Genomic DNA, 56,819 nt, shown 5'->3' on the forward strand with positions numbered 1-56,819 from the left:
GCGGTTCCACGGACCGGTGTACCGGTCGGTGTCCTTGGCCTGCCAGAACGCGCAGCTCATCATGTCGAACACGCTCAACCGGCCGAAGTACGGGATCCGCTGGTCCTCCGACACCGCGTACTTGCTGTAAATCGCTGTGTCGGTGGGGAAATTGCTGTCCGAGCACTGGATCGCGTTGAACGCCTCACTGCGGTTGGACGTGTACGGCTCGCCCTTCCGCACTGCTGCCGTACGGGAAACGGTCGTGTCGCGGGCGTCGTACAAGCGCTGGTACAGCTTGGCCAGATCGGGCCACGCGCTGACCGACGCGTAATCCCACGCCATGTTGGAGATCCCGGACCACGTCCAAGTCTCCGGGCCTTCGTCGCCTTCGATGGTGATCGGCCCCCGCATGGCGCGTTCCGCGATGGCCGCGTACTTCGCCTTCAGATCACCCCCAGAGAAAGCGCACTTCGGGCCGGACTCCGCGCAGAGCTTGAGGAACTGCTCGTGCGTCTCGGCCACGCCGCGGGACACGTCCTGCCTGGTGTCCAACGGAACCTTGAACCCGGAATCGCCACGGCCAACCGCGTTGCCGACGAAGTCCATCGACCCGTCGAACACCATCGCCCTGATCCGGTTGGGGAACAGGTTGGCGTAGATCGCACCGAGGTGCGTGCCGTACGAGATGCCGTGGTAGTTGATCTTCTCCTCGCCGGCCGCCCGCCGGAGCATGTCCAAGTCACGTGCGGTGTTCGCGGTCGAGGCGTGCTTGAGGATCGGGCCGGCCTTCTGCTCACACAGATAAGCCAATTCCTTGGACTTCTCGTAGAACGGCGCCTCCCCAGCCGGATCGACCGGCATCTGCGGGAACGAGGAGAAGAACTCCTGCTGCTCGGCAAGCGTGTCGAAGCACCGGACAGCCGCGCTGTTGGCGATACCACGGGGATCCCACGAGACGAGGTCGAACCGCGACCTCAACTCGTCGGAGAACAACCATGGCCATTTGGCCCGTTCGCGAAGCCGTTGCAGGCCACTCGCGCCGGGACCGCCGAAGTTGACGAACAGTGTGCCGATCCGCTTCGCGGAGTCGGCGGCCGGCAGTTTGATGACCGCCAGATCGATCCGGGTACCGAAAGGATTGTCGTAGTCCAACGGCACCGAAACCGTCGAACACTGGAATCCGTCATTGCAGTCCGACCAGGTCAACGCCGGTGCCGCAGCTTCGCTGGCTGCGGCAACGGGTAACGCGACCGTGGAACAGACAGTCGCGGCAGCACTCGCCACAAGGGCGAAACGTGCCACGACACCCCCAGCAGTCTTGTGCACAGTGAGGCATCCTTCCGTTAGGTAGGAAATGCGGAGCGAACGCTCCACGCCTCTGGACGCGCGTACACTGAGGGAGGTTGCCGTCCATCGGGAAAGATCAATTTTCTCGACCTGGTGGCGCACGTGGTGATGGACGGTCTACGCTCTGCCTCGAAGGCCGATGCCTTGTGACTTGGTGCTCGAAAGAGTGCCGCTGAAGCCGCCGGACACCTCCCCCCTCGGTCCGGCGGAGCTCCGCTGCGGCGGGCGTATGCCCAGCCGCAGCGGAGCGTCCATAAGCCTGCTCGCGCTTCGCGCTCGCTTCTCGCTCCGCTGCATTATTTTGGGGGGCCGAGCCCCCCAAACCCCCACGGTGCCTGCTTCTTGCCTTCCAGCTTGGGTGCTTTGCGCTTGGACCAGCATTGCCCTTGGGGTGCTTTGCGCTTGGGGTGGCGTTGTGCCTTGGGGGTGCTTTGCGGTTCGGGTGGGGTGCGGGTTTTTGGGCGCCCAGAATTGGGGGTGTCCAGTGGAGTGGACGGGTGTGGGGTGTGATTTCAGGGGGTCATCCCCTATTAGTCTTCGCGCATGAACTCTGAGTGCTTGTTCTGCCGCATCGTCGCCGGCGAATTGCCCTCGACCGTCGTTCACGAGACCGAGACCACGTTCGCCTTCCGCGATCTGCACCCCCAGGCCAAGACGCACATCCTGATCGTGCCGCGGGCGCACTTCACCGACGCGGTCGATCTGGCCACCCGGCAGCCCGAGTTGCTCACCGACATCACCCTCGCCGCAGGTCAGATCGCTGAGCATGAGGGATTGGCACAGCCGGGCTACCGGCTGGTGTTCAACACCGGACGCGACGCCGGGCAGACCGTTTTCCACGTTCACATGCACCTGCTCGGCGGTGAACAGCTGGGTCACTTCGGCGCCCCGTGAGCAGGTATTCGCTGCGACTTTGCCGGCGCGTCCGGCTAGCATCGTCCTTGTCAGCAACCAACGACTAGCAGGGCGCGTCAGCGCAGAAAGCAGGCCAGAGGCCTCGTGGCCGGTACCGCACCGGGTGGAGCCGCCCGATCATCCGAGACTCCCCTCAACGGGAAGAACGGCTCGGTGGACCCGTCGCAGTCCACCCTCTCGTCAGACCAGCCCGGTCATGCGGCGCAATCCAGGTTCTCCGTGCCCGAGTCGGCGTTGTTGTCGCTGCTCGGCTCCCGTGACGAGAACCTTCGCATCGTCGAGGAGCTTGTCGCCGCGGACGTGCACGTCCGCGGCAACGAGGTCACCTTGTCGGGCACGCCTGCCGACGTGGCGTTCGCCGAGCGGGTCTTCGCCGAACTGGCCACCCTCGCGGGCAGCGGCCAGCCGCTGAGCGTGGACGCCGTGCGGCGCTCGATCGCGATGCTCTCGGCCGGCACGGCCGAGTCCCCTGCCGAGGTGCTCAGCCTGGACATCCTGTCCCGGCGTGGCCGCACCATCCGGCCGAAGACGCTGAACCAGAAGCACTACGTCGACGCGATCGACAAGCACACCGTCGTGTTCGGCATCGGCCCGGCCGGTACCGGCAAGACGTACCTGGCGATGGCCAAGGCTGTGCAGGCGTTGCAGGCCAAGCAGGTCAACCGGATCATCCTGACCCGGCCAGCGGTCGAGGCGGGGGAGCGGCTGGGCTATCTGCCCGGCACCCTCTACGAGAAGATCGACCCGTACCTGCGGCCGCTGTACGACGCGCTGCACGACATGGTCGACCCGGAGTCGATCCCTCGGCTGACCCAGGCGGGCACGATCGAGGTCGCGCCGCTGGCGTACATGCGTGGCCGCACGCTCAACGACGCGTTCATCATCCTGGACGAGGCGCAGAACACCACGCCGGAACAGATGAAGATGTTCCTGACCAGGCTCGGGTTCTCGTCCAAGATCGTGGTCACCGGTGACGTCACCCAGGTCGACCTGCCCGGCGGGCAGCGCTCCGGCCTCAAGGTGGTCCGGGAGATCCTCGACGGCGTCGAAGACGTCCACTTCTCCATGCTGACCAGCGCGGACGTGGTGCGGCACAAGCTGGTCGCGGACATCGTGGACGCGTACGAGCGGTGGCAGGCGACCGAGGACGAAGCCGAGATCCGCAAGCCACGCACCGGCAGTGACCACCGTCGTGGCCGATGAGGTTTTGAACACGTGAGTATCGAGATAGCCAATGAATCCGGCGTGGCGGTCGACGACGCGTCGATCGTCGCCGCCGCCCGGTTCGCCCTCGACCGGATGGGCGTGAGCAGGCTCGCCGAGCTGTCGATCATGCTCGTCGAGCTTGACGTCATGGCCGACCTGCACGAGCGCTGGATGGACCTGCCCGGTCCGACCGACGTGATGGCCTTCCCGCAGGACGAGCTGGACTCCGTGCGCCGCCCGGACGCCTCCGAGGCAGGCCCGGCGCTGCTCGGCGACATCGTGCTGTGCCCGGCGTTCGCCAAGGACCAGGCCCGTAAAGCCGGTCACAGCCTGCTGGACGAGTTGCACCTGCTGACCGTGCACGGCTGCCTGCACCTGCTCGGCTACGACCACGCCGAGCCCGCCGAGGAACGCGAGATGTTCTCGCTGCAGAACCGGATCCTCGCGGACTTCCGGGTGGCCAGGGCTGAGGCCAGACGGCTGGCCGTCCAGCGCAGCGCCGACGACAAGGTGCTCGGCGCGGTGGGGCTGGACGAGCCCAAACGTCCCCATAACTGAATCGAGGTCCCGCGGTGACGTCGAACTCCGCCACATTGCTCGTAGTAGCGGTGTTGCTGGTGCTGTTCGCGGGACTGTTCGCCGCCGCTGACGCGGCGTTGAGCGCGGTGTCCAGGGCACGTGTCGACGGCCTGGTCAGGGCGGGCCGGGCCGGAGCCAAACAGCTGCTGTACGTCGTGGCCGAGCGGCCGCGGCACGTGAACTTGTTGTTGCTGCTGCGGTTGACGTGTGAGCTCGTGGCCACAGTGCTGTTCACCGTGGCGTGCCTGAACCTGATCCAGCCGGACGGCTTGGCGGTACTGATCGCCGGTGTCGGTATGGTCGTCGTGTCGTATGTGTTGGTCGGTGTCGGTCCGCGCACGCTCGGCCGTCAGCATCCATATGCGGTCAGCCTCGTAGCCGCCGCGCCTGTCCGCGCGCTCGGTTTGGTGCTCGGACCGCTGAGCCGTCTGCTCATCGTCATCGGTAACGCGATCACGCCGGGCCGTGGTTTTCGTGAGGGCCCGTTCTCGTCCGAAGTGGAGCTCCGGGAACTGGTCGACCTGGCGCAGGAACGCGGCGTGGTGGACGAGGACGAGCGGGAGATGATCCACTCGGTCTTCGAGCTGCGGGCGACCATCGCGCGTGAGGTGATGGTGCCGCGCACCGAGATCATCTGGATCGAGCAGGCCAAATCCGTGCGGCAAGCGCTTGCGCTGTCGCTGCGCACCGGGTTCACCCGGCTGCCGGTGATCGGCGAGAGCGTCGACGACATCGTCGGCGTGGTGAACCTCAAGGACCTGGTTCAGGCAGTCGTCGACGGCGGCGAGTCGAGCCGTCAGGTGCGTGACCTGATGCGGCCTGCCGAGTTCGTGCCGGACACCAAGCGCCTCGACGACCTGCTCAAGGAGATGCAGCTGTCGCGCAACCACATGGCGATCGCGGTCGACGAGTACGGCGGCACCGCGGGCCTGCTGACCATTGAGGACATCATCGAGGAGATCGTCGGCGAGATCACCGACGAATCGGACACCGATGACCGCCCGCCGATCGAGCACCTCGAGGACGGCGCGGTGCGCGTCAGCTCGCGGCTGCCCGTCGAGGACCTCGGCGAGTTGTTCGGCGCGGAGTTCGACGACCTCGACGTGGAGACCGTCGGCGGTCTGCTGGCACAAAGCCTCGGACGCGTCCCGCTGCCCGGCGCGGAAGCCGAAGTCGCGGGGCTGCGGATGCGGGCCGAGGGCGGCAAGGACAATCGAGGCCGGATGCGCATCACGACCGTGGTGGTCTGCCGTGCGGCCAAGTCGCTTGACGACGTACCGGTGACAGAAGGGAGCGGCGAGCGTGGCTGAGCTCGACCCGGAGGACAGCAAGATCATCACGCTGGCGCGGTCGGCGCGGGCTCGGACAGGCGCCGCCGAAGGCGCGGCAGTGCGCGACACCATGGGCCGGACGTACTCCGCGTGCACGGTCTCGTTGCCGTCGCTGAAACTGACCGCGTTGCAGGCCGCTGTCGCTGCCGCTGTGGCCAGTGGCGCCGACGGTCTCGAGGCGGCCGCCGTCGTGACGGACGCGGACTCGGTGGACGCCGAGTCGCTCGCCGCCGTGCACGATCTGGCGCCCACAGCGCCCGTTCTGCGAGCCAATGCCAAGGGTGAGCTGCCGTAAGCGAGAATGGGCCGGTGAACATTCCCGACAGCCATCGGTCAGGTTTCGCGTGCTTCGTGGGACGCCCCAACGCGGGCAAGTCCACACTGACCAACGCGCTGGTCGGTACCAAGGTCGCGATCACGTCGAGCAAACCGCAGACCACCAGGCACGCCATCCGGGGCATCGTGCACCGGCCGGACGCCCAGCTGGTCATTGTGGACACGCCCGGCCTGCACCGGCCCCGCACCCTGCTCGGCCAGCGGCTCAACGACATCGTCATGTCGACGTGGTCCGAAGTGGACGTCATCGGCTTCTGCCTGCCAGCGGACCAGAAGATCGGGCCGGGTGACCGGTTCATCGCGCAGCAGCTGGCGAAGGTGTCCAAGCGGACGCCGGTGATCGGCGTGATCACCAAGACCGACCTCGCGACGCAGGCACAGATCGCCGAACAGCTCGTAGCGGCACAGTCGTTGATGGAGTTCGCCGAGATCATCCCCGTGTCCGCGGTGGACGGGTTCCAGGTCGGTCAGCTCAGCGACCTGCTGGTGGCCCAGCTGCCGGAAGGCTCGCCGCTGTATCCCGAAGGCGAACTGACCGACGAGCCAGAGGTGACCCTGGTCGCCGAACTCGTGCGCGAGGCTGCGCTCGAGGGCGTGCGCGATGAGCTGCCGCACTCCATCGCCGTGGTCGTTGAGGAAATGGCTTTCCGTGAAGGGCGCGACGACCTGATCGACGTGTACGCGGAGCTGTACGTGGAACGCCCGAGCCAGAAGGGCATCATCCTCGGGCACAAGGGCGAGCGGCTCAAGAAGGTCGGCACGGCCGCGCGCACCCAGATCGAAGCGCTGCTCGGCGCGAAGGTGTACCTGGACCTGCACGTGAAGGTCGCCAAGGACTGGCAGCGGGACCCGAAACAGTTGCGCAAGCTGGGTTTCTGATGCTCGGGCAGCATCGGACGGACGTGCACACCGCGGTGGTCGGTGACAGCGAGGTTCCGTTAGCGACGCTCGGCGGGCGGATCCTCGCCCGGCTGGTGGACTTCGCGATCGTGGTCCTGCCCTCGTACGTCGTGCTCGACTGGGTGCTGCCGGGGAAGTTCTGGACGGTGGTCGCGGTCGTCCTGCTCGAGCTGATCGTCTACGACTTGCTGTGCACCGTCCGGACCGGGACGACACCGGGAAAGCGGCTGGCGCGGATCAAGATCGTCCGGATGGACAGCGGTTCCCCACCGGGGTTCCTCCGTGCGTTCATCCGCGCGGTTCTCGGCCTGCCTGCCAGCGTGATGCCTGCGCTGACCGCGCTGTTCGACGAACGCACGCACCGAGGCGGCCACGACCGCTTGGCCGGGACCATTGTCATTGCCGCTGTCATAGCTGGTAATGACCCAGCGGGTGCGATAATCGACGAGTGACTCTGTACCGCGACACCGGCGTTGTGCTGCGCGTGCAGAAGCTCGGTGAAGCCGACCGGATCATCACCCTGATCACCCGGCGGCACGGGAAGCTGCGCGCGGTGGCCAAAGGCATCCGCCGGACAAGCTCGCGGTTCGGCGCGCGCCTCGAACCGTTCTGCCACGTCGACGTGCAGTGCTACACCGGGCGAACCCTCGACGTGATCACCCAGGTCGAGACCATCGACGCCTTCGCACCCCGCCTGGTGGACGACTACCAGCGCTACACGGCGGGCTGCGCGGTCCTGGAGACGGCGGAACGTCTCTCGGCCGAAGAAGGCGAGCCGGTGATGCGGCTCTACATGCTCGTGGCGGGGTGCTTACGGGCCTTGTCGGCGGGTGAGCGCGACCCGTCGCTGCTGCTTGACGCCTTCCTGATGCGCGCGATGGCGTTCGCGGGCTGGGCGCCTGCGGTGTTCGAATGCGCGAAATGCGGCACCCCCGGGCCGCACCAGTCCTTCAGCGTGCCCGCGGGCGGAGCGGTGTGTCCCGTCTGCCGCCCACCCGGCTCCGCCAGCCCGTCGAAGGACACCTTCGTGCTGATGGACGCCCTCATGCACGGCGTATGGGATACCGCGGACCAGTCGACCCCGTCGGCCCGTCGTGAGGCCAGTGGCCTGGTCGCTGCCCATCTGCAATGGCACCTGGAACGCCAGCTGCGCTCCCTGCCGCTGGTCGAGCGCAAATAATACCGACGCGCAAACTCTGTTCCATTGTAGTTCTCGTCACGCGCAACTTCGCTCGCACTTGCTCGTCTTATCAGTGGGCTTTGAATAGTCGCGGAGACTATTAAAGGAGTGGTAATGAGCGGGTCTGGATTTGCTGTTTTCGCGTCCGAATCGGGCCCGTCACCGCGGACGCTCGTCGACATTCTGGACGCGACGACGCTGGCTTTCCCGGACGCCCCCGCCTTGGCGGATGACGAGATGTGCCTGGCTTATCGAGAGCTTTCCGAGCACGTCAACGCTCTGGCGGACCGATTGGTGGCGGCGGGTGTGACCGCCGGGGACCGAGTCGGTATACGCATTCCGTCCGGCACGGCGGGGCTTTATCTCGGGATTCTGGCGGTATTGTCCGTCGGCGCTGCCTACGTTCCGGTCGATTACGACGATCCGCCCGATCGGGCCGATGTAGTATGGGCGCAGGCCGGTGTATCCGCAGTGGTCGGTCCCGGCCTGGTGATCACATCGCACAATCCGGACCCCGGGCTGCGGAAAGCTCCTCGGCCCTGCGACGACGCCTGGGTGATTTTCACGTCCGGGTCGACCGGAACACCGAAAGGTGTCGCAGTGACCCACCGGGCGGCCGCCGCCTTCGTCGATGCGGAGGCGCGCGGCTGTTCTGCCAGGACGATCCCCTCGGCCCAGGCGACCGCGTTCTGGCCGCGTTGTCGGTCGCGTTCGACGCGTCATGTGAGGAGATGTGGCTCGCATGGCGGTACGGAGCATGCCTCGTTGCCGCTCCACGTGACCACGTGCGTTCGGGAGCGGACTTCGGCAACTGGCTCGCCGAACACAAGGTCACCGTCGTCTCGACGGTGCCGACACTTGCCGCGTTGTGGCCGCCTGCGGCGCTGGAAGGTGTGCGGCTGTTGATCCTCGGCGGCGAGGCGTGCCCAGCGGAACTGGTCACGCGGCTCGCCGCAGACGGCCGGGAAGTCTGGAACACCTACGGTCCGACCGAGACCACCGTGGTGGCTTGTGCGTCCCGGTTGTACGACAACGAGGCCGTCCGGATCGGGCTTCCCCTTGACGGATGGCAACTCGCGGTCGTCGACACCTCCGGCAACCTCGTGCGGCACGGCGACGTGGGCGAGCTCGTCATCGGCGGTGTCGGTCTCGGCCGGTATCTCGACCCGGTCCGTGACGCCGAAAGGTATGCGCCGCTGGAGGCGTTGGGTTGGAGCCGTGCCTACCGGACTGGCGACCTCGTTCGCGCGGAGGCGGCCGGGTTGTTGTTCGTCGGGCGCGTGGACGACCAGGTGAAGATCTCAGGCAGACGGGTGGAACTGGGCGAGATCGACGCGGTGCTGTCGGCATTGCCCGGTGTCACGGCCGCGGCGTGTGCCGTGCACAAGACCGCCGCCGGCGCACCCGTCCTCGTTGGCTACGTCGTGGCGAACGGCACCTTCGATGAGGCGTACGCCCGCGAGATCTTGACCCGGCGGTTGCCCGCGGGCCTGGTGCCGCGCCTGGTCGAGTTGCCCGCGTTGCCGATGAAGACCTCCGGCAAGGTGGACCGTGGCGCACTGCCGTGGCCGCTGACCACTCGTGCGGCGGACGCTGAGGAATTCCGGACGCCGACCGAGGAATGGCTCGGCGGCCAGTGGGCCGAAGTACTGGGTGTCCAGCCAGGGCGAGGCGACGACTTCTTCGGCCTCGGCGGCGGAAGCCTGGCCGCTGCTCGGCTGGTTTCGTTGCTGCGCAAGCGTTTCCCGACGGTGTCGGTGCCCGATGTGTATCAGCGCCCCAGTCTGCCGGACCTCGCCGAGTGGCTGGACGGCCTGCGGGCGGAGAAGCCCTCGCGGCGCACGGTTCTGCCCACTCCGCGGCGCGCCGGACTGGTCCAGGCCGCGGTGCAGTTCGTGTTGTTCACCGTGACGGGCGTGAAATGGGTGCTCGCCCTCATGATCCTCAACGACCTGCTCGACCTGGTCGATCCCGATCCGTTCGCGCCGGAGACGTCATGGTGGATCGTGCTCGGCATCTGGGTCGCGTTGGTGAGCCCGATTGGCCGGTTGGGCATCGTGCTGGCCGCCACCCGCCTGTTGCGGCGCGGTATCACTCCCGGTGAACATCCGCGGGGTGGAGGCGTGCACCTGCGGTTGTGGACGCTCGAACGCATCGCGGTCACGTTCGGGATGTCCGGATTCACTGGAACGCACTGGGCGTCAAGGTATGCCCGCGTCCTTGGCTGCACTGTCGGCGAGGACGTCATTCTGCACTCGATGCCTCCGGTGACCGGACTGGCTGTCTTCGGCGACCGGTGCACCGTCGAACCGGAGGTCGATCTCGCGGGCTGGTGGCTCGACGGTGATGTGCTGCGAGTTGGCACTATCCACATTGGAACGGACGCACGTGTCGGCGCGCGCAGCACGGTGTTGCCGGGAGTACGCATCGGTGATGGAGCGGAGATCCTGCCAGGTTCTTGCGTCACCACGACGGTGCCCGCTGGACGTCGCTACGCCGGGACGCCTCTGCATGATGTCGGCGCGGCAGGCGAAGACTGGCCAGCACCACGACGTGACGCTGGCCGTCGCTGGAACCTCGTGTACACGGTGTCGTTGATGGGTCTCGCGGCATTGCCTGTGTTGCTGTCGATCCCGTGGATGCTGCTGGCGTACTACTTGGTCCGCGACGACGAAACACTGAATGCGGCGTTGGGACACTTGCTGCTTGTCGTTCCTGTCGCGACCGTGGGCGCCGTCGTCATGTACGCCTCAGTCGTCGTGGCTTTGGTGCGACTGGCCGGGTTGGGCATTGCTGACGGTATGTACCCGGCCCGGGGACGGGTGGCGTGGTGCGTATGGCTAACCGACAGGCTCGTGCGCAGCTCGCGCGTGAACCTGTTCCCGCTGTATGCCAGCCTCGCCACGCCGAGCTGGTTGCGCGCGCATCGGCCGCAACGTCGAAGCTTCCACAGTGGTCACATTGCCCCGGTTGACCCGGGTGAGCGACGGCGGTTTCCTTGCCGATGACGGCCTACTGGCACCGTTCGAGTCCCACGGCGGCTGGCTGCGACTGGGACACGTGCAGGTCGGGGAGCGCGCCTTCCTCGGTAACTCCGGCATTCTCGGCCCAGGACGCACAGTCCCGGACCGAGCCTTGGTAGGTGTGTTGTCCACCGCACCCGACACCGCCCAGCCCGGATCCTCCTGGCTAGGACGGCCCGCGATCGAACTGCCCCGCGTCGCCGAGACAGGCGACACAGCTCGCACCTTCGAACCACCACGACGACTTGTTCTCGCCAGAGCAGCGGTCGAGGCATGCCGGGTGGTGCCCGTCGTGCTCAGCGCGCTGCTGGGCGCGACGGCACTGGCCGTCCTGGATGAGATCGACTTCGACCTCGGCCTAGGCACGACCCTGGCGGTCAGCGGCGTAGTGCTCGCCTTCGTCGGCATACTCGCGTGCGCGCTGACCACCGTGGCGAAATGGCTGCTCGTCGGCAGATTCCGGCCCCGGCCAGCACCCACTGTGGAGCTCATTCGTGTGGCGCAACGAGCTGTTCGACTGCTTCGTGGAGCTCCTGGCGGTGCAATGGTTCGTCCGCAGCTCACCGGGCACGCCGTGGCTGAACACCTGGCTGCGCAGCCTAGGCGCCCGGATCGGCCGAGGCGTGTGGATCGAGACGCACTGGCTGCCCGAGAGCGACCTCGTACACGTGGACGCCGGTGCGTCGGTGAACCGGGGCTGTGTGCTGCAGACGCACCTGTTCCACGACCGCCTGATGCGCCTGGACCACGTCCGGATCGCCGACGGCGCGACACTCGGCCCGAACAGCATCGCGCTACCAGGCTCGACGGTAGGTATCGCGACCACGGTGGGACCGGTGTCGTTGGTGATGCGCGGTGAAGACCTGCCTGGTCGCAGCCGTTGGCTGGGCAACCCGGTCCGGACCTGGGATCAGTCGCGGTAGGAGCACTTGGGGATGTGCAGGAGTTGGCCGCGCAGCAGCTTGCTGCGCTCGATGCCCCGACCAGTGGCCGCAGCCGCCAGGGCGGCCTCCGGCCCCCGTTCACCAGCCTATCGATGGGGTCTGACACTTTCCCGCGCTGAAGATCGACAACTCCCCATCGATCCACACCCCAATCACCATCCGGCGCGGCGCGGCGGCCATCGGCGGCGAGAACCCGCCATAACGCCCTGTTCGGCCTCGGCGACCGGTCCGTCGGGCGGTTGACGTCGGGTGAGTACCTTGTGGGTGCCAGTGTTCGCATCCTTAAGGAGCAGTTTCGTTGCTTCGCCGACGCCGTGACCGCGAGCGGCCCGAGTTCCGTCCGCCGGACCCGCACCCGTCCGGCGCCAAGCCGCCCGTGCTCGACCAGGTCCCCGCGCACGTCGCCATCGTCATGGACGGCAATGGGCGCTGGGCCAACCAGCGTGGCCTGCCGCGTACCGAAGGCCACAAGCGTGGCGAGGAAGTCGTGCTCGACGTGGTCAAAGGCTGTATCGAGATCGGCGTGAAGTGGCTGTCGGTCTACGCCTTCTCCACCGAGAACTGGAAGCGCAGCCCCGACGAGGTCCGCTTCCTGATGAACTTCAACCGTGACGTCATCCACCGCCGGGTCGACGAACTCGACGCACTCGGCGTGCACGTCCGCTGGGCGGGCAGGCTGCCCAAGTTGTGGCGCAGCGTGGTCAACGAGCTCAAGATCGCCGACGAGCGCACCAAGGACAACGATGTCCTCAACCTGACGATGTGCGTCAACTACGGCGGTCGCGCCGAGATCGCCGACGCCACCAAGCAGATCGCGAAACTCGTCGCGGAGGGCAAGATCAACCCCGACCGCATCGACGAGCGGACCATCGCGAAGTACCTGTACCAGCCCGAGATGCCGGACGTGGACCTGTTCATCCGGCCGTCGGGGGAGCAGCGCACGTCGAACTTCATGCTCTGGCAGGCCGCGTACGCCGAGATGGTGTTCCAGGACATCCTCTGGCCCGACTTCGACCGCCGTGACCTCTGGCGCGCCTGCGAGGCCTTCGCCAACCGCGACCGCCGCTTTGGCGGCGCCATCGACGCGGCTGCGGCCAAGGGGACGACATGACCAGCGAGGCCGCACGGACGGCCGCTCTGCTGAGCAACGCCAAAGAAGCACTGGAGCTCTACCACGACATTTTCGTCGACGACGACGGCACGTTGACCTTCCGCCACGGCGACGTGCCATGCGCTGTGCAGGCGATGCAACTGGCCGAAGGGCTCAATGTGCTGAGCGTGCAGTGCGTGGTGGCCTGGGACTTGCCGGACTCGCCTGAGGTCAGCGCCTCGGTGGCGGATCGCGGCGGAGAGGCCCTGTTCGGCACTCCCGCGGTCGTGCACACTGATCATGGCATCGACGTGACCCTGCGCTACACGTTCCCGGCGGAGGGTCTTGACGTCAACGCGTTGGGCACGTTGTTCATGCTGGTGGTGTCCGGCGCGTCCCAGTTCAGGGCCGACCTAGTGGCGGGATCGCAACGGTGACAACAGTCGCGGCGGATGAAGGCACGCAACCGCATCACAATCACAAGCCGCGGCGGCGGCTGCCGATCGGGTCGCTGGAGATCCTCTGCGTCCTGCTCGTAGTCGCCGTGGTGTTCCAGGACTCGCTGGCCAGCCTGCTCAGCTCCGAGGAGATCCGCACCGGTGCGACGAAGTTCGTAGCGGTGTGCGCGCAGGCGATCCCATTCCTGGTGCTCGGCGTGCTCATCAGTGGCGCGATCGCGGCCTTCGTCCCGCCGAGCGTGCTGCGGAAGGTGCTGCCGCGCAAGCAAGCATTGGCCGTGCCGGTTGCTGGCGTTGCCGGAGTCGCGCTGCCTGGCTGCGAATGCGCGTCCGTGCCCGTGTCACGGCGACTGATCCAGCAGGGCGTGGCTCCGTCCGTCGCGCTGGCGTTCCTGCTCGCCGCGCCCGCGGTCAACCCGATCGTTCTCGTGGCCACCGCGGTGGCGTTCCCCGGCAGCCCGGAGATGGTGCTCGCCCGGTTCCTCGGGTCGTTGGCGACGGCGATCGGCATGGGCTGGTTGTGGGCGCGTTTCGGCAAGCTCGAGTGGATAGCTGAGCGTGCGTTGCGCCGCCTGCCTGACGACGACGGCAAGTCGAAGTGGCTGCGGTTCGTCGAGACGGCCCGGCACGACCTGGTGGACTCCGGCGGGTTCCTGGTGATCGGTGGCCTGACCGCCGCGGTCCTGAGCGTGGCGGTGCCCGCGTCCTGGCTGGAGAGCCTCAGTGGCCAGATCGTCCTCGGCGTCATCGTGATGGCGCTGCTCGCGGTGATCCTGGCGATCTGCAGCGAAGCCGACGCGTTCGTCGCCGCGTCGCTGTCGATGCTGCCGCTGTTGCCGCGGCTGGTGTTCCTGGTCGTCGGCCCGGCGGTGGACGTGAAACTGATCGCCCTGCAGGCGGGCACATTCGGCAAGAAGTTCGCGTTCCGGTTCGCCCCGATGACATTCCTGGTGGCGGTCGTCTGCGGAGTCGTGGCTGGACTTGTGGTGTTCGGGGGTGTGCGGTGAAGCGTGAAACGCAGAACATCCTGCTCGTGCTGCTCGGCGGCGCGCTGCTCAAGATCGCCTTGAACGGCACCTACCTGCGCTACGTCAAGCCGGGACAGCAAGCCTGGCTGATCGCGGCGGGTGCGGTCATGGTGATCCTCGCCTTCGTGTCGATCGCCCGCGACATCATCGCGGCCCGACGACCGGAGCAGGTCGTGGCCGAAGTGCACGATCACGGCCACAGCCACGGTGGCTTGCAGTCACACAGCACCTGGCTGCTGATCCTGCCCGTCCTCGCGGTGTTCCTGGCGCCGCCGGCCCTCGGCGAGGACGCGGTGAACCGCGCTGCGGGCCGGACCCCGCCACCGCCGTCGTCCAGCCAGGACTTCAGCTTCCCAGCGCTTCCCGCGGGCGACCCGATCGACCAACGCGTGATGGACTTCGTCGAACGCGCGGCATGGGACAAATCCGGTTCGCTGAACGACCGCAACGTTCGGCTGACCGGGTTCATCGTGCACAACGAGAACTCCACCTACCTGGCCCGCCTGGCCATCGGCTGCTGCGCGGCCGACGCGTACCCGGTGAAGGTGAAACTCGACAGCCCGGACGCGAAGGGCTTCGTCAGCGACACGTGGGTGAAGGCAGTTGTGCGCTACCAGCCCGGTTCGTCCACGAAGGAATCCCGGCACGTGCCGACGGTGACCCTGACGGACATCCAGTCGATCCCGGAGCCACCAGACCCATACGAGTACTAACCCGCAGGTGACGCTCAGCCAGGCCCGGCCCGACGGCCGGGCCTCGCTCTTGATGGCACCAGCGGTGCGGGAACAGGCCGCTAGCCGCTGCCGGTGAGTCAGCTTGGCTTGTGGGTTGGCTTGGCCATGGGTCGGTCTGGCCAGCAGACCAGCTTGGCCGATGAATCACCTCAGCCGCGAATTAACAAGCCGTCGATCGGCCTGGCTGTGGATCAGCTGGGCTGATGAGTCAGCGGTTCGTTGATCGGCCTGGCTGTGGATCAGCTCGGCCGATGGATCAGCGGTCCATCGATCGGCCTGGCTGTGATGCTCGACCGATAAAGATAAATCAGCCAACCGTGGATCAGCCCGGCGATGAGTCGCCGGGCTGAAAGAAACTCCGTATCGGCGCCCTCAGTTGGGCGTGGTGCAGTTCGCGCAGGTGCCGAAGATCTCGACGGTGTGGCTGACCTCGGAGAACCCGTTCTCCTCGGCCACCCGGTCGGCCCATTTCTCCACGGCTGGGCCTTCGACCTCGACGGTCCGCCCGCACACCCTGCACACCAGGTGATGGTGGTGGTGGCTGGAACACCGGCGGTAGATGGCCTCGCCGGTGTCCGTGCGCAGAACGTCAACCTCGCCCGCGTCCGCCAACGACTGCAACGTCCGGTAGACCGTGGTCAGACCGATGCCCTCGCCGCGCTTGCGCAGCTCTTCGTGCAGGTCCTGGGCTGACCGGAAGTCATCGAGGTCGTTGAGCAACTCCGCGACCGCAGCGCGCTGCTTCGTCGAGCGCCGGGCCGCGGTGGGCGGCGTGCGGTTGATCGTCATCAAGCGTGAGCCTCCTCCACATGGGTGACCGCGTCCACCACGATATGCGAGAGATGCTCATCAACCAGCCGGTACACCACCTCACGGCCGTGCCGCTCGCCGTACACGACGCCGGCGGACTTCAGCACGCGCAAGTGCTGGCTGATCAACGGCTGCGCCACGCCGAGGGCGTCGACCAATTCGTGCACACACCGGTCCGACTCTCGCAGCTGCAGCACGATCGAGATCCGCACCGGCGCGGCAAGCGCCCGCAACAGGTCACCAGCGGCGGTCAACGTCGCAGGAGACCGCGCGGGAGCGGGCTCTGTCGCCCGCCGCCCCGGCGAATGTTCGCTGGTGGCCGGATCAACGCTCACATCTGTCGCCGACTCTTCGAGCATCAGCCACCTCACTCGCTAGGCACGCTCTGGCGACCCAAGTCTAATCGCTAATGAATTCGGTAGTCGTATTCAGCGCAACTGGGCGATCGCGACCACGACGAGAACGCCCAAAACAAGCACCCTCAGCATCCGCTCACTAGGCCTGAGCGCCGACCACGTGGTCGCGAGCAGCACGCAGATACCGGCGGCGAGCAGGCCAAGCAAACCCGCACCGATCGGCCCGCTGACCAGCACCCCAGCAGTGAACAACCCGATGACCACGACGAACACCGCAAGCGGCCGCACCCGCGCCAGCGGCCCATCACCGGCGATGAGCGGCGCCCGCATGTTCCTTCTGCCTCGCACGGTGTGTCTCCTCGGCTCGGCGATACCGTGTCGTCGCATCGTAGTGTCGTGCAAGGAGGCGCAAGCGCGTGCTGTTGGTCTGCGGTTTCACGGTCCCTGACTCGGACTCAGCGGAATTCTCGGCCCAAGCCACCAGGGCGGTAGAACTGCTGACCGCCCAGCCAGGCTGCGTCCGCGCGGTGATCGGCCGATCCGCGGACGAACCCGACCAGTGGGCGATGACCGTGGAATTCACCTCCGTGGTCGCCTACCGCCGCGCCATGTCCCCCTTCGACGTTCGCGAGCACGTCATCCCATTCCTGTCCCGAGGCAACGCGTCCGCCTACGAAATCCTCGCAACAGCCACCGACGGCCAGGCCGACCAGCGCACCAGCGTCGTCGCCGCCGACGCGGCGACCGCAGGCCCTCGCGACGCCAGCGGTCCAGCGACACCGCGCGCGTGACTGGGCGCGTGACTGGTCGCTGAGCCCGCTTGCCGACGTGCTCACTGGCTGCGCGTGATGTTTACGCTGCGTGTTCGCACGTGGGGCACGTGCAGTCGGAACAGTTGCAGTTGGCACACGAGTCCGAGCATGAGGCACACGAGCAGGCGGCGTGGTTGCACGTCGGGCAGCTGCATTCCGAGCAGGAGCACACGGCGCACGAGTCCGAGCAGTGTGGGCAGGCGCAGGTGTCGCACTCGTCGTAGTGCACTCCGCTGTCGGTCACGTGCTCACGGTGTACGTGGCCGTCGTGCAGGTAGTCGACGTGATCGGCGTGCACGATGGCGTCGTGCCCGCAGTTTGGCCCGTGGGTGTGGCGGTGGGCTTCGGCCTGGTGGTGCGTGACCGTGGTCATGGATTGGTCCCTTCGGCGGTATCCTTTCTGCTGAATGGTCTTATTCGTATCCGTGCATCACAACTCGGATCCGTGACGATCAAGCCAATGGGGTGATAGGGGAATCCCCTCGTGGTGGCTGGTGACAGGCGGCTACCCTGGGCACTCCCCGAGCTTTTCCCCGTGTACCTGTATGGAGTGTTCGTGCCCGCCGATCGGATAGATACCATCGTCAGCCTTTGCAAGCGCCGTGGCTTCGTCTACCCGTCCGGGGAGATCTACGGCGGTACGCGGTCGGCTTGGGATTACGGGCCACTGGGTGTTGAGCTCAAAGAGAACATCAAGCGCCAGTGGTGGAAGGCCGTGGTGCAGGGCCGTGAGGACGTCGTCGGTATCGACTCCTCGGTGATCCTGCCCCGTGAGGTGTGGGTCGCCTCCGGCCACGAGAAGGTCTTCACCGACCCGCTCGTGGAGTGCCTGAGCTGCCACAAGCGCTTCCGTGCCGACCAACTGGCCGAGGAGTACGAGCAGCGTTCGGGCAAGCCCACCGACGAGGGCGACCTGTCCGACGTGCCGTGCCCCAACTGCGGCACCCGCGGCCAGTACACCGAGCCACGCGCGTTCAACATGATGCTCAAGACCTTCCTCGGCCCGGTCGAGTCCGCCGAGGGCATGGCCTACCTGCGGCCCGAGACCGCGCAGGGCATCTTCGTCAACTACCTGAACGTGCAGACCACCTCCCGTCGCAAGCCGCCGTTCGGCATCGGCCAGATGGGTAAGTCGTTCCGCAACGAGATCACGCCAGGCAACTTCATCTTCCGCACCCGCGAGTTCGAGCAGATGGAAATGGAGTTCTTCGTCGAGCCCGGCACCGATGAGGAATGGCACCAGACCTGGATCGACGAGCGCATGCGCTGGTATGTCGACCTGGGCATCAACGCGGACAACCTCCGTCTCTTCGAGCACCCCCAGGAGAAGCTCTCCCACTACTCCAAGAGGACAGTGGACATCGAGTACCGCTTCGGCCTGGCCAGTGGTGAGTGGGGTGAGCTGGAAGGCATCGCCAACCGCACGGACTTCGACCTGACGACGCACTCCAACCACTCCGGTGTGGACCTGTCGTACTTCGACCAGACCACCGACTCCCGCTATCGCCCGTACGTGATCGAACCGGCCGCGGGTGTCGGCCGCTCGATGATGGCGTTCATGCTCGACGCCTATCACGAGGACGAGGCACCCAACGCCAAGGGCGGCGTGGACAAGCGGGCTGTGCTCCGGCTCGACCGCAGGCTCGCGCCGGTGAAGGTCGCTGTGCTTCCCCTTTCTCGTAACGCGGACCTCTCGCCCAAGGCGCGTGATGTCGCCTCTACGTTGCGCCGCAACTGGAACACGGACTTCGACGACGCCGGCGCGATCGGCCGTCGCTACCGTCGCCAGGACGAGATCGGTACTCCCTTCTGTGTCACCGTCGACTTCGACTCGCTCAACGACCAAGCGGTCACCGTCCGGGAACGGGACAGCATGACCCAGGAGCGGATCTCGATCGACAAGCTTGAGGCCTACCTGGCCGCCCAGCTGCCGGGCTGCTGACCCGGCACTCGACAGCCCGGGTTTTCGCCCCTCGTGAGTGCTCAAGCCAGCACACGAGCACTCACGAGGGGGTTCCGGGGAAGTCCGGGAGCGCGCCGCCGCGCTGCGTCCCGGACCGTCACCCTCGCATCCCGTCGGCCGTTCGGTTCCATCTACCGCGGCCATGGGAATGCTCAAGGTGGGACAGGCGAGACCTGTCCTGGCAATCCGGTCGTCAGCCCTTCGGGGCGGGCTGTTGCTGCTGCGCGTCTGGTTCGCTGACTGGATTTTCCGTTGGTACTCCGCCCTCCGGGGGATGCGGCTGCGTCGCACTGAGTTCGGGTTCGGGCTCGGGGTTGGGGCCGTCGGGTGGTTCCATCGTGATCAAGGTTTCGTGGTTCCTTTCCACGCGCTGGTTTTCACGGTGATCCAGCTCGGTGTTTCGGGGCGCGGTGGGCTACGCGCCACAGTCGGACTGGACAAAGTGCTGCTGTAAGGCGGTTTTCGTGTCCGGTCCCGGGTTACCGAACACGAAGTTGTGCGGTGATGTGGGCGGGGAGCGCATTCCGGGATGCACAAGGAGCGAACAGTCCGGACCGGGCGAAGTGGTGTGTCGTAGGCGATTCGGTGGCTCGCTGTGCTGTCGGCCGGAGAGGACGGTGAGCTTGAATCCGGCCGACAGCATGAGCAGAGCGCGCTCCGCGAGCCATGAGGAGGCGTTGTCCACTAGGGGAAGTCATCACGCGATGGCCGAAGTGGACAGTCTGCGCTCGGTGCTATAAAGGCAAATGAGCCTCCTTTCCAGCTGAGTGACGGATGGGACCGCGTGACCGGATGGCTGGGGGCATCTACCCGGCCACGCGGGGCTTGTGCGGCAGGCGGTCAGGTGCTTGGACAGGATTGGGCGAAGGCGGCGGTCAGCTCGTTGATCACTCCTTCCGGGTTGGAGCGGAGCTGGGTGGCGGGCGTGTGCAGAACGAGGAGACCGGTGGCGGCCAGCCGGGAACCTCGTTTCAGTGCGGTCGGATAACTGGCTGGAGCGGGATCGAAGTCGAAGGCGTGCACGTCCCATGCCAGCTTCGCGTCGTCCCAAGTGCCTGTCACGGTGCCCAGGGGATTGCCTTGGGCGTCGTCGACGGGCACGTTCCATCGCGGCGGGGGTAGCCCGGCACGAAGGACGAGGTCACGCGCCAGGGACGAGACGCCTGAGCGGATGCGTGCGCCGATGTCGTGCAACACCTCCTGACACAGCGTGGTGCCACGCCACTTGCCCATGACCAGTTCGGTGTTCAGCTCGTCGAGCCGGACACCCTTGTGGAACACGACTTCGGCGAACAACGCGGTCACCAAAGCCCGGCTGTTGATCCGCCGAGCCGCGTCGACGGCGGCCCGGGCGAGCGGGGCCGTCAACAATCCGTCCCGGAGTACCGGGCGAGGCGGAATCGGTGTTCGTTCCACGAACACGCTCGCGCTGCTGCGAACGAAACGTTTGCTGGGCACCAGAAGATGCACTCGCTCACGGGGAAGCGCGGTGCGGACACCGTGCAGTGCGAGCGCGTCATCGCCGGTCACCACAGCATCTCTGCCCACGTACCGCAGCGCTGCCTGCACCAGCTGCCCACGGGTTGGAGCAGTGCTGTCCAGCAACAGAATGCCGGGTAAAAGACGTTGCCATGGCCCGCCAGGCGAGCATCTTCGCTTCATAGTGCTGCCTGTCAGACCTAGGTCTATCAGGTCTGTGGCGCTTGCTATTCGGTGTGGGAACAAAGTGGACAGTGCGTCCAGGTTTATCGGGTGTCGGTTCGGCATGTGTCCACTCTCGCGAGTCGGTGGGGTTCGGCGGAAGGGGGTGGGGTTGCGCCTGTGGATAACTGTCGACTGTGGATAAGTCGGTGTAGGTGATCTTGGTTTGCTGGGAGTCGGCGGTTGTTTGTGGTATTAGGGCCACGACAAATGTCATGGGGTGACTCGTGACGGGTGGCCTGCAGGTCAGGCCCGAAAACACGAGATCGTGGACGCCATGACAGGACCCGGAGGCGCGATGCGTATCGCTGTGTCGACCAAGTTCGACGGCGAAGTTCACGCCGCGGACGGGATCGACTTGGACAGTGCACGGAATTGACGTCGCCGTACCGTGAGACCGTGAGCAACCTGTGGGTATGGCCAGAACCGCAGTGGAAACCCAAACGCCGGCCGATCGCGCTGGCGCTCTTCCCTGCCGCGTTCCTGTTCTTCCTGGTCCGCGCCGTGGTCGACGCGTTCAGCGGGCCGTACTCCGGCTGGGTCGAGGCAGCGGTGATCATCGTCGTGGTCTTGTACTCGGCGACTTACGTCGCATCGCTCTGGTACGGCCCGGAATCCGCTCCGGCTGTCCGCGTGTTGTACGTGGCCGTCGCCACGGTCTTCCCAGTTGTGCTGGCGATCCTGATGCAAGCCCGCGACCTGACGTACCTGACGTTCGCCATCGTCGTGGCGCTCGTGCTGCTGCCTGCCGGTATCGGACTTGCCTACGGTCTGATCGGTACCGCGGCGATGTTGCTCGCGACCGCGATTGAAGCAGGGCAGCCGGACTTTGACGCGGGCGTGGTCATGTTGGTGTTGACGGTCGCGATTTTCGCTTCCCGGGGGTTTGTCGGCAAAGCGGACGAGTTGGAGCTCGCCCGTGATGAGATCAGGACGCTCGCGGTCGCCGAGGAACGCGCGCGGGTCGCCCGTGACCTGCACGACGTCCTCGGTCACAGCCTCACCACGATCACTCTCAAAGCCGGGCTGGCCCGCCGGATCATGGAAAGTTCTGACGACATGGACCGGGCGCTGGCCGAGGTGCACGATGTGGAGCGGTTGTCCCGGCAGGCGTTGACCGAGATCAGGGCGACCGTTTCCGGCTACCGCAAGATGTCGTTGCCCGCGGAGATCGCCAACGCCAGGGCCACGTTGCTGGCCGCGGGGATCGATGCCGATCTGCCGCAGGCGGTCGACGACGTGCCCGGCGAGCTGCAGGAGCCTTTTGGTTACGTGGTAAGAGAAGCGGTGACCAACGTGATCAGGCACAGTGGTGCGAGCAGGTGTGAGATCCGGCTGGGCCCGTCGTGGATCGAGGTCGCCGACAACGGCGCGGGATCCTCTACTGTGGACAAGAATGATGGCAACGGGCTGGCGGGCTTGCGGGAACGACTGGCCAAAGTCGGTGGTCGGCTGACGGCAACGCCCCGAGGAGAAGGCGGATTCGTGTTGCGGGCGGAAGTGGCGACGTGATCAAGGTTTTGCTTGCCGACGACCAGACGCTGGTGCGGGGCGCGCTGGCCGCGATGCTCGGCCTCGAGCCCGACATAGAGGTCGTCGCCGAGGTCGGCACGGGCGACGACGTGCTGCCCGCGGCCCGGCGCACCCATCCGGACGTGGCGTTGCTGGACGTTCAGATGCCAGGTAAGGACGGTCTGGCCGCGGCGGCTGAACTGCGCGCCGAGATGCCCGGTTGCAAAGTGGTCATGTGCACGACTTTCGGCAGGCCCGGATACCTCAGCCGCGCGTTGGCGGCGGGCGCCGCGGGGTTCGTGGTGAAAGACGCACCGCCCGAGCAGTTGGTGGACGCCGTTCGACGAGTGCACGCCGGATTGCGGGTCGTCGATCCGACGCTGGCGGCGGAATCCCTTGCCACGGGTACCAGTCCGCTCACGGCGCGGGAACGGGACGTTCTGGCAGAATCGAGTGACGGCGGCACGATCGCGGACATCGCGAAGTCCCTTCATCTGTCCGAAGGCACTGTCCGCAACCACTTGTCCGCGGCGATCGGCAAGACCGGAGCCCGGACGAGGGCGGAGGCCGCCCGGCTGGCCGAAGAACGCGGCTGGCTATAGCGAAAACACGTCCGGACCAGCGGGGAAGAAAGAACTGTCGTACCCGTCTGCGATGATGCGGGAGTGAACATCGAAACCCGGAAAGCTGGGATCAAGGAGTGGACAAGGCGGGGCCTGATCGGCTTCGTGCTGATGCTCGCCCTGGTCGTCGGCGGCACGGGTTTCCGCGTGTGGCAGCAGGCCCGGCAGGATGATCGGACCAAGGCGGACGCGGTTGTCGTACTCGGAGCGGCGCAGTACGCGGGCCGTCCGTCACCGATCCTCGAAGCCCGGCTGCGGCATGCGAAGAACCTGTTCGACCGGGGCGTGGCCGGACACATCATCACCGGCGGCGGACGGCGGAGCGGTGACCGTTATACGGAGGCGGAGGCAGGACTGCGGTGGCTGACGTCACAAGGTGTGCCGCGTGACCGAGTGATCGTTGTCGGCGAGGGCAGCGACACTTTGGGTACGATCAACGCGGTGGCGAAGACCGCGTTGGACCGTGGCTGGCACACCGCGGTGATAGTCAGCGATCCGTGGCACTCCTTACGTGCCCGCACAATGGCGCATGACGCGGGCCTGTCGGCGTGGACGTCACCGACCCACACCGGTCCGGTCGTGCAGACCAGGGAAATCCAGGCGAAATACATCCTCAGGGAGACGGCCGCGCTGTTGTACTACCGCGTGTTCAACGCGCCGGCTGACGACATCGGTGTTGATCTCTGATGAGAGAACCATCGACTCGACGAGCTGCTCATGCGCTGGCAAGTACGAGGCTGGAAAGAAGCGCATGAGCACCGCACGGGGATACACCACGCACGACGCGGCTCGAATGTTCGACGAGCCAACGAAAGGAGGTGGGCTGCCGGGTTCGGCACAGCCCAGACGAAGCCCGTACGCACGTGACCGAGCGAGAGTTCTGCATTCGGCTGCATTACGCCGGCTCGCGGGCAAGACGCAGGTCGTCGGTCCGGGTGAGGGGACCGAGGTCTACGGCGTGCCGCGGACACGGCTGACGCATTCGCTGGAAGTCGCCCAGATCGGCAGGGAGGTCGCGGAAGAGCTGGGCTGCGACCCCGACATCGTGGACACCGCCGGGCTGGCCCACGACATCGGTCACCCGCCGTTCGGCCACAACGGGGAGTCGGCACTGGACGCGGCGGCGGCCGACTACGGCGGTTTCGAAGGCAACGCCCAGACATTGCGGATCTTGACCAGGCTCGAGCACAAGGCTGGGGACGCCGGGCTGAACCTGACCAGGGCGGTGCTGGACGCGTCGGTGAAGTACCCGTGGCCACGTACGGCCGGAACGCGCAAGTTCGGCGTGTACGAGGACGACCGGGCGGTGTTCGACTGGATCCGCGAGGGCGCGCCGGAGCGACGGTGCTGCCTTGAGGCTCAGGTCATGGACTGGTCGGATGACGTGGCGTACTCGGTGCACGACGTCGAGGACGGCATCCGGGCGGGCCGGATCTCGCTGGGGGTGCTGGCCGACGCGGAGGAACGGGCGGCTGTCGCGGAGCTGGCGGCCAAGCATTTCTCGGCGGAGCCGTTCTCGGAGCTGGAGGCGGGAGCGGCGCATCTGCTGGACCTGCCCGCCGTGGCGGCGGCGGTCGGGTACGACGGGTCGATCGGTGCGCAAGTCGCGTTGAAGCGGCTGACCAGCGAGCTGGTGGGGCGGTTCGCCGCGGCGGCGGTCGGCGAGACGAGGCGAGTGCACGGTGATGGGCAACTGGTCAGGTACAGCGCTGACCTGGTGGTGCCGCGGCAGGCGGCCGTCGAGGTCGCGCTGCTGAAGTCGGTGGCGTTGCGGTACGTGATGAGTGACCCGGCACGGCTGGCGATGCAGGACAGGCAGCGGCAGCTCTTGACGGAGTTGCTGACGGCATTGGGGGAGCGGGCGCCGGATGTGCTGGAACCGGCGTTCCAGCCCGCGTGGCGAGACGCGGGTGATGACACGCAGCGGTTCCGGGTGCTGATCGACCAGGTCGCGTCCTTGACCGACGCGCAGGCCGTGGCCTGGCATGAGGCGTTCGTTCGCTCGCGGTGAACTGCCTGCGGCTGTGACCGGTGGCACACTCGGGGTATGGCCAACCCACTGACGCGTGCGATTCGCTCGTTGCTCCGGCGCTTGCTGAGGCGACGGGTGCCTGCCGGTGCCGGGCCAGGGCGACCTGGTGAGGCAGGCGGTTCGGCTGGAGTGCGCGAACCGCGCCGACCGAAACCGACCGGCCCGCAGTCCGCTGCGGGCGTGAAACCAGACCCCCAGGAGGGACAGACGATCACACTGAAGGACCCGCGTAGGTGAGTCGCCAATCGGTGAACGTGCAGGCCCATTTGGACTTCACGGTCGAGGTGCAGGATGCCCTCGCCCAAGGTGATCCGGCGGCCAACACCGTCTGGTCGCCGTACTCGGTCGCCAGCGCGCTGGCCTTGGTCACCCGCGGTGCGGCGGGCACGACCAAGGACGAACTGGTGTCGCTGCTGCTCGGGGACAAGTCCGCCGAGATCGAGGACCTGATCCGGTTGCTGGACAAGGCCGAGCGATTGGCCGAGCCGCACGGTGACCAGGAACCACCGGTGCTTGAGGTGGCCAACACACTGTGGGCCGACAAGCGCATCAGGATCAGGCAGGCCTTCGCGTCGGCGCTGGAGAACATGCCGAGCGGCTCGGTCAGATCGGCGCCGTTCCGCGACGACCCAGAGGGCGCGCGCAACCTGATCAACACCGATGTGGCCAAGACGACCAGGAACCTGATCCCGGAGTTGCTGCCAGAAGGGGTGATCAAGAACGACACCATTGCCGCGCTGGTCAACGCGCTGTACCTGAAGGTCGCTTGGCGCAACAAGTTCGAGGAGGCCGCGACTGAATCGCGTCCGTTCAACGCGCCGAGTGGCGTGGTGCAGGTGCCGACCATGTGGGTCAGCGAAAACCTGGGCTACGCAAGGGCTTCCGGCTGGCAAGTGGTCGCGATGCCGGCGATTGGCGGAGTCGAGGCGGTCGTCCTGCTGCCGGACGGCGGTGAGTTGCCCACTGTGGACGCGACGACACTGAAGACGTTGGTGGACAAGCCAAAGCGGCAGAAGGTCAGCCTGCGGATGCCGAAGCTGCGGCTGAAGCTGGGTGCCGAGCTGACCAATGTGCTCAACCAGCTCGGGGTGCGAACCGTCTTCACCGACTCCGCGGATCTGAGCGGGATCAGCGAGGACCCGTTGGCCGTTCAGGCGGTCATCCACGAGTCCGTGCTCAAGATCGACGAGCAAGGGCTCGAGGGCGCGGCCGCGACCGCGGTGATGATGCGGACGCTGTCCTTGGACACGTCCCAACCGGTCGAGGTCACCGTGGACCGTCCGTTCCTGCTGCTGGTGCGGCACAAGGACACCGGTGTCGTGTACTTCTCGGCACGGGTGAACGACCCCTCCAAGACGGGCTGAAGGGCGGGCTCGGCATAGGCTGGCGCGATGTCACCTGTGCGAGTCGAGCGGTCAGGTCCGGTGTGGACAGTCGTGCTGTCGCGGCCGGAGGCACGTAACGCGGTTGACGGGGCGACGGCACGCGCGCTCGCGGACGCGTTCCGCGAGTTTGACGCGGCCGAAGACGCTGCTGTCGCGGTGTTGTGGGGCGAGGGCGGGACATTCTGCGCTGGCGCCGACCTCAAGGCCATCGGGACCGAGCGGAGCAACAGGGTCGAGCGGGACGGCGACGGACCCATGGGGCCGACCCGGATGCGGCTGGGCAAACCGGTGATCGCCGCGGTGGCCGGATACGCCGTGGCAGGCGGCCTCGAGCTGGCCACCTGGTGCGACCTCCGGGTGGCGGCGGAGGACGCGGTCTTCGGCGTGTTCTGCCGACGCTGGGGTGTCCCGCTGATCGATGGCGGCACCGTCCGGCTGCCCAGGCTGATCGGCCATAGCCGGGCCATGGACATGATCCTCACCGGGCGTGCCGTACCGGCACAGGAAGCGCTGGACATCGGCCTGGCGAACCGGGTCGTGCCCGTGGGTGAGGAGCGTGTGGCTGCCGAGGCACTGGCGGCCGAACTGGCGCGGCTGCCGCAGACGTGTATGCGCCAGGACCGGCTGTCGGTGCTTGGCCAGTGGGGCCTGGACGAGGACGCTGCGATCGCCCAGGAACTCGAGCACGGGCTCGTCTCGCTGGCCGACGGTGCACTGGCCGGCGCGGCGCGGTTCGCCGCGGGTGCGGGCAGGCACGGCGCCAAGGCGACCGAACAGGACACCAACGGCAAAGACTGAACCGGCTGTCACACACTTCGGGGCTGTCTCGTCTGGATCTGTGAACCAGGACGAGAGGAGCAAGGCCATGTCTCGGATTGTTGGTGTGGCACCCAAGAAGGCAGGCATTTTCGGCCGGTTGATCTACCGCATGGCGGCCAAGCGGTACGGCGTGCTGATGGAGCCACTGGCCGTCACCAGGCATCACGGCGGGTTGTTCTACACGTACGCCGTGCACGAGCTGCTGGCTGAGCGGGCGAGCAAGGTCGTCCCGAAGCCGGTGCGTGAGCTGGCCGTTTACCGGGCTGCCGTCCGGCTTGGGTGCGAGTGGTGCATCGACTTCGGCACCATGCTCCAGCGTTTGGACGGACTGGACATCGATCGGCTGAAGGAGATCGACAACTACGCCACTTCACCGAAGTTCACGCACGAGGAGCGGCTGGCGATCGCGTACGCCGACGCGTTGACCGCCACGCCAGTGCAGGTGACCGACGAACAAGTCGCCGAACTGGTCGCGGCGTTCGGTGAGAAGGGCGTGATCGAACTCACCTACCAGATCACGCTGGAGAACATGCGGGCCCGGTTCAACAGCGGCCTTGGCATCACCGAACAGGGTTTCTCGTCCGGTGACGCCTGCCGGGTCCCGCTCACACAGTGACCCGGGTGAGCTTCTCGGGGTTCGCGACGTCGTAGAACCCGACCACTTTGCCGTCCCGGATGGCGAACGCGGACACTCTGCGGGTCATCTCCAGGTGTTCCGCGTCGCCGGGCCGGTCCGGCAGCAGTACGCCGAGATCGCCGTTGACCAGTACCGGCTGCCCGACTGCGACACCCTCTGGCAGGTTGTACCGGACCATGAGGCCCAGCAGGAACCGCGCCACCTTTTCGGCGCCGTGAATGACCCGGCGCGCGGTGCGGGCTTTGCCGTCCGCGTCGCCGATCAGCGCCACGTCCGGGTGCAGTAGCTCGACGACGGCCTGCAGGTCACCACTGGCCAGCGCGGCTGTGAAGCGCTCGAGCAGCCCTCGCTGCTCGTCCAGCGAGGCCCTCGGCGGTGGGTTGGCGTCGGCGACCGCTTTGCGACCCCTGGAGGCGTACTGGCGGGCCGTGGCCGCGGAAACGCCGAGGGTTTCGGCGATCTCGTCGAACGGGACGCCGAACGCGTCGTGCAGCACGAAGGCGACTCGCTGTTCGGGAGTCATCTTGTCCAGGACGACCAGTGCCGCCATCCGCACGCCGTCGTCGCGCACGATCGTTTCCAGCGGGTCTTCGCCCGGCGCGCCGCTGAGCGGCGTCACCAGCGGTTCGGGCAGCCAGGAGCCGGTGTAGCGCTCACGCCGGACGGCCGCGGATCGCAGCCGGTCAAGGCAGATCCGGCCGACCACGGTGGTCAGCCACCCCTTGAGGTCCTTGATCTCCGATCGGTCCACAGTGGACAATCGGAGCCAGGCCTCCTGCACCGCGTCCTCCGCGTCGGCGAGCGTGCTCGTGAGCCGGTACGCGACACCCAGCAGGTGCGTCCGGTACTCGGAGAACTCCTCGGCGAGGGTGTCCAGGCTGACCGTCACACTCGCATCGTAGGCGCCAGGCCTAACATGGACCGCGTGGCAGGACGGATCCGGGAGAGCGACATCGCCCTCGTGCGTGAGCGCAACAGGATCGACGACGTAATCGGCGAGTATGTCGCGTTGCGCCAAGTCGGTGGAGGAGCGGCGAAGGGGCTGTGCCCGTTTCACGACGAGAAGACGCCGTCGTTCAATGTGCGCCCGACGCACGGCACGTTCCACTGCTTCGGCTGTGGTGAGGGCGGCGATGTCATCGCCTTCCTGTGCAAGATCGATCACCTGAGCTTCGTCGAGTCCGTCGAGCGGCTCGCCGAACGCGCGGGGATCAAACTGACCTACGAGGGCGGCGGTGCCAGCGTCCAGCGCGACCGCGGCACTCGGACCAGGCTCATCGACGCACATCGTGCGGCCGCCGAGTTCTACGCCGAGCAGCTGCGCAGCCCGGAGGCCAAGCCCGCGCGGGAGTTCCTCGCGCAACGTGGCTTCGACCAGGCCGCGGCGGCGATGTTCGGGTGCGGATACGCCCCCGCCGGTTGGGACACGCTGACGAAGTACCTGCTCAGCCGTGGTTTCGAGCTGGTTGAGCTGGAGAAGGCCGGGTTGTCCAAGGCGGGCAGGCGCGGCCCGATCGACCAGTTCCACCGCAGGCTGTTGTGGCCGATCAAGGACCTCGGCGGCGACGTTGTCGGCTTCGGTGCCCGCCGGATCTACGACGACGATCAGATCCAGGCGAAGTACCTCAACACCCGTGATTCGCCGATCTACCACAAATCGCAGGTGCTGTTCGGCCTTGACCTGGCCAAACGGGAGATCTCCAAGCGCCACCAGGTCGTCGTGGTCGAGGGCTACACAGACGTGATGGCGATGCACCTGTCGGGTGTGCCGACCGCGGTCGCCTCCTGTGGCACGGCGTTCGGCCTGGAGCACATCTCGGTCCTGCGGCGTCTGCTGATGGACGACAAGTTCTTCCGCGGCGAGGTGATCTACACCTTCGACGGCGACGATGCCGGCAAGAAAGCCGCGATGAAGGCGTTCGACGAGGACCAGCGGTTCGCCTCGCAGACATTCATCGCGGTCGCGCCGGACGGCATGGACCCGTGCGAACTGCGTCAGGCCAAGGGCGACACCGCGGTCCGCGACCTGGTCGCCCGGCGGCAGCGTCTGATCGAGTTCTGGCTGCGTGCAGAGCTGGCTGACTACGACCTGGACGCGGCCGAAGGACGGGTGCAGGCGCTACGCCGGACCGTGCCGATGGTCGCCCAGATCAAGGACTTCTCCCTGCGGGACGAGTACGCCCGCCAGCTCGCCGGCTGGATCGGCTGGGACGACATCCAGACCGTCGTGCGCCGGGTCCGGGAAACCGCCAACGGCAAGACCGCCGCTCCCGCCCGCAAAGCCCCGCCCGTCGACCAGAACCAAGGTGCGTTGGCGATCGAGGTGGACGGTCCCAAGCGGCCCAAGCCCGACGATCCCGAATTGCACCTGCAGCGTGAGGCGCTCAAGGCGGCGTTGCAGGTTCCGCACCTGGCCGGGCCGCACTTCGACAGCTTGCCCGCAGAGGCGTTCACCGACCCCGCGTATGCCGAGTTGCACAAGGCGTTGCATGCGGCGGGCGGGGCCTCGTGCGGGCTTGCCGGGCCGACGTTGTTCGACGCGGTCAGCAAGAACTGCCAGCACCAGGTGGTCCAGTCGCTGGTCAGCGAGCTGTCCGTGGAGGCGATGCGGCACCACGAGCCGGACATGCGGTACGTGGACAGCCTGATCGCGGCGTTGAACAAGAGCCTGGTGGCTCGGCAGATCGCGGACATCAAGTCCCGGTTGCAGCGGCTGAGCCCGTTGGAGAACGCCGACGAGTACCGCCAGCTGTTCGGCGACCTCGTGGCCATGGAGCAGTACCACAAGGCGTTGGGGGAGCAGGCCGCCGGGAGTTTGCCGTGAAGTTGCGGCGGTTCGTCGACCGGTTGACCGGCCGTCAGGTCCCTGAGGACTTCGAGGGCAAGCTCGACGACGGCGAGTATGTGCTCGGCTTGGCGGAAGTGAAGTCGGGCGGGCACATGGTGGCCACTTCCCGGGGCCTGTGGCTGCCCGGCTCGCGCCGGGTCGGCTGGCACATGATCAGCAAGGCGACGTGGGGTGGTGGCGCGCTGGTGCTGATCGAGGCGATCGAGGACTCCCGCGCCGGGAACGCGATCATCTTGCGGGACCAGCCGCCCGTGCGGTTCGTGTTCGTGCAGAGCGGCAAACTGCCGGACGTCATCCACGCGCGCGTGACGAAGTCCATCGCGTCACGTCACCGGCAGGAACTGCCTGGTGGAGGCGCCTGGTTCGTGCAGCGGCGGGTGCCCGGCCAGGACGGCGTTGTGCTGCAGGTACGCCCGGACAAGGGCACCGACGAAGCTGCTGTGCAGCGGGTGGCCGAGGAGGTCGCCGCGAAACTGGGCTTGATGAAACCGAACCTCTAGCAATAAAGTACGTACGTACGGTTTGCTGGAGGTGGCCCATGTGGGACCCGGACAAGTACCTGACCTTCGCCGATCACCGCGCGCGACCGTTCTACGAACTGATCGCGCGCATCCAAGCCGAATCACCCCGTCGAGTGGTCGACCTGGGCTGCGGGCCCGGCAATCTGACCGCTGTCCTCGCCGACCGCTGGCCGGCCGCGGCCATCGAGGCGTTCGACTCGTCACCCGAGATGGTGGAGGCGGCACGGGTGCGCGGAATTGACGCCCATGTGGGGGACGTCGCCACATGGAAGCCGCAGCCGGACACCGACGTCGTGGTCACCAATGCGGTGCTGCAGTGGGTGCCTGGACACCCGGACATACTCCGCCGTTGGGCCAAGGAACTGCCCTCGGGCGCGTGGATTGCCATGCAGGTGCCCGGCAACTTCGACGGACCCTCACATACCCTCGTCCGCGAGTTGGTCGCAGAGAAGTGGCGTTCACGACTGGGTGGCGTGGACATCCGTCCAGCGGACGCCGTGCTCACCCCAACCGGGTACGCGGACCTCTTCGACGGCTGCGAGGTCGATACGTGGGAGACCACGTACACGCAGGTGCTGGCAGGCGACGACCCAGTGCTGGAATGGATCAGCGGAACCGCGCTGCGTCCAATCAAAGCCGCCCTGTCCGACGAGGAATGGGCCCAGTTCCGCGCCGACCTCGCACCGGCCCTGCGCGAGGTCTACCCGCGCCGGCCCGACGGCCGCACGTGGTTTCCGTTCCGCAGGGTGTTCGCCGTCGTCCAGGTCAGCTGACCGGCTGCTTGCTGGTGACCGGCTGCTTGTTGTTGCGGCCCAGCTTCTCGCCGACCTTCTGGCGCGCCACACCGGCTGCACTCTGCACGGCCGGGTGCTCAAGCAGGCTGTGGTACGCCCGCATGATCTGGTCGTACCGCTCCCGTCCGGCCTTCGCGCCCAGCACGTAGCCAACAGCAACTCCAGCCAGGAACACCTTCATTGTCACTGCCTCCTGTGTGTCGACTCCGTGCGCCTATCTTCCCGCAACAGGCACCCCCCTGCCGTTCTGCCCCGGGTCCATGCGCTAGAGTTACCCACTGTCAGGCCAGGGCAACCCAAGGCCTGGCGGGAGCAGTCCTCCATAGCTCAATTGGCAGAGCATTCGACTGTTAATCGAAGGGTTGCTGGTTCGAGTCCAGCTGGAGGAGCAAAACCCCAGGTCAGCGCACCTGGGGTTCTTTGTATCCGAGGGCCGGTAGCTCAGTTGGTCAGAGCAGGGGACTCATAATCCCTTGGCCGTGGGTTCGAGCCCCACCCGGCCCACGTCCTCAGGGAACGTCTGTCCACGGAGAGCGTGGACCACGTCGTCCGTCATCATTTTGCGGGGCCGAGCCCCGCAGACCCCACGGTGCGCGTCCGCCACCTTGGCGACTCGGTCATGGTGATCTCGGGCCGGCCCAGCATTGTCTTGGGCGAGCACGGTTTCGTGCGTGTGGGCTCAGGTTCGGCGGCGGCGGGTCAGTTGCTTTGCGTCGTATGCCGCGCGGGCTTGCTCGACTTTTGCGAGGTTGACGGACCAGTCGGTCAGTGCCACGAACAGTGATGCCAGGCTGCGTCCTAGTTCGCTGATCTCGTATTCCACTCGAGGTGGGACCTCGGGGTGATAGGTGCGTATGACGAGTCCGTCGCGTTCCAGTTGTCGTAGCCGTTGGGTCAGGACCTTGGGTGTGATCGTGGTGATGCGGCGTTCTAGTTCCACGAAGCGTTGGCGGCCGTATTCGTTGAGCGTCCACAGGATGGGGGTGGTCCAGCGGCTGAAGACGATGTCGACCACCGGCGCGATCGGGCATGCCTGTTCCGGTGGGACTTCGGTTATGGCCTCGGTCACTTCGCCCACACTTTCCTCTAGGTACCTACTATCACTTCGACAGTAGCGTCGTGGAATCCGTAGAGGGAACCCGCGACAGGAGAACGAACATGATTGTGGTGACCGGGGCGACTGGAAACGTTGGGCAGCCGTTGGTGCGAGCGCTTGTTGACGCAGGCGAGGATGTGACGGCGGTTTCCCGACGAGGCGCTGCGGAGGTGGGGGCGCGAATTCACCGGGCCGATCTGGTCGAACCGGAGACGCTCAAGCCTGCTCTCGACGGGGCTGAGGCGTTGTTCCTGCTGACCTCCTCCGACTTCATGGCGAAGGGCAACATCCATGACCTGATGGCGGTCGTGCGGGACGCTGACGTCCAAAGGGTTGTGTTGCTGTCGTCCCAAGGTGTTGGTACGCAACGACACCCGTCGGATCTGGAGGACGCCGTCAAGCAGTCGGGTCTGCAGTGGACGATGCTGCGGCCGGGCAACTTCAACTCCAACACGTTCCAGTGGGCCGACATGGTTCGCACACAACGAGTGGTCGAGGCTCCGTTCGCTGACGTCGCGCTGCCGGCCGTGGATCCGGTTGACATCGGTGAGGTGGCCGCGCGTGTGCTGCGCGAGCCGGGCCATGAGGGCGGCATCTACACGCTGACTGGGCCGGAGGCGATCTCACCGCGGCAGCAGGCTGCGGCGATCGGGGACGTAGTGGGTGAGCCGGTGCGTTTTGTTGAGCAGAGTCGGATGGACGCGCGGGCTCGGATGCTGCAATACATGCCTGAGCCGGTCGTGGAGATCACCCTCGGCATCCTTGGCGCACCGTCCGCCGCCGAGCAGCGTGTCAGTCCTGATGTTGAGCGGCTTCTCGGTCGTCCGCCTCGTACTTACGCCGACTGGGCTGCGCGCAACGTCGTGGCGTTCAAGTGAGCCCTACGGTAGGACGGGGCCGCCTGCCCATGTGGAGAAGATCAGGTGGGTTTCGACTCGGCCGACTTCGCGTCGCGAGGTGTACTCGTCCAGCACCAGGCGTTGCAGGTCTCCGGTGCTGTGACACGCGACGTGCACCATGAAGTCGCTGCCGCCGGTCACGTGGTGCAGGGCCACTGTCTCGGGCAACGACTGCACGTGTTTCACGAAGGGGTCGATCAGCGGCCGCGCGTGGGGTTGTAGCTGAACCGCCAGCATCGCCTGCACGCTTCGGCCTACGGCTTCTGGGGACACCGTCGCGGTGTAGCCGGTGATCACGCCGAGGCGTTTCAATCGGGCCACTCGGTCGAGGCAGGTTGACGGCGCCACGCCTACTTGGGCCGCGAGGTCCTTGTTGGCGATGCGGCCGTCGGCCTGCAGGATCCGCAGGATCGCGACGTCGACCGAGTCGAGGGTGCCGGGGTCGGGCATGCGTCGAACTGTATCCGGTTCACAGTCGATAATCAGACTGGGAACCGAATCGCGGGGAACAATCTGGGCCTTCCGCCGAACTCGGTACGGCGCGTTAGCCAGTGGCCCGGATTACGGCGCATGCTCGGCGCATGGCTCTCGACACCCGTGCGATTCACGCCGGTCGCGATGACCTCGTCGACCTGGGCGTTCATGCCATTCCCCTCGACCTTTCGACGACCTACCCGGCGCGGGACAGCAGCGCCGAGGCGGCGCGACTCGATGTCCTTGCCACCGGCGAAATGGACGGTGGCCTGCCGATCTACGGCCGCGTCAGCAACCCGACGGTCGCGCGGTTCGAGACCGCGTTGGCCGAACTGGAGGGTTGCGAGGCGGGCGTGGCGTTCGCCAGCGGTATGGCGGCGCTGTCCGCCTGTTTGCTCGCCGCGGTTGTTCAAGGTAAGCCGCATGTTGTTGCTGTGCGGCCGTTGTACGGCACGACGGATCACCTCGTGGCGTCCGGGTTGCTGGGCACGTTCGTCACCTGGGCCAGCCCTGACACGGTCGCGCAGTCCATCCGGCCGGACACTGGACTGGTCATTGTGGAGTCACCGGCCAACCCGACATTGACCGAAGTGGACATCGCACGGCTCGCGGAGGCTGCGGGCGACGTGCCTTTGTTGGTGGACAACACGTTTGCCACGCCGGTGCTGCAGCGGCCTGCGGAACACGGGGCCAAGATCGTGCTGCACAGTGCGACGAAGTTCCTGGGCGGCCACGGCGATGTGATGGGCGGGATCATCGCGTGCGACGAGGAGTACGCGCGTGTGCTGCGGCAGCTGAGGTTCGTCACCGGCGGGATTCTTCACCCGATGGCGGGATATTTGTTGCTGCGCGGCCTTTCCACGCTTCCGGTCCGTATCCGTGCGGCGTCCGCCAATGCCGCTGAGCTCGCTCAACGGCTCAAAGATCACCCGAAGGTGGAACGCGTTCACTACCCCAAGCTTGGCGGAGCGTTGGTGTCGATCGAGGTGGCCGGCGACCCGCTCGCCGTCATCTCCGCGGTCCGGGTCTTCACGCCCGCGGTCAGCCTCGGCAGCGTCGACAGCCTGATCCAGCACCCCGGTTCGCTGACGCACCGGATCATGGAGCCCGACGACCGCAAGGACGCGGGCATCAGCGAACAACTGCTGCGGCTGTCGGTCGGGCTGGAAGACGTCGAGGACCTCTGGCAGGACATCGACCAAGCCCTGCAGAAGGCCTAGAAGAGCCTGCGCGCCCCGAAGCCTTCTCCCAGGACTCCCGCGTCGGGGCGACGCCCTCGGGCAACAGCGCGAGGACGTCGCCCATCACCGACAACGGCATGCCGAGCGTCTGCGAGGCAGGGATGAACGCCACTTGCCGCAAGGTTCCCCGATGGTGAGCTCAGCGGACAGGACGGCCATGACCCAACGCTATTTGTTGGGCGACACCATGATCGGTGATCCCTGCGGCACCGGCAGCACCTGCACCTTGCCGGACTTGATCGCCTCGTTGACCGCCTGCTGTTGCTGGTAGGCCTGGTAGCCGGGGATCCCGCCGGGGAAGTTCGCGGCCGCCTGCTTGTCCACGTCCGCTGCCTGGCTGCGCAGCTCCGCCGCCTGCTTGTCGGTCAGGCCCTGCACCAGGCCCGGCTGAATACCCGGCTTCTGCAGCAGCACCGAGTTGATGGTGATCAAATCGACGCCTTGGGTGAGGCTCTTGAGCACCTCGGGCAGCTGGTTGAGCACGTCCCGTTCCCACTGCGCCTTCGACGGAGCGTCGGTGTACAGCTTTTGCCACGGGTATTTCAGCGCCTCGTTGTCCGTCGCCCGGTCCAGCGCCGCGCCGACGTAGTTGCGCAACAACGAATTCCAGCCGGGCTGCATCTGCTCGCCACCGTCGTCCGGCGCCGCGTCGTACTTGTACGCGATGAGTTCGTGGAACATCTGGATCTTCCCGCCCGGCCACACCTTGCCGGTCGGGTCGGTGAACTGGGAGCAGTCGGTGTTCAGGGTGAACTTCACCGTCCCGGTCACCTTGATCTCCTGCGAGTCCTGTGTCGTCGACGTCAGCGGTGCCGAGTCGATGCCGTCGCCGTCGCCGAAGGTGAAGTCCCGCTGCCCTTTGGGGTAGTAATAGTGGTCGTCGTTGACGTCACTGACATCCCGGTCGGTCTCGCACTCGACGAATTTCCGCGAGTCGAACGGGCCCGCGCCGTATTGCAGGGAGACCTCGCTCGAGGTCGGATTCGCGATGGAACAGGCGGACAGTACGAGGGCGAGCGCGGGTAAGGCGACGAGTCGGCGAGTCATGGTTTCCCCTCAGCTGGAATGGTCGAGCGCAGATTGTGCCACGTCCCGGACGGGACCGATCCCGAATCGACGGCGGAACATTCCGGTACGAAAAACCGCTTCCCTTTCGTGACACCATTGCGGAATGCGTGACCTGCTGCGGTGGCAGTTCGACCTGACCTGGTCCCTGCTGGAACTGCACCTCGCCGAGCTGACAGCCGAGGATTTCCGATGGGAGCCGTCGGCGCACACCTGGGCGGTCCGTGACGGCGTGCCGGACTGGGCCGACACCGAGCCGGATCCGATTCCGGTGCCCACGATCGCCTGGGTCACTTGGCACATCGGATGGTGGTGGTCGGTCACGCTGGACCACGCGAGCGGCCGCACACCACGTGAGCGCACCGAGATCGGCTGGCCCGGCGACGGCGAACCGGCCGTCAAATGGTTGCGGGACTTGCGTGCCGAGTGGATCGAGGTGCTCGCCGACATCGATCTGGCCGCGCCCGCGCCATTTCCGTGGCAGGACGATCCGACGATGACGATCGCCCACATGGCAGGCTGGGTGAATTCCGAGCTGATGAAGAACGTCGCGGAGATCGGCCAGCTGCGGCTGCTGCGAGCCACGTCGGCATGAGGACCCACTGGCGTGAAACCCAGTGGCGAAGCGGGCCTTCGCCACTGGGCAAGTCAGCTGGGCAAAAGTCAGCTGGGCAAGCCGCTGGATCAGCGCAGCAGACGGGCGAACTTGCGTACCTCGTCGGTGAAGATCTCCGGCTGTTCGAAGGCAGCGAAGTGGCCGCCGCGAGCGACACGGTTGAAATAGATCAGGTTGTCCTTGTACACACGCTCAGCCCAAATCCGGGGCAGCGGCAGGATTTCCCGGGGGAACACGGTGAAGCCGATGGGTACGTGGAACTCGTCGGGTGTCGGGGTGCTGCGGCCGAACTCCCAGTAGAACCGGGCTGACGACGCGCCAGTCGCGGGCAGCCAGTACAGCATGATGTCGTCGAGCATCTGGTCGTAGCCCAGGACACTCTCGGGGTTGAAGTCGCTGTCGGTCCATTCGCTGAACTTCTCGTAGATCCACGCGGCCTGCCCGGTTGGCGAGTCGGACAGGCTGTAGCCCACCTGCTGTGGCCGGGTCGCGTGCTCGGTGAAGTATCCGGAGCCGTCGGTCTGGAACTTCTCCAGCTTTGCCAGCGCTTCCAGCTCTTCGGGCGTCGGCGGGTCGCTGACCGGCGGGTTGAACGTCGCGAAGAAGTTCAGGTGGATCCCGGCAAGCCCGGCCGGTTTGATCTTCGCCAGCTCCGCGGTGACCGCACCGCCCCAGTCCCCGCCCTGCGCCAGCCAACGGGTGTAGCCGAGGCGCTTCATCAACACCGCCCACGCGTTCGCCGTACGCGTCACGTTCCAGCCCGTCGAACTTGGTTTGTCGGAGAACCCGTAGCCCGGCAGCGACGGCACCACGACATGGAAGGCGTCCTCGGCCTTGCCGCCGAACGCGGTCGGGTCAGTGAGGGGGCCGATGACGTTCAGGAACTCCACCACCGATCCCGGCCAGCCGTGCGACAGCAGGATCGGGATCGCGTCGCGGTGCTTGGAGCGGACGTGCAGGAAGTGGATTCCCAGGCCGTCGATGCGGGTGCGGAACTGGCCGAAACCGTTCAGCCGGGCTTCCACTCGCCGCCAGTCGTAGCGGGTCAGCCAGTACGCGACCAGTTTGCGGACTTTCTCCAGCTGGGCACCTTGCGTGACGTCGTCGACCGTCTCGCGCTCGGGCCAACGCGTGGCGGCGAGCCGTCGCTTCAGGTCGATCAGCACGGAATCGGGGACGCGCAGCCGGAACGGCGTCACCGCGTCCGTCGCGGGTGGTAAGGAGAACGTGGTTTCCTCTGCGTACGCGGGCATCCCCAGCAGACCGAGCGGCGCCGCCGCGCCCGCTCCCAGCAGTCCTCGCCGCGACAAGCGACTCATGGTTTGCTCCTCCCAGTCGGTCTTACCGCAGCCCACTCTGGCACCGATTGCGGTCACCCTGTGGCCTGTTTCGCGGAGGACTAACGTGGGCGTCGTGCGTGTAGCGACGTGGAACGTGAACTCGGTCAAGCAGCGTGTCCCTCGGCTGTTGCCGTGGCTGGACCAACGCCAGCCCGATGTCGTGTGCTTGCAGGAGACGAAGCTCGCCGACGAGGCATTCCTCGCTCTGCTGGGTAAAGATCTCGGTGAGCGTGGTTACGAGGTCGCGTTGAACGGCGAGGTGCAATGGAACGGCGTCGCGATCCTGTCCAAGGTCGGCCTTGAGGACGTGACGGTCGGTTTGCCCGGTGCGCCTGGTTTCCCGCATGCCGAGGCGCGTGCGGTGTCGGCGACATGTGACGGCGTGCGCGTGCATTCGGTGTACGTGCCCAACGGGCGGACGCCTGATTCGGACCACTACCAGTACAAGCTCGCGTGGCTGGCGGCGTTGCGTGACGCCGTTAAGGCGGGTCCTGAGGCGGTTGTGGTGTGCGGCGACATGAACATCGCCCCGACGGACGCCGACGTGTTCGATCCCGATGCCTACATCGGCCAGACGCACGTGACGCCTCCAGAGCGGGCCGCGTTGGCTGAGCTGCAGGCGTTGGGGTTGCACGACGTCATGCGTGACCGGTGGCCGGACAAACGTGTGTTCACCTACTGGGACTACCGGGCCGGCATGTTCCACCAGGACTTGGGCATGCGGATCGACTTGATCCTCGCCAGCGGCCCCGTCGCCAAGCGGGTGCAGGCGTCTTGGGTGGACCGGCATGCGCGCAAGGGCACCGGGCCGAGCGATCACGCGCCCGTGATCGTCGACCTGGACACCGCGCCTGACGGGGATATCGGACCGGTTGTGCCACCGCCGTCCGCACCCGCAGCCAAGCGCGGTGCCAAGAAGCTGCCCCAGGCTAAATAGCGAGCAACGCGCGTTGCGGCAATCGGGAACCGAAGGGCCGCAACGCGATCCGCAGCAACACGAGCGCGTTGTCGTCACCGGCGACGCGGTTCGCGCTGAGCTCGTCACACGCCAGACAGCTGTGGATGATCATCCATTCGCCATCCGGCCGGACCGACAGGCTCAGCGGGACCATCCGCCCGCGACAGCTCGCCCGTCGGTCGCCCGGGATCCGGCCGTCGACGTGCAGGCTGGTCAGGCAGTTCGGGCAATGGTTGCGGTGAGCCGTTCCCGGTGCGTGGAAGGGCACGTCGAGACGGCAGCCGGCGCAACGGAACGCGTCGCCTGGGTTGTCTCGCCGCTTGTCCTTCTCACGCTGCGGCCGACTACGTGCGGGATTCCTCCTGGGCATCACAGATCACCGAACGCTTCCAGCGGGAACGGCGGCTGAGCCAGCGGCCGGACCGCCATCCGCACCAGGATGAGCTGGTTGTCGTCCGTACTGATCGGGTTCGACGTCAGCTCGTCACACCGCGTGCACCGATGGATGATCATCCAGTCGCCGTTGCGCAGCACGGCGATCGAGATCGGGATCATCCTCGACTGGCACTCGGCGTCCACGGTGTGCTGGGAGTGCAGGCAGCTGGGGCAGTGGTTGCGCAGCCGCCCTTCCGGGGCCTGTTTGGACACGGTCAGTCCACATCGGATACAGGTGAACGTGTCCGTGCTGAGGTATGGGTTCTTGACAGACAACTGTGGCTCCTAGCCGGGATTTCTGACATAGATCACCGGAAGGAGGGCGCCGCAACGCCACGAACGCGCTTACTCGGCGCCCTCGGAGCACACGGTCATAGGTCAGCTACTTTCTAGGGCCACACCGGCCCGGGTCGGTTGCCCCGGCAAAGTAGCAACACGCCTGCCAGCTACACCACCGATTTTTCGGCCAGCAAAGTCTCGATGAAGGCCGAGGTCAGCGGGTCGGGCGAGCTACGCGTGTACGCGGCCAGCGGGCGGGTGACGGGCGGGTCGGGCCGCAGAACGGGACCGTCGAACGACGGCGGCAGGATGTTGGACGGCACCAATGTCGGCCCGAGCCCGGCTGCCGCGAGGATCGGGGCGGCGGCGGTCTGCTCGGTCCGGACCGCGGCCTTCGGGCTGAACCCGGCGGCGGCGCACGCCTGGTCGAGCACCTCGGCAAGCCCGTGGCCAGGCGCGAAGTGCACCCAGCTGCGGTCGGCCAGCGAACGCAGGTCAACCCGGCCGGTGGCCGTGGCGTCGGGGTCGATGACGACGAACTCCTCCTCGCCGAGAGTCCACAGTGGACCACTCCATGCCTCGGGCGGTGGTCCGATCGCGAGGTCGGCCTGGCCGGCGAGCATGGCGGCGTGCAGTTCGGCCGCGTGCCGGTGTTCGAAGAGTCTGATGTGGACGCCCTCGCACCGTCGTCGCCACGCGCGCAGCACCTTGGGCAGAACGCCGAGGCTGATCGAGTACAACGTGGCCAGCTGCAGCTCGCCCGTCTCCAACCCGGATGCCTGACGAGCCGCGCAACGAGCACGCTCAGCGTCCGCGAGAGCCGCCCGTGCGTGCGGCAACATCGCGCGACCCATCGGCGTCAGCCGAACCGATCGCGGCAGCCGTTCCAGCAACGCGCCGCCTGCCTCGCGTTCGAGCACACGGATCTGATGGGACAACGCAGGCTGTGTGACGTGCAATAACTCCGCTGCACGCGTGAACGACCCCTCATCGACGACCGTCACCAGGTACTCGAGTTGACGCAGACTCGTCATGAGCAGATTTTATGGCAGAGGTAAGAACTAAGCCTTGGACTTATGCCTCTGGAAAGCACACGATCGAGGTATGGAACAGAAGGTCGCCCTGGTCATCGGCGCGAACGGGGTCATCGGCAGCAATCTCATCGACCACCTGAGCACTCTGGAGGACTGGCGGATCATCGGTGTGTCGCGGCGCGGCGGCGAGGACACCAGCAACGTCCGGTACCTCGCGGTGGATCTGCTCGACCCGGTCGACACCAAGGCGAAGCTCGGTTCCTTGACCGAGGTCACGCATGTGTTCTACGCGGCCTACCAGGACCGTCCGACGTGGGCGGAACTCGTCGCGCCCAACGTGGAGATGCTGGCCAACGTCGTCGACGCGGTCGATCCCTTCGTCCAGCACATCAGCCTGATGCAGGGCTACAAGGTCTACGGCGCGCACCTCGGCCCGTTCAAAACGCCGGCACGGGAAGACGATCCCGGCCACATGCCGCCCGAGTTCAACGTCTCCCAGCAGCAGTTGCTCCAGCAGCGGGCCGGAAAATGGACCTGGTCGGCGATCCGGCCGTCGGTGGTCTGCGGTTTCGCGCTGGGCAACCCGATGAACCTGGCGATGGTGATCGCGATCTACGCGGCGATGTCCAAGGAACTCGGTCTGCCACTGCGGTTTCCCGGCAAACCCGGCGCGTACGGCACGTTGCTGGAGATGACCGACGCCGGCTTGCTCGCCAAGGCCACGGTCTGGGCGGCGACCACGGAGAAGTGCGCGAACCAGGCGTTCAACATCAACAACGGTGACCTGTTCCGGTGGACCGGGATGTGGCCGAAGATCGCGGCGTTCTTCGACATGGACGTCGCGCCACCGCTGCAGATGCAGCTCGACGTGGTGATGGCCGACAAAGAACCGCTGTGGAACGAGATGGTCCGCCGCTATGACCTGGCATCCCATGCATACAAGGAAGTCTCGTCGTGGCGGTTCGGTGACTTCGTTTTCTCGTGGGACTACGACTTCTTCGCCGACGGCAGCAAGGCCCGGCGCTTCGGGTTCCACGAGTTCATCGACACCGAGCGGATGTTCCTGGACATCTTCACGGATTTCCGGCGGCGCAAAGTGATTCCGTGAGCCTAGAGTGGATGGGTGCTGTACGACTCGATAGGCGTCGGCTACACGACCGCACGGCGGACCGACCCCCGGTGGATGGCCGCGATCCTTGCGGCACTGGGGGAAGCGAAGACCGTGCTGGACGTCGGCGCGGGAACCGGCAGCTACGAACCGGCGGATCGCCCGGTCTACGCGGTCGAACCGTCCAGCGAGATGATCGGCCAGCGCGACAAGGACGCCCCACCGGTGGTTCGCGCGGTCGCGGAGGCCTTGCCCATCAGGGATTACGCGGTCGACGCGGTCCTGGCGGTGCTGACCGTCCATCATTGGACGAACTGGCGTCAGGGAATCGCCGAGCTGAAACGAGTCGCGGCCCAGCAAGTCGTGCTCGCGTACGACACGCGGCTGCACAGCGAGTTCTGGTTCGTCCGCGAGTACGTGCCGGAGATCGCCGAGCTGGAAATGTCCCGGCCGTCGGCACCGGACATCGCCGAGGAACTGGGCGCGGACTGCATCATCCCGTTGCCGTTGCCCTGGAATTTCACCGATGGCGTGTTTCCCGCGTACTGGCGGCGTCCTGAGGCGTATCTGACTGTGCGGGACACGTGTTCGGCGTTGGCGCAGGCGCCCCGGGCCGCGGTCGAACGCGGGTTGACCAAGCTCCAGGCGGATCTCGACGACGGCACGTGGCGGCAACGGCACGCGGACCTGCTGGAACTCGACGAGTACGACGCCGGGTTTCGGCTGATAGTCAGTCGCTAATTCACGCGCTAATTCACACCGCCTTACGTACCGTGCCTCCATGCTGATCAGGCGTATCGATGCGACAAGGCTGGAGGACTGTCTCGCGTTGGCCGCAGGGCGCGAATGGTCGTCAGAGCCGCACAAATGGGGGTTGTTGTTCGAGATCGGTGACGTCTACGGGATCGATGACCCCGACGGCGGGCTGGCTGGATGCGTGGTCTGCACGAGGTACGGGAAGCGGCTGTCCGGCATCGGGATGATGCTCGTTGCCGAGAAGTTCGGCAGGCAGGGCCTGGGCACGCAGCTGATGAAGCACGCCATGGCCGAAGCCGGGACGGACTCGACGTGGCTGACCGCGACCACGTACGGCCAGCCGCTCTACGAGAAACTCGGGTTCCGGTCGATCGGGGACTCCTACATCTACCGCGGCGAGTTCCGGCCACCCGCGGCCGGTGTGTCCCGTGCAGCGTCCACAAAGGACCTTGAAGCGATCGCGGCACTGGATGCCGAGGTCTTCGGCGCACCTCGGCCCGAGGTGTTGCGCAGGCTGCCGGCATTCGCCGAGCGACTCGTTGTGATCCAGGGCACGGGTGGCATTCGTGGTTACGGGGCGGCCTGGCGTAACGTGGACAACACGGTGATCGGACCGGTTGTCGCCGATAACGAATCCGTGGCGAAGGACTTGATCTCCGATCTGGCCGCCGGGACCAGCCTCCCGGTCCGTCTCGACATCGACAGTACCCACCCTGAACTGCGGGAATGGGTGGAAGGACTGGGTGTCGGACGTGGCATGAGGACCACGGTGATGGTGCACGGAGCGTCACTGCCCGGTGACCGGAGTCGTCTGTTCCTGCCTCTTAGTGTCGCGACTGGCTGAGAGTCTTCGAACAGACTGTCGGTGGGTACGGATACTCTTTCGTCTCGCCGTACCTAGCAAACGACTCTTGGGGAGAGCGACGTCGTGACAGCCGAGACCATCTACGGGGCCGACGACCTGACGCACCTCGAAGGGCTTGAGGCTGTCCGCAAGCGCCCCGGGATGTACATCGGGTCGACCGACAGCCGTGGCATCAACCACCTGTTCACCGAGATCGTGGACAACTCGACCGACGAGGGCATCGCCGGGCACGCCACCCGTGTCGTGGTCACCCTGCACGCCGACGGCAGCGTGCAGGTCGACGACGACGGCCGGGGCATCCCGACCGGTGTGCACAAGAAGTCCGGTCTGTCCGGTGTCGAGCTGGTGCTGACCCGGCTGCACGCCGGTGGCAAGTTCGGTGGTTCGGGCTACAAGGCCTCCGGCGGTCTGCACGGTGTCGGCGCGTCCGCGGTGAACGCGCTGTCGCTGCGGTACGACGTCACGGTCAAGCGGGACGGCAAGGTCCACGAGATCTCGTTCAAGCAGGGCGTCGCCGGTGTGTTCGACGGTCCCGGCCCCAAGGCGAAGTTCGTCCCGCAGGCAGGCCTCGTGGTCAAGGGCCGGATGAAGCGTGGCGAGTCGACCGGAACGTCCACTCGCTACTGGTACGACTCGCGGTACTTCGAGAACGGCGCCGCGCTCGACCACGAGGCCGTGCGCTCGAAGCTGCGCAACACCGCGTTCCTGGTTCCCGGTGTCACTTATGTACTGCGTGACGCCACCCAGGGCGCGATCGAGGAAGAGACGTTCCATTTCCCCAATGGACTGACCGACATGGTCGACTTCCTCGCTCCGGACAGCGAGAAGCCGGTCACCGCGACGATGGTGATCGAGGGCACCGGCACGTACTTCGAGAACGCGGCCGACGAGAACGGCGTGATGCGGTCCAAAGTGGAGCGTCAGGCCGAGGTCGAGGTCGCGTTCCGCTGGGGCACCGGCTACGACCGGATCGTCGAGTGCTTCACCAACACGATCCGCAACGTGCACGGCGGCACGCACCGCAAGGGCTTCGAGCGCGCGGCGCTGAAGTCGTTGCAGGAGGCCATTTCCAAAACCCGCGGCCTGCTCAAGCCCAAAGAGGACCCGCCACAGCTGGACGACGTGCTCGAAGGCATGACCGCGGTCATCCACGTGCGCATCCCCGAGCCGCAGTTCACCTCGCAGACCAAGGACGAGCTGTCCACGGCGGGCATCACCAAGGTCATCCAGGGCATCGTCGAGCGGTACATCAAGTCGTGGACCGAGGACCGCAAGACCAAGGCCGAGGCCAAGGTCGTCCTGCAGAAGATCGTCGACGCGGCCCGCGTACGGCTGACGCAGAAGCAGCAGAAGGACGCCGCCCGGCGCAAGACCGCGCTGGAAGGCGCGGCCATGCCGCCGAAACTGGTCGACTGCCGGACAACGGGCGTGGCCCGCAGCGAACTGTTCCTGGTCGAAGGGGACAGCGCGCTCGGTTCGGCCCGGATGGCCCGGGTCTCGGAGTACCAGGCGCTGCTGCCGTTGCGCGGCAAGATCCTCAACGTGCAGAAGGCCAGCCTGGCCGACACCCTGCGCAACGCCGAGATCGCCTCGATCGTGCAGGTGCTGGGCGCCGGCTCGGGCCGCACGTTCGACCTGTCGCAGATGCGCTACGGCCGCGTGATCCTGATGGCTGACGCCGATGTGGACGGCTCGCACATCCGGACCCTGCTGATCACGTTGTTCGCCAAGTACATGCGGCCGGTGATCGAGGACGGCAGGCTGTACGCCGCGATGCCGCCGTTGCACAAGGTGGTCACCAAGGGCCGCAACGCCGAGACCCGGTTCACCTTCACCCAGCGCGAGATGGAGACCACGGTCGCCGCGCTGCAGAAGGCGGGCAAGCAGGTCGTCATGCCGGTGCCCCGGTTCAAGGGTCTCGGTGAGATGGACGCCGACGAGCTGTGGGAGACCACGATGAACCCGGCGACCCGGTCGGTCCGCCGGATCACCCTCGACGACGTGCAAGCCGCCGAAGACGCACTCGAACTGCTGATGGGCGAGAAAGTCGAACCGCGGCGCAACTGGCTGGTCGAATCCTCCAGCCGGGTGGACCGCGAAGCGATCGACGTCTGACGAACGAAAGAGCACTGACCAATGGCACGCCGCAAAGGCACTACGACCACCCGGGTCGATCCGAGCGCGTTCGACAGCGCGGGCGCCAACGTCATCGACAACTCGTTGAAGACCGAGATCGAAGACTCCTACCTGGAGTACGCCTACTCGGTCATCCACTCGCGGGCACTGCCGGACGCGCGTGACGGCCTCAAGCCCGTGCACCGCCGCATCCTGTTCTCGATGCAGGAGAACGGGCAGCGCCCGGGCACGCCGTACGTGAAGTCGTCGCGTGTCGTCGGTGACGTGATGGGTAAGTACCACCCACACGGTGACCAGGCGATCTACGACGCCATGGTCCGGATGGCGCAGGACTTCTCGCTCAACTCGCCGTTGATCGACGGTCACGGCAACTTCGGCTCGCCCGACGACGGCCCGGCCGCCTCCCGGTACACCGAAGCGCGCATGTCGCCGGAGGCGATGCTGCTGGTCGGCGAGCTCGGCGAGGAGACCGTCGACTTCCGGCAGAACTACGACGGGTCGTTGCAGGAGCCGTCCGTACTGCCCGCGGCCTTCCCGAACCTGCTGGTGAACGGGACCTCGGGTATCGCGGTCGGTATGGCCACCAACATGATCCCGCACAACCTCGGCGAGGTCGTCGCGGCAGCGCGGTGGCTGATCAACCACCCGGACGCTTCCCTCGACAAGCTCATGGAGTTCGTACCGGGACCGGACTTGCCCACGGGCGGCATGTTGCTGGGGCTCGACGAGGTCCGTAAGGCCTACGAGACCGGTCGTGGCGTGGTGCGTATGCGGGCCCGCGCGGAGACGGGGCTGTTGGAAGGCAGCCGTGGCCGCCAGGCGATCACGGTCACCGAGCTGCCGTACGGTGTCGGCACCGAGCGGATCATCGAGAAGATCACCGACGAGGTGAACAAGTCCAAGCGGCTCACCGGGATCGCGGACGTCAAGGACCTGACCGACCGGGAGAACGGCACCCGGCTGGTGATCGAGTGCAAGGTCGGCGTGAACCCGCAGGCGCTGCTGGCGGACCTGTACCGGCTCACGCCGATGGAGCAGTCGTTCGGCATCAACAACCTGGTGCTTGTGGACGGTCAGCCGCAGACGTTGGGGCTCAAGGCTTTGCTTGAGGTCTTCCTCAAGCACCGCTACGAGGTCGTCACCCGGCGTACGCGGTATCGCCGCCGTAAGCGTGAGGAGCGGCTGCACCTGGTCGAGGGTCTGCTCAAGGCCCTGATCAACATCGACAAGGTGATCCGGCTGATCCGCAACAGCGAGAACGCCGCGGCCGCCAAAGAGGGCTTGATGAAGCAGTTCAAGCTCTCCGAGATCCAGGCTCAGTACATTTTGGACACCCCGCTGCGCCGGCTGACCAAGTTCGACCGGATCGAGCTCGAGGACGAGCAGGACAAGCTGAACGCGGAGATCGCCGAGCTGTCCAAGATCCTGGACAACGAGTCGGTGCTGAAGAAGGTCGTCTCGACCGAGCTGGCCAAGGTGGCCAAGGACCTGACGAGTGAGCGGCGGACCGCGCTGATCGACGGTGACCTCAAGGAGGTGCTGGCCGCCTCCGTGCCCGCGGGGCCGCTGGAGGTGGCCGACGACCCGTGCCAGGTGATCCTGTCGGCGACGGGCCTGGTGGCGCGCACGGCCGCGGAGTCCGAGGAAGCCAGCGAAGCACGCCGCCGCAACGGGCGCGCCAAGCACGACACGGTCTCCGCGATCGTGCATTCGACCGCACGTGGCCAGGTCTTGCTGGTCACCAACCGAGGTCGGGCATTTAAGACCGACGTGCTGCCGTTGCCGGTGTTGCCCGAAGCATCAGGCACGGTGTCCCTCGGCGGCGGCATGCCGACCAGGGAACTCGTACCGCTGGAGAAGGGCGAGAAGGTCATCGGCATCGCGCCGCTCGGCGAGCAGGCTACCGGATCGCCAGGCCTGGCCCTCGGTACGCGCCACGGCGTAGTCAAGATCGTCTCGCCGGAATGGCCGGTCCGATCCGACGAGTTCGACGTGATCACGCTCAAGGACGGCGACGAGATCGTCGGCGCCACCTGGTTGACCGATGGCACTGAGACGTTCGCGTTCGTCGCGTCCGACTCCTCACTGCTGCGGTTCTCGTCGACCCTGGTCAGGCCCCAGGGCTTGAAGGGCGGCGGTATGCAAGGCATCAGCCTGGGCAAGGAAGCCGAGGCCATATTCTTCGCCGCGGTCCGTACCAACGACGACGAGCACGGCGCGCCGATGGTCGTGACCTCGACCGGTATGAGCGTCAAGGTCACGCCGTTCTCGCAGTACCCGCCCAAGGGCCGGGCCACGGGTGGTGTCCGGACACACCGGTTCCTCAAGGGCGAGACGCGGCTCGTGCTCGCCTGGGTCGGCCCACGACCGGCCGGCGCGTCGAGCACCGGCTCAGCCGTGGAACTGCCCGAACCCGACCTGCGCCGCGACGGTTCCGGTCACGCACATCCAGGACCGGACGTCATCGGCCACATCATCGAACGCGACTGACAGCACGGCCCCGATTGACAGCACGGCCCCGATTGACAGCACGGCCCCGATTGACAGCACGGCCCCGATTGACAGCACGGCCCCGATTGATGACGGCGCCCAGGACCTGGGCGCCGTCATCAATCGGAGGTTGGCACTGAGTGCATGCCCGTCAATTGGGGTTGGCACTGAGTGCCCGTCGTGTCCGCGTTGGAACTGAACGATCGGCCTGCTCGTTGCCGAGTTCGGAAGGCGCGCGGGTGGCTACGGTGCACCTGGTCCCACGTCCGTCGTGTTCAGTGGCTTGCGGGAGCCGCCGATCTCGTCGGCGCCGACGTCGAGCTTGCCGGACCTGGCCTGCGGCGGGTCGAAGTCCGTGGTCACGTAGGAGTACGTGCCCACGGCGGCATCGATCGCCGGGCTGCCCGTGGACAGGCGGTTCAGGTCGTTGGCATCCCGCACGAGCTTCGGGTCCACCTGTCGGTGACCGCCTGCTGGGATGCCTGAGTTGCTGCTGCCCCACGTGATGTTGCCTTCGTAGCGGACCGTCGAGCCACTGGCCATGTTGAGCAGTTTGCCGGAGGTGCCAACGATGATGTTGTTGGCGACCACGCAGTCCTTCGGTTTGAAGTTGCCGCCGTCGCTGTCGATCACTTCGGTGGTGCCCTGGACGGTGTTGAACGCGACCGTCACCCGGTCCGGCCGGTCATGGCCGGTGCTGGTCGGGCCGCTGTCCGCTTCGGAACCCGACCCGAACACAATCGCCCGGCCTCCCGACGCGGCCACGTAGTTGTTGATGACCCGGTGGTCGTTGCCGTGGAACCGGATTCCGGAGTTGCCGAAGATGACGTTGCCGTCAACCGTGGTGCGATGCCCGTGCCGCAGCACGATAAAGCCGCGGCTGTCGCGAATGGTGTTGTAGCGCACGATGTTGTCGGACGATTTCACCGAGATCGCCTCGGAGTCACCGTTCGCGCGTTCGAACAGGTTGTACTCCACGACCGCGTTGGCCGAGTACGACTGCTTGTGGCTGTAGCCGAGGCGGATCGACTCGCCGCCGTTGGCGCCGCTGAAGGTGTGGTTGTAGAAGTAGTTGCGGTGGATCCGGGTCCGCTTCGCCACATTCGTGCTGGGCCCGGAGATCTGCAGGAACACGCCTTCCGTACTGCGGTTCTGGAAGGAGTTCCGGTCGACTTCGACGTCGTTTCCGTTGATGGTCACCCAGTTCCCGCCACCGCTGAGCTGAACGGTGTTGCGAGTGAGGCGGATGTGGTGGGCGTCCGCGGGCACCGACAGCGAACCGCCGTGCCGCAGGTTGAACCCTTGCAGGACAACGTTGTTCACGCCGCCGGCGAACGAGAACCCGGTGGAGCCACGGATCTCCGCGCGTCCGGTGTTGGCCGCGGTCACCGTGATGGGCGCCGAGGACGTGCCGGAACGGCGGATCTGGATCGCGCTCGTCGCGTTGTAGGAACCGTCCGCCAGTTCGATCCGGTCACCTGGGTTTGCCGAGTTCAACGCGTTCTGCAGGGCGGAAAGGCTGGTCACCCGGATGGTCGCCGCACTGGCTTGTCCTGGGAACAACGTCAGGCCGGCGAGCAGGGAGAAGAACACAACTCTGTGTCGCATCATCGCCAACTTCCTCGAAGGACATGGTCCGTTGGCGGCGGATACGTCGGACGTTATTCACCCAACCAAGGCTTGGTCAACAACGACGGCCCCCAGTCCCGGTGACCGGAACAAGGGGCCGTGACAGAAGGATCTACGAGCAGCTGGAGCAGCAACCGCACCCTGGACCGCTGCACGAACCGCAACATCCGCATGTACCTTGCATCGCTCCTCCTTCGAGGCCGCACCCACGTTTTTCACGGTAGCCACGAGGTATTCATGCACGTACCGCTACGTGAGTGACGCCTGCTCAGGGTTTGCGCCAGCGCAGTTGGTCGCCGCGACCTGGCAGGCACACCAGCGGCTCGCCGGACCGGCTGATGGCCACCGCGCCTTCCTGGGTGCACCGGCTTCCTTCCCGGGCGAACGGGATGCCGGGCATCGTCGGAATGGTGAAGGTCGGCTCCGGGGTGGGCGTCGGCGTCGTCTTCGTCGGCTTCGGGGCCGGGGGTTTGGTGGTCGGCTTGATGACCGGCGCGGGGATGCTCGCCTCCCACGTCGGCGTCCAGGTCGTTGTCTCGGCCGGTGCGGTGTAGGTCGAGGTCGACGTCTCGCCGAACGTCGGGATCTTGACCGGTTTGCCCTCGCTGGCCTGGGTGCACGCGGCGCTCACCGTGGCGACCGCGGCAACTGCCGCACCGATCGCCAAGGCTCCTCGTCGTCGGAGCGAGCGGCGCTGCCCTCCGACCTTTACCCGGTTCGCACCTAGACCGAGCCACTTTGAAAGCGTATACATCGGATGTGTAGTCCGTTCTGAAGCTGGGGAGCCACAGATGCCTGCTCGCAGGGCTCTTGTCGCAGTGTCCGCGGTACTCGCCGGTCTGGCGGTGGCCGTTCCGGCTGAAGCCGAGCAGTCGTGGACGGTGAGCGGGCGCCATGGCCTGACCGCGACCGTCTCGGCCGATGGCGCCGAAGGCCGGGTCTCGCTGGCGGTGAACCGGGCCGGGCGGACAGTGCTGGCGCCCAGTCCGGTGGGGATCACCACCGAGCATGTTGACTTGTCAAAAGGACTGCGGTTGCTCCGGCGGTCGAGCGGGCCGGTGGTCGAACACTACAACACCAAGGCCGGTAAGCAACTGTCCCGAATGTCGGTTATGACCGAATCTCGGTTCACCTTCGAAGGGGCAGGTGGAGCGCGATTCGACCTTGTGGTGCGGGTTTCCCGGGACGGGGTGGCGTACCGGTACTCGCTACCGCGCTCGTACGGCGCGATTCTCGGTGAGACGTCGGCGTTCCATGTGCCCGCGGGTAGTACGGCATGGCTGGCCAAGTACCGACGTGACTACGAGAACCCTTTTCTGAAAACGACTTCCGACACGGCTGAGCCCGCCGAGTACATGCACCCGGCCTTGTTCGAGACCGGGGGAACGTACCTGCACATCACCGAGTCCGATGTGGATGGACGGCATTCCGGCGCCCGCCTGGTGCACGAGGGCGGCGGTGTGTACCGGATCAAGTACTGGGACGAGAAAGTCCAGGCCGCGGGGCCGGTCGACACCGCGTGGCGGACGATGATCATCGGCGATCTGCCGACCGTGACGTCATCGACACTGGTCGACGACCTGGCCACGCCGAGCAAGGTGCGGGACACGTCGTGGATCAAGCCGGGCAAGGTGTTCTGGAGCTGGCTTGCCGGTGGCCGGGAAGCCGGGCAGAGCCTGGCGATGCAGAAGACGTACGTCGACTACGCGGCCGCGCACGGCTGGCCGTACGTCCTGGTCGACGCCGGGTGGTACTTCGACCCGAACTGGGACTACGACCCGGCCTGGGAGACCACGAGCTGGATCCCGCAACTCGTGGACTACGCCCGTGCTCGCGGAGTGCAGGTCCAGACATGGGTGCACTACGACGAACTCGACACCGCCGAGGAGCGGGCCACGCGGCTGGCGCTGTTCGAGCGGTGGGGCGTGGCCGGACTGAAGATCGACTTCATGGACTCCGACGGCCAGGACCGGTATCGCTGGTACGACCAGATCCTGGCGGAGACCGCGAAACACCACCTGACGGTCAACTTCCACGGATCCACCATCCCGCACGGCATCCAGCGCACCTGGCCGCACGTGATGACGATGGAAGGCGTGCACGGCGGCGAGAAGTCCAGCGGCCTGACCACAAGTCACCTGACTGCCCTGCCGTTCACGCGCAACGTCCCTGGTTCGATGGACTACACCCCGATGGCATGGCACAGGCCGTCCCGCACGACCTCCGACGCGCATGAGCTGGCGTTGGCGGTGTTGTTCGAGTCCGGGATGCAGAACTTCGCGGGCCGAGTCGAGGACTACCAGGCCCGTCCGGAGGCGGAACGGTTCCTCGACCAGGTTCCGGCCGCGTGGAACGAGACCCGCCTGCTAGCCGGGCGCCCCGGGGAAAGCGTGGTGCTGGCCCGCCGAAGCGGCGACCGGTGGTTCATCGGCGGCGGATTCTCCGGTGAGGCAAGGACTGTCGACGTTCCCCTGGGCATTTCGCAAGGCCGGTGGCTGGTCGACATCGTGCGGGACGGTCTCGTCCGTGAACAACGAGTGCTGTCCTCTGGCGAGAAACTGACGCTGGATGTGCTGAAGGACGGCGGTTTCGCGGCGATCGCGTGCCGTTGGCGGCCGGGCATCGCCACTTGCGACCAGCCAGTGTCCAAAGTCCCGAGCACGACCGTGACCGCGACTCCGAGCGTGAAAACCAACCCGGGCAAGGCATTCGAGATCACGGGGAAGTTCACCGTGGACAGCCCGGTCTCGGGAGTCTCGCTGCTGCCAAGGGTTCCGGACGGCTGGACGATCAGCGGCCCGGCCGTCACGGCCAGGGACCTGAAGCCGGGCGAGGAGCTGACCGGGACGTGGACCCTGACGGCACCCGACACGGCCGGATACTTCGACATCCCGGTGGTGGCCACGTTCCGGGAAGGCGAAGACGAACAAGTCAGCCGGGTGCACGTGTGGAAGCCGTTGCCCGCAGGCTGGTCCTACCTGAGTGATCTGCCCTTCACCGGCCAGAACGGAGACGGCCCGATCGAACGTGACCTCGCCAACGGTGGCGCGGCCGCAGGCGACGGCAGGCCGATCGCGATCCGGCGCACCCCGTACGGCAAAGGCCTTGGCACACACGCCAATGCCACGATCGAGTTCACGCTCGATGGGCGCTGTACCGAATTCGCGGCCACCGTAGGCGTCGACGACGAAGCCGGCCTGGATGTCGCCCGGCAGCGCGTCGGTGGAACCGTGACATTCGGTGTCTCCGGCGATGGACAGTCCCTTGTGGACACTGATGTGCTCGGTGTCCGGGCGGCACCCCGAACGCTGACGGCCGACATCACGGGTGTCCGGACCATGACGTTGCGGGTGAACGACGGCGGCGACGGTACCCAGAACGATCACGCGTCCTGGGGAGATGCCCGCGTCAAGTGTGGTTGAAGCCATGCCCGGCTGTGGTATTCAGAACCATGCGGGACATCGAAGCGGTCGACGCGGTGGTGATCGGGTCGGGCCCGAACGGCCTGGTCGCGGCCAACATTCTGGCCGATTCGGGCTGGTCGGTGCTGGTATTGGAGGCGGCCGACGAGCCGGGTGGCGCGGTGCGCACCGGCGAGATCACCGCCCCCGGGTTCCGCAACGATCTGTTCAGCGCGTTCTACCCGCTCGGTGCCGCGTCGCCGGTGATGGCCGGACTGGAGCTGGAACGGTACGGCTTGCGCTGGCGGCACGCGCCGGAAGTCCTCGCGCACGTGTTGCCGGACGACCGGGCGGTCCTGCTTTCCCGTGACCTGAACACCACCGCGAAGTCGCTCGAGACGTTCGCCCCACGCGACGGTGACGTGTGGCGCGCGGAATTCGCCAAGTGGCAACGCGTCCGCGACCACTTGCTGAACGCGATCACCCGCCCGTTCCCGCCGGTTCGTGCCGCGGGCGGACTGGCGCGCACGCTGGGCCCGGCGGACATGCTCAGGTTCGTCCGGATGGCCACGCTGCCGGTGCGCAGGCTCGGTCAGGAGTGGTTCGAGGGCGAAGGCGCGAAGGTTCTGCTCGCGGGCAACGCGATGCACACCGACCTGGGTCCCGACCAGGCGGCGAGCGGCATGTTCGGCTGGCTGCTGAGCATGCTCGGGCAGGAGATCGGGTTTCCGGTCCCGGAAGGTGGCGCGGGCTGCCTGACCGATGCGTTGGTCACCCGCCTGACCGAACGCGGTGGCCGGGTCGAATGCGGCAGGCGCGTCACCAAGGTGCTGCTCGCCGGAAACACCGCTGTCGGTGTGCAGGATGTGCACGGCGAACTCGTGCGTGCGGCGCGTGCGGTCCTCGCTGATGTTCCGGCGCCGTTGCTGTACCTGGATTTGGTCGGCGAGGAGCACTTGCCGGACCGGTTGGTGTCCGACCTGGAACACTTCGAATGGGACGACGCGACGGTCAAGGTGGACTGGGCGTTGACCGGTCCGGTGCCGTGGATCGCGCAGGAAGCCGTGCTGGCAGGCACGATTCACCTCGGCGGTGACGTCGACGGGCTCGCCGGCATCAGCAACGACCTGGCGTGCGGCCGGGTTCCTCGCAACCCGTTCCTGCTGATCGGCCAGATGACCACGACCGACCCGACCCGCTCACCCGCGGGAACCGAGTCGATGTGGGCGTACACGCACGTGCCCAGGGGACAGCAGTGGACAGCCGACCGGCTCAAGCGGCGCGCGGACCGGATCGAGCAAGTGATCGAAAAACACGCGCCCGGCTTCCGTGACCTGATCAAGGCTCGCGCCATCACCGGCCCGGCGGAGTTGCAGGAGCGCAACCCCAGCCTGGTGGACGGCGCGATCAACCAGGGCACCTCGGCGATCCACCAAGAGCTGGTCTTCCGCCCAGTGCCGGGAACTGGACGAGCGGACACCCCGATCGACCGCCTCTTCCTGGCCGGTGCCTCGGCTCATCCGGGCGGCGCGGTACATGGCGCGGCGGGTGCGAACGCGGCACGCGCTGCGTTGGCTCGCGGCAAGTGGACCGGCGGCGCGTACCTGGCCATGAACAGAGCCCTCAACCGGATCCTGTACCAGTGAAGGTCGTCATCACCGGCGCGAGCGGCAATATCGGCACCGCTCTGCTGCGTGACGAGTCCTGGGACACCGTCATCGGACTGTCCCGTCGGCGACCAGAGAACACGACACTGCCGTACGTCGAATGCGACATCGGCGGCTCCACGGCGGTTGCTCAGCTGACGGAAGCCTGCGCGGGTGCCGATGTCGTCGTGCACCTCGCGTGGGCGGTACATCCGCGCAGCAGCGACCCGGACATGCGGCGTACCAACCTCGACGGAACGACCAACCTGTTGCGTGCGGTGGTCGCCGCCGGTGTGCCGCACCTGGTGTGCGCTTCGTCAGTCGCCGCGTACGCATCGGCGGACCGTCGGCAATTCGTCACCGAGGACTGGCCGTGCGACGGGGTCGAGGACAGTGCGTACAGCCGGGGCAAGTCCGTGCTGGAATCGCAGCTCGACACGTTCGAGCACCGGCACCCTGCGGTCAAAGTGGCCCGGATCAGACCCTGCGGCGTGGTGCAAGCGGGTGCCGCGGCGAAGTTCCGGGAATGGCTGCTCAGCCCGTTGATACCGGTGACGCTGCTCGGCAGGAGCTGGCTGCCCGTTCCGCTCTGGAACGGCATGCGGCTGCAGCTCGTCCACTCCGAAGACGTCGCCAGTGCGCTGCGGCTGATCGTGCAGTCCGGCGCGACGGGCGCGTTCAACCTGGCTGCGGAGCCGGTGCTGGACGCCGACGAGGTCGCGCACCGGTTTGGCGGCAGGCGAGTGCCCGTGCCGCTCGGCGTTCTCACCTCGGCCGCATGGGCGACGTGGCGGCTGGGGCTGCAACCGCTGCACCCCGGCTGGATCCGGCTGGCCGATCGTGCGTCCCTCGTGGACTCGACGAAAGCGCGGACCGAGTTGGGGTGGACCGCCCGGCACGACGCGGCAAGCACACTGGACGAACTCGTCGACGCGATGCGGTCACTTGGCCGAGCGTCGTACCGGATCCGGCCGGGGCGGCCGAGCCACCAGAGTCAGTCGCCGTGACGTTTGGCCCGGCCTGCCGCGAGGTCGCACAAGCGGCTGAGCGACTCGCGGTTGCGCGGGCCGAGCAGTGCCGCCTCGACCGGGCCGGGAACCAGACGGCCGAAGCCGCTCATGCCGTGCTCGGTCATCGTCACCTCGGTCTCGCTGGGGCCGATCGCTTTGAGGTCAAGGCGGATCCGGGCAGAGCCGAACGGCCACAGCTTCGCCTCCATGTCGAGCATGGCAGGCGGTTCGACGGCACGGACCACCGTGATGTCGTGTCCGACCAAAGGCCAGATGCCCACGCTGTGGTGCAGCCGTGTGCCTTCGGCCGGCCACTTGTCGTCGACGTCGCGGATGTGCGACGCACCGACCACCCAACAGACGTACAGCCAGCCGTCGGCCAGCACTTCCCACACGTGCTCGCGGGCGGCCGACACGGTCATACGGACCTCGCTCACGACGTCCTCCCGTTTCTGAACGCCTCGGTGCCGGCCAG

The 56,819-nt window shown here is 66.6% G+C and carries 59 protein-coding genes, 2 tRNA genes and 1 pseudogene (2 of these 62 only partly in view); 44 read left to right on the forward strand and 18 right to left on the reverse strand.

The annotated features are described in order from the left end of the window. Positions 1-1,284 carry the 5' portion of an alpha/beta hydrolase gene (locus B9C43_RS50330; RefSeq protein WP_084434447.1) on the reverse strand. It extends 243 nt beyond the left edge of the window, so only the first 1,284 of its 1,527 coding nucleotides appear in the window; it begins with the start codon at positions 1,282-1,284; its stop codon lies beyond the left edge, outside the window. A gap of 588 nt (positions 1,285-1,872) precedes the next feature. Between B9C43_RS50330 and B9C43_RS50335 the strand changes: the two genes are divergently transcribed. The 15 genes and pseudogenes from B9C43_RS50335 to B9C43_RS50395 all read left to right on the forward strand — a co-directional run bounded on the left by B9C43_RS50335 (position 1,873) and on the right by B9C43_RS50395 (position 15,032). Continuing rightward, a complete protein-coding gene (locus B9C43_RS50335) occupies positions 1,873-2,223 on the forward strand; it encodes a histidine triad nucleotide-binding protein (protein ID WP_084434389.1) in 351 nt (116 codons plus the stop codon). Positions 2,224-2,397: 174 nt separating this feature from the next. After that, a complete protein-coding gene (locus tag B9C43_RS50340; protein WP_143447176.1) occupies positions 2,398-3,447 on the forward strand; it encodes a PhoH family protein in 1,050 nt (349 codons plus the stop codon). Positions 3,448-3,459: 12 nt separating this feature from the next. Beyond that, the gene (ybeY, locus tag B9C43_RS50345; protein WP_084434391.1) at positions 3,460-4,008 is read left to right on the forward strand and encodes an rRNA maturation RNase YbeY; all 549 of its coding nucleotides are present in this window, start codon (positions 3,460-3,462) and stop codon (positions 4,006-4,008) included. A gap of 14 nt (positions 4,009-4,022) precedes the next feature. Beyond that, on the forward strand, positions 4,023-5,339 hold the full coding sequence (locus B9C43_RS50350) for a hemolysin family protein (RefSeq protein ID WP_084434392.1): 1,317 nt from the start codon (positions 4,023-4,025) through the stop codon (positions 5,337-5,339). After that, complete coding sequence (locus B9C43_RS50355; RefSeq protein ID WP_084434393.1) at positions 5,332-5,655, forward strand: cytidine deaminase; 324 nt, start codon at positions 5,332-5,334, stop codon at positions 5,653-5,655. Before B9C43_RS50350 ends, B9C43_RS50355 begins: the two co-directional genes overlap by 8 nt. 20 nt (positions 5,656-5,675) lie before the next feature. Continuing rightward, positions 5,676-6,575 carry a GTPase Era gene (era, locus tag B9C43_RS50360; RefSeq protein ID WP_084434448.1) on the forward strand — a complete coding sequence of 300 codons (900 nt, stop codon included), beginning with the start codon at positions 5,676-5,678 and terminating at the stop codon, positions 6,573-6,575. Then, positions 6,575-7,048: an RDD family protein gene (locus B9C43_RS50365; protein ID WP_084434394.1), complete on the forward strand. Its 474-nt coding sequence runs from the start codon at positions 6,575-6,577 to the stop codon at positions 7,046-7,048. Before era ends, B9C43_RS50365 begins: the two co-directional genes overlap by 1 nt. Beyond that, on the forward strand, positions 7,045-7,776 hold the full coding sequence (gene recO / locus B9C43_RS50370; protein ID WP_084434395.1) for a DNA repair protein RecO: 732 nt from the start codon (positions 7,045-7,047) through the stop codon (positions 7,774-7,776). Before B9C43_RS50365 ends, recO begins: the two co-directional genes overlap by 4 nt. Before the next feature lie 237 nt (positions 7,777-8,013). Then, positions 8,014-8,352, forward strand: a pseudogene (locus B9C43_RS59835) (AMP-binding protein); the annotation flags it as partial. Between the two features lie 122 nt (positions 8,353-8,474). After that, positions 8,475-10,784, forward strand: a complete 2,310-nt coding sequence (locus tag B9C43_RS59840) for an AMP-binding protein (protein WP_268811636.1) — start codon at positions 8,475-8,477, stop codon at positions 10,782-10,784. A 509-nt stretch (positions 10,785-11,293) separates the two neighbouring features. Next, positions 11,294-11,722 (forward strand): hypothetical protein, encoded by a 429-nt coding sequence (locus B9C43_RS59180; protein ID WP_235039305.1) that lies wholly within the window; start codon positions 11,294-11,296, stop codon positions 11,720-11,722. 319 nt (positions 11,723-12,041) lie between these two features. Continuing rightward, complete coding sequence (locus tag B9C43_RS50380; protein ID WP_084434396.1) at positions 12,042-12,854, forward strand: isoprenyl transferase; 813 nt, start codon at positions 12,042-12,044, stop codon at positions 12,852-12,854. Beyond that, a complete protein-coding gene (locus B9C43_RS50385) occupies positions 12,851-13,270 on the forward strand; it encodes a hypothetical protein (RefSeq protein ID WP_033382737.1) in 420 nt (139 codons plus the stop codon). The genes B9C43_RS50380 and B9C43_RS50385 overlap by 4 nt, the downstream gene beginning before the upstream one ends. Next, positions 13,267-14,298 carry a permease gene (locus B9C43_RS50390; RefSeq protein ID WP_084434397.1) on the forward strand — a complete coding sequence of 344 codons (1,032 nt, stop codon included), beginning with the start codon at positions 13,267-13,269 and terminating at the stop codon, positions 14,296-14,298. The genes B9C43_RS50385 and B9C43_RS50390 overlap by 4 nt, the downstream gene beginning before the upstream one ends. After that, positions 14,295-15,032, forward strand: coding sequence for a TIGR03943 family putative permease subunit (locus B9C43_RS50395; RefSeq protein WP_033382740.1), 738 nt, complete (start codon positions 14,295-14,297; stop codon positions 15,030-15,032). The genes B9C43_RS50390 and B9C43_RS50395 overlap by 4 nt, the downstream gene beginning before the upstream one ends. A gap of 393 nt (positions 15,033-15,425) precedes the next feature. On the opposite strand, the gene B9C43_RS50400 is transcribed toward B9C43_RS50395, so the two are convergent. The 3 genes from B9C43_RS50400 to B9C43_RS50410 all read right to left on the reverse strand — a co-directional run bounded on the left by B9C43_RS50400 (position 15,426) and on the right by B9C43_RS50410 (position 16,567). Beyond that, positions 15,426-15,842, reverse strand: coding sequence for a Fur family transcriptional regulator (locus B9C43_RS50400; protein ID WP_033382741.1), 417 nt, complete (start codon positions 15,840-15,842; stop codon positions 15,426-15,428). Next, positions 15,842-16,222 (reverse strand): ArsR/SmtB family transcription factor, encoded by a 381-nt coding sequence (locus B9C43_RS50405; protein ID WP_084434398.1) that lies wholly within the window; start codon positions 16,220-16,222, stop codon positions 15,842-15,844. The genes B9C43_RS50400 and B9C43_RS50405 overlap by 1 nt, the downstream gene beginning before the upstream one ends. Before the next feature lie 69 nt (positions 16,223-16,291). Then, positions 16,292-16,567: a DUF6703 family protein gene (locus B9C43_RS50410; protein ID WP_235039306.1), complete on the reverse strand. Its 276-nt coding sequence runs from the start codon at positions 16,565-16,567 to the stop codon at positions 16,292-16,294. A 68-nt stretch (positions 16,568-16,635) separates the two neighbouring features. Between B9C43_RS50410 and B9C43_RS50415 the strand changes: the two genes are divergently transcribed. The 5 genes from B9C43_RS50415 (at position 16,636) to B9C43_RS50430 (ending at position 19,448) form a co-directional block, all read left to right on the forward strand. Beyond that, positions 16,636-17,010 (forward strand): antibiotic biosynthesis monooxygenase, encoded by a 375-nt coding sequence (locus B9C43_RS50415; protein ID WP_084434400.1) that lies wholly within the window; start codon positions 16,636-16,638, stop codon positions 17,008-17,010. A gap of 89 nt (positions 17,011-17,099) precedes the next feature. After that, positions 17,100-17,255, forward strand: coding sequence for a hypothetical protein (locus B9C43_RS60015; RefSeq protein WP_327225280.1), 156 nt, complete (start codon positions 17,100-17,102; stop codon positions 17,253-17,255). Positions 17,256-17,275: 20 nt separating this feature from the next. Then, the gene (locus tag B9C43_RS60020) at positions 17,276-17,500 is read left to right on the forward strand and encodes a hypothetical protein (protein ID WP_200826078.1); all 225 of its coding nucleotides are present in this window, start codon (positions 17,276-17,278) and stop codon (positions 17,498-17,500) included. A gap of 87 nt (positions 17,501-17,587) precedes the next feature. Beyond that, positions 17,588-18,973 (forward strand): glycine--tRNA ligase, encoded by a 1,386-nt coding sequence (locus B9C43_RS50425; RefSeq protein ID WP_033382751.1) that lies wholly within the window; start codon positions 17,588-17,590, stop codon positions 18,971-18,973. Between the two features lie 163 nt (positions 18,974-19,136). Continuing rightward, positions 19,137-19,448 carry a hypothetical protein gene (locus B9C43_RS50430; RefSeq protein ID WP_084434402.1) on the forward strand — a complete coding sequence of 104 codons (312 nt, stop codon included), beginning with the start codon at positions 19,137-19,139 and terminating at the stop codon, positions 19,446-19,448. Between the two features lie 386 nt (positions 19,449-19,834). On the opposite strand, the gene B9C43_RS50435 is transcribed toward B9C43_RS50430, so the two are convergent. Beyond that, on the reverse strand, positions 19,835-20,524 hold the full coding sequence (locus B9C43_RS50435; protein WP_143447177.1) for a hypothetical protein: 690 nt from the start codon (positions 20,522-20,524) through the stop codon (positions 19,835-19,837). Positions 20,525-21,094: 570 nt separating this feature from the next. Between B9C43_RS50435 and B9C43_RS50440 the strand changes: the two genes are divergently transcribed. From B9C43_RS50440 to B9C43_RS50470, 7 genes are all read left to right on the forward strand, one after another. Then, a complete protein-coding gene (locus tag B9C43_RS50440) occupies positions 21,095-22,207 on the forward strand; it encodes a sensor histidine kinase (RefSeq protein ID WP_235039307.1) in 1,113 nt (370 codons plus the stop codon). Beyond that, positions 22,204-22,809, forward strand: a complete 606-nt coding sequence (locus B9C43_RS50445) for a response regulator transcription factor (RefSeq protein ID WP_084434405.1) — start codon at positions 22,204-22,206, stop codon at positions 22,807-22,809. Before B9C43_RS50440 ends, B9C43_RS50445 begins: the two co-directional genes overlap by 4 nt. A gap of 132 nt (positions 22,810-22,941) precedes the next feature. Continuing rightward, positions 22,942-23,517: a YdcF family protein gene (locus tag B9C43_RS50450; protein ID WP_084434449.1), complete on the forward strand. Its 576-nt coding sequence runs from the start codon at positions 22,942-22,944 to the stop codon at positions 23,515-23,517. A gap of 64 nt (positions 23,518-23,581) precedes the next feature. After that, entirely contained in the window at positions 23,582-24,841 is a 1,260-nt protein-coding gene (locus B9C43_RS50455; RefSeq protein ID WP_084434406.1) for a deoxyguanosinetriphosphate triphosphohydrolase, read from the forward strand. Between the two features lie 254 nt (positions 24,842-25,095). Beyond that, positions 25,096-26,226: a serpin family protein gene (locus B9C43_RS50460; protein WP_235039308.1), complete on the forward strand. Its 1,131-nt coding sequence runs from the start codon at positions 25,096-25,098 to the stop codon at positions 26,224-26,226. A 27-nt stretch (positions 26,227-26,253) separates the two neighbouring features. Then, the gene (locus tag B9C43_RS50465) at positions 26,254-27,045 is read left to right on the forward strand and encodes a crotonase/enoyl-CoA hydratase family protein (protein WP_143447178.1); all 792 of its coding nucleotides are present in this window, start codon (positions 26,254-26,256) and stop codon (positions 27,043-27,045) included. Between the two features lie 67 nt (positions 27,046-27,112). After that, a complete protein-coding gene (locus tag B9C43_RS50470; RefSeq protein ID WP_033391800.1) occupies positions 27,113-27,682 on the forward strand; it encodes a carboxymuconolactone decarboxylase family protein in 570 nt (189 codons plus the stop codon). Here the strand turns inward: B9C43_RS50470 and B9C43_RS50475 are convergent. Further along, complete coding sequence (locus B9C43_RS50475) at positions 27,672-28,592, reverse strand: sigma-70 family RNA polymerase sigma factor (protein WP_033391798.1); 921 nt, start codon at positions 28,590-28,592, stop codon at positions 27,672-27,674. The two genes, B9C43_RS50470 and B9C43_RS50475, sit on opposite strands and share 11 nt — an antisense overlap. Positions 28,593-28,628: 36 nt before the next feature. Here B9C43_RS50475 and dnaG point away from each other — a divergent pair, with 36 nt between their 5' ends. The 3 genes from dnaG to B9C43_RS50490 are packed head-to-tail and all read left to right on the forward strand — an operon-like array spanning position 28,629 to position 31,845. Continuing rightward, positions 28,629-30,527: a DNA primase gene (gene dnaG / locus B9C43_RS50480; protein ID WP_084434451.1), complete on the forward strand. Its 1,899-nt coding sequence runs from the start codon at positions 28,629-28,631 to the stop codon at positions 30,525-30,527. After that, positions 30,524-31,051: a hypothetical protein gene (locus B9C43_RS50485; RefSeq protein ID WP_327225285.1), complete on the forward strand. Its 528-nt coding sequence runs from the start codon at positions 30,524-30,526 to the stop codon at positions 31,049-31,051. The genes dnaG and B9C43_RS50485 overlap by 4 nt, the downstream gene beginning before the upstream one ends. A gap of 38 nt (positions 31,052-31,089) precedes the next feature. Next, entirely contained in the window at positions 31,090-31,845 is a 756-nt protein-coding gene (locus B9C43_RS50490; protein ID WP_084434409.1) for a trans-aconitate 2-methyltransferase, read from the forward strand. On the opposite strand, the gene B9C43_RS50495 is transcribed toward B9C43_RS50490, so the two are convergent. Next, positions 31,838-32,047 carry a hypothetical protein gene (locus B9C43_RS50495; RefSeq protein ID WP_033391795.1) on the reverse strand — a complete coding sequence of 70 codons (210 nt, stop codon included), beginning with the start codon at positions 32,045-32,047 and terminating at the stop codon, positions 31,838-31,840. The two genes, B9C43_RS50490 and B9C43_RS50495, sit on opposite strands and share 8 nt — an antisense overlap. 135 nt (positions 32,048-32,182) lie before the next feature. Between B9C43_RS50495 and B9C43_RS50500 the strand changes: the two genes are divergently transcribed. Both B9C43_RS50500 and B9C43_RS50505 read left to right on the forward strand, forming a co-directional pair. After that, positions 32,183-32,255 (forward strand) — tRNA-Asn (locus B9C43_RS50500). Positions 32,256-32,296: 41 nt separating this feature from the next. Further along, a tRNA-Ile gene (locus tag B9C43_RS50505) sits at positions 32,297-32,370 on the forward strand. 175 nt (positions 32,371-32,545) lie between these two features. Here the strand turns inward: B9C43_RS50505 and B9C43_RS50510 are convergent. Continuing rightward, positions 32,546-32,935, reverse strand: coding sequence for a winged helix-turn-helix transcriptional regulator (locus tag B9C43_RS50510; protein WP_235039309.1), 390 nt, complete (start codon positions 32,933-32,935; stop codon positions 32,546-32,548). 89 nt (positions 32,936-33,024) lie between these two features. Here B9C43_RS50510 and B9C43_RS50515 point away from each other — a divergent pair, with 89 nt between their 5' ends. After that, on the forward strand, positions 33,025-33,840 hold the full coding sequence (locus B9C43_RS50515; RefSeq protein WP_084434410.1) for an NmrA family NAD(P)-binding protein: 816 nt from the start codon (positions 33,025-33,027) through the stop codon (positions 33,838-33,840). 3 nt (positions 33,841-33,843) lie between these two features. On the opposite strand, the gene B9C43_RS50520 is transcribed toward B9C43_RS50515, so the two are convergent. Beyond that, positions 33,844-34,311, reverse strand: coding sequence for an Lrp/AsnC family transcriptional regulator (locus B9C43_RS50520; RefSeq protein WP_033391790.1), 468 nt, complete (start codon positions 34,309-34,311; stop codon positions 33,844-33,846). Between the two features lie 131 nt (positions 34,312-34,442). On the opposite strand from B9C43_RS50520, the gene B9C43_RS50525 reads away from it, so the two are divergent. Beyond that, the gene (locus B9C43_RS50525; RefSeq protein WP_084434411.1) at positions 34,443-35,555 is read left to right on the forward strand and encodes a trans-sulfuration enzyme family protein; all 1,113 of its coding nucleotides are present in this window, start codon (positions 34,443-34,445) and stop codon (positions 35,553-35,555) included. Between the two features lie 189 nt (positions 35,556-35,744). On the opposite strand, the gene B9C43_RS50530 is transcribed toward B9C43_RS50525, so the two are convergent. Further along, entirely contained in the window at positions 35,745-36,623 is an 879-nt protein-coding gene (locus B9C43_RS50530; protein WP_033391788.1) for a hypothetical protein, read from the reverse strand. Between the two features lie 124 nt (positions 36,624-36,747). Between B9C43_RS50530 and B9C43_RS50535 the strand changes: the two genes are divergently transcribed. After that, the gene (locus B9C43_RS50535) at positions 36,748-37,236 is read left to right on the forward strand and encodes a DinB family protein (protein WP_084434412.1); all 489 of its coding nucleotides are present in this window, start codon (positions 36,748-36,750) and stop codon (positions 37,234-37,236) included. 89 nt (positions 37,237-37,325) lie between these two features. Here B9C43_RS50535 and B9C43_RS50540 read toward each other — a convergent pair whose 3' ends face one another. Further along, complete coding sequence (locus B9C43_RS50540; protein WP_084434413.1) at positions 37,326-38,576, reverse strand: epoxide hydrolase family protein; 1,251 nt, start codon at positions 38,574-38,576, stop codon at positions 37,326-37,328. A gap of 85 nt (positions 38,577-38,661) precedes the next feature. On the opposite strand from B9C43_RS50540, the gene B9C43_RS50545 reads away from it, so the two are divergent. Beyond that, positions 38,662-39,534, forward strand: a complete 873-nt coding sequence (locus B9C43_RS50545) for an exodeoxyribonuclease III (RefSeq protein WP_235039310.1) — start codon at positions 38,662-38,664, stop codon at positions 39,532-39,534. Here B9C43_RS50545 and B9C43_RS50550 read toward each other — a convergent pair. The 3 genes from B9C43_RS50550 to B9C43_RS50560 all read right to left on the reverse strand — a co-directional run bounded on the left by B9C43_RS50550 (position 39,527) and on the right by B9C43_RS50560 (position 41,303). Continuing rightward, positions 39,527-39,925, reverse strand: a complete 399-nt coding sequence (locus B9C43_RS50550; protein ID WP_033391786.1) for an RNHCP domain-containing protein — start codon at positions 39,923-39,925, stop codon at positions 39,527-39,529. The two genes, B9C43_RS50545 and B9C43_RS50550, sit on opposite strands and share 8 nt — an antisense overlap. Continuing rightward, a complete protein-coding gene (locus B9C43_RS50555; RefSeq protein ID WP_084434415.1) occupies positions 39,925-40,266 on the reverse strand; it encodes an RNHCP domain-containing protein in 342 nt (113 codons plus the stop codon). The genes B9C43_RS50550 and B9C43_RS50555 overlap by 1 nt, the downstream gene beginning before the upstream one ends. Positions 40,267-40,436: 170 nt before the next feature. After that, entirely contained in the window at positions 40,437-41,303 is an 867-nt protein-coding gene (locus B9C43_RS50560) for a LysR family transcriptional regulator (RefSeq protein ID WP_084434416.1), read from the reverse strand. Between the two features lie 70 nt (positions 41,304-41,373). On the opposite strand from B9C43_RS50560, the gene B9C43_RS50565 reads away from it, so the two are divergent. The 5 genes from B9C43_RS50565 to B9C43_RS50585 all read left to right on the forward strand — a co-directional run bounded on the left by B9C43_RS50565 (position 41,374) and on the right by B9C43_RS50585 (position 48,658). Further along, complete coding sequence (locus tag B9C43_RS50565) at positions 41,374-42,411, forward strand: SDR family oxidoreductase (protein WP_084434417.1); 1,038 nt, start codon at positions 41,374-41,376, stop codon at positions 42,409-42,411. Positions 42,412-42,486: 75 nt separating this feature from the next. Continuing rightward, on the forward strand, positions 42,487-43,152 hold the full coding sequence (locus tag B9C43_RS50570) for a class I SAM-dependent methyltransferase (RefSeq protein WP_084434453.1): 666 nt from the start codon (positions 42,487-42,489) through the stop codon (positions 43,150-43,152). A 40-nt stretch (positions 43,153-43,192) separates the two neighbouring features. Further along, positions 43,193-44,011, forward strand: a complete 819-nt coding sequence (locus B9C43_RS50575) for a GNAT family N-acetyltransferase (RefSeq protein ID WP_084434418.1) — start codon at positions 43,193-43,195, stop codon at positions 44,009-44,011. 84 nt (positions 44,012-44,095) lie between these two features. Further along, positions 44,096-46,147, forward strand: a complete 2,052-nt coding sequence (locus tag B9C43_RS50580) for a DNA gyrase/topoisomerase IV subunit B (RefSeq protein ID WP_084434419.1) — start codon at positions 44,096-44,098, stop codon at positions 46,145-46,147. Positions 46,148-46,168: 21 nt separating this feature from the next. Next, a complete protein-coding gene (locus B9C43_RS50585; protein WP_084434420.1) occupies positions 46,169-48,658 on the forward strand; it encodes a DNA gyrase/topoisomerase IV subunit A in 2,490 nt (829 codons plus the stop codon). A gap of 243 nt (positions 48,659-48,901) precedes the next feature. On the opposite strand, the gene B9C43_RS50590 is transcribed toward B9C43_RS50585, so the two are convergent. After that, positions 48,902-50,266 (reverse strand): polysaccharide lyase 6 family protein, encoded by a 1,365-nt coding sequence (locus B9C43_RS50590; RefSeq protein WP_084434454.1) that lies wholly within the window; start codon positions 50,264-50,266, stop codon positions 48,902-48,904. A 289-nt stretch (positions 50,267-50,555) separates the two neighbouring features. After that, positions 50,556-50,954, reverse strand: coding sequence for a hypothetical protein (locus tag B9C43_RS50595; RefSeq protein WP_084434421.1), 399 nt, complete (start codon positions 50,952-50,954; stop codon positions 50,556-50,558). 124 nt (positions 50,955-51,078) lie between these two features. Between B9C43_RS50595 and B9C43_RS50600 the strand changes: the two genes are divergently transcribed. From B9C43_RS50600 to B9C43_RS50610, 3 genes are read left to right on the forward strand one after another with little or no spacing between them, the layout of a single operon-like run. Beyond that, positions 51,079-53,709: an NPCBM/NEW2 domain-containing protein gene (locus tag B9C43_RS50600; RefSeq protein WP_084434422.1), complete on the forward strand. Its 2,631-nt coding sequence runs from the start codon at positions 51,079-51,081 to the stop codon at positions 53,707-53,709. Positions 53,710-53,738: 29 nt separating this feature from the next. Further along, complete coding sequence (locus tag B9C43_RS50605) at positions 53,739-55,334, forward strand: phytoene desaturase family protein (protein ID WP_084434423.1); 1,596 nt, start codon at positions 53,739-53,741, stop codon at positions 55,332-55,334. Further along, positions 55,331-56,341, forward strand: a complete 1,011-nt coding sequence (locus tag B9C43_RS50610; RefSeq protein WP_084434424.1) for an NAD-dependent epimerase/dehydratase family protein — start codon at positions 55,331-55,333, stop codon at positions 56,339-56,341. Before B9C43_RS50605 ends, B9C43_RS50610 begins: the two co-directional genes overlap by 4 nt. Here the strand turns inward: B9C43_RS50610 and B9C43_RS50615 are convergent. After that, positions 56,329-56,781 (reverse strand): SRPBCC family protein, encoded by a 453-nt coding sequence (locus B9C43_RS50615; protein ID WP_084434425.1) that lies wholly within the window; start codon positions 56,779-56,781, stop codon positions 56,329-56,331. The two genes, B9C43_RS50610 and B9C43_RS50615, sit on opposite strands and share 13 nt — an antisense overlap. Next, on the reverse strand, positions 56,778-56,819 hold the 3' portion of the coding sequence (locus tag B9C43_RS50620; protein WP_084434426.1) for a hypothetical protein. 450 nt of this gene lie beyond the right edge of the window; only the last 42 of its 492 coding nucleotides appear in the window; the start codon falls outside the window, past its right edge; its stop codon occupies positions 56,778-56,780. Before B9C43_RS50620 ends, B9C43_RS50615 begins: the two co-directional genes overlap by 4 nt.

It is taken from the genome of Kibdelosporangium aridum, assembly GCF_900176515.1.
GTDB lineage: Bacteria > Actinomycetota > Actinomycetes > Mycobacteriales > Pseudonocardiaceae > Kibdelosporangium > Kibdelosporangium aridum.

Bases quoted from the DNA above. Each gene is read 5' to 3' on its own strand.
- B9C43_RS50335 (WP_084434389.1), top strand. From the start codon at position 1,873: ATGAACTCTGAGTGCTTGTTCTGCCGCATCGTCGCCGGCGAATTGCCC.
- B9C43_RS50365 (WP_084434394.1), top strand. From the start codon at position 6,575: ATGCTCGGGCAGCATCGGACGGACGTGCACACCGCGGTGGTCGGTGAC.
- B9C43_RS50385 (WP_033382737.1), top strand. From the start codon at position 12,851: ATGACCAGCGAGGCCGCACGGACGGCCGCTCTGCTGAGCAACGCCAAA.
- B9C43_RS50400 (WP_033382741.1), bottom strand. From the start codon at position 15,842: ATGACGATCAACCGCACGCCGCCCACCGCGGCCCGGCGCTCGACGAAG.
- B9C43_RS50405 (WP_084434398.1), bottom strand. From the start codon at position 16,222: ATGCTCGAAGAGTCGGCGACAGATGTGAGCGTTGATCCGGCCACCAGC.
- B9C43_RS50430 (WP_084434402.1), top strand. From the start codon at position 19,137: ATGGGAATGCTCAAGGTGGGACAGGCGAGACCTGTCCTGGCAATCCGG.
- B9C43_RS50450 (WP_084434449.1), top strand. From the start codon at position 22,942: ATGCTCGCCCTGGTCGTCGGCGGCACGGGTTTCCGCGTGTGGCAGCAG.
- B9C43_RS50455 (WP_084434406.1), top strand. From the start codon at position 23,582: ATGAGCACCGCACGGGGATACACCACGCACGACGCGGCTCGAATGTTC.
- B9C43_RS50465 (WP_143447178.1), top strand. From the start codon at position 26,254: ATGTCACCTGTGCGAGTCGAGCGGTCAGGTCCGGTGTGGACAGTCGTG.
- B9C43_RS50470 (WP_033391800.1), top strand. From the start codon at position 27,113: ATGTCTCGGATTGTTGGTGTGGCACCCAAGAAGGCAGGCATTTTCGGC.
- B9C43_RS50490 (WP_084434409.1), top strand. From the start codon at position 31,090: ATGTGGGACCCGGACAAGTACCTGACCTTCGCCGATCACCGCGCGCGA.
- B9C43_RS50495 (WP_033391795.1), bottom strand. From the start codon at position 32,047: ATGAAGGTGTTCCTGGCTGGAGTTGCTGTTGGCTACGTGCTGGGCGCG.
- B9C43_RS50515 (WP_084434410.1), top strand. From the start codon at position 33,025: ATGATTGTGGTGACCGGGGCGACTGGAAACGTTGGGCAGCCGTTGGTG.
- B9C43_RS50520 (WP_033391790.1), bottom strand. From the start codon at position 34,311: ATGCCCGACCCCGGCACCCTCGACTCGGTCGACGTCGCGATCCTGCGG.
- B9C43_RS50525 (WP_084434411.1), top strand. From the start codon at position 34,443: ATGGCTCTCGACACCCGTGCGATTCACGCCGGTCGCGATGACCTCGTC.
- B9C43_RS50530 (WP_033391788.1), bottom strand. From the start codon at position 36,623: ATGACTCGCCGACTCGTCGCCTTACCCGCGCTCGCCCTCGTACTGTCC.
- B9C43_RS50535 (WP_084434412.1), top strand. From the start codon at position 36,748: ATGCGTGACCTGCTGCGGTGGCAGTTCGACCTGACCTGGTCCCTGCTG.
- B9C43_RS50540 (WP_084434413.1), bottom strand. From the start codon at position 38,576: ATGAGTCGCTTGTCGCGGCGAGGACTGCTGGGAGCGGGCGCGGCGGCG.
- B9C43_RS50550 (WP_033391786.1), bottom strand. From the start codon at position 39,925: ATGCCCAGGAGGAATCCCGCACGTAGTCGGCCGCAGCGTGAGAAGGAC.
- B9C43_RS50560 (WP_084434416.1), bottom strand. From the start codon at position 41,303: ATGACGAGTCTGCGTCAACTCGAGTACCTGGTGACGGTCGTCGATGAG.
- B9C43_RS50565 (WP_084434417.1), top strand. From the start codon at position 41,374: ATGGAACAGAAGGTCGCCCTGGTCATCGGCGCGAACGGGGTCATCGGC.
- B9C43_RS50570 (WP_084434453.1), top strand. From the start codon at position 42,487: ATGGCCGCGATCCTTGCGGCACTGGGGGAAGCGAAGACCGTGCTGGAC.
- B9C43_RS50575 (WP_084434418.1), top strand. From the start codon at position 43,193: ATGCTGATCAGGCGTATCGATGCGACAAGGCTGGAGGACTGTCTCGCG.
- B9C43_RS50585 (WP_084434420.1), top strand. From the start codon at position 46,169: ATGGCACGCCGCAAAGGCACTACGACCACCCGGGTCGATCCGAGCGCG.
- B9C43_RS50590 (WP_084434454.1), bottom strand. From the start codon at position 50,266: ATGCGACACAGAGTTGTGTTCTTCTCCCTGCTCGCCGGCCTGACGTTG.
- B9C43_RS50600 (WP_084434422.1), top strand. From the start codon at position 51,079: ATGCCTGCTCGCAGGGCTCTTGTCGCAGTGTCCGCGGTACTCGCCGGT.
- B9C43_RS50605 (WP_084434423.1), top strand. From the start codon at position 53,739: ATGCGGGACATCGAAGCGGTCGACGCGGTGGTGATCGGGTCGGGCCCG.